Source organism: Microbacterium sp. H83, assembly GCF_001650405.1.
Taxonomy (GTDB): Bacteria; Actinomycetota; Actinomycetes; order Actinomycetales; family Microbacteriaceae; genus Microbacterium.
This window is the reverse complement of the sequence record NZ_LWCU01000014.1, coordinates 1-55,174: the sequence shown is the minus strand read 5'-3', so window position 1 is coordinate 55,174 and position 55,174 is coordinate 1. Positions and strand designations below refer to the sequence as shown.

The following is a 55,174-nucleotide window of genomic DNA, read 5'->3' as shown; positions in this document are numbered from 1 at the left end:
TGCCGAACTTCCTCGAGGCCAGATGGTGGACGCCCCTCACCGGCACCTTCTTCGTGAACGCCCCCTGGGTCTACCTCTTCACCATCTCGGGCTTCTGGGGCATGGCGTATCTCGAGGTCCGCAGGGGAAGCCGCGTCGCGCTCCTCTACTACTGGGTCGGGCAGCTGTTCGCGATGTTCGCCACGGCCCTCGTGCTCGCCCTCGCGTCGCAGCTGCCCTGGGCCTGGGCGTCCACGCAGGCGCAGGCGCTCGACGTCGGCGCATCCGGAGGCACGATGGCCTGCATCGCCGCGGCCGTCGGGCTCTTCCGCCCGCCCTGGCGGGTCCGCGGGTGGCTCGTGCTGCTCGGCTTCGTCTTCATCTCGATGCTGTTCTGGGGCAAGGTCGCCGACCTCGAGCATCTGCTCGCCGTCCTCCTGATCCTGTTCGCCGACCGCAGCCTGCGCGTGCAGCGGACCACCGTGCGCGAGCAGCGGCTCATCGCGGTGATCGCCCTCCTCGTCCTCGGTGCCGTCGAGATCATCACGACCCTCGTCGCCACCGACGGACCGTTCGGGCCGACGGAGCCGGCATCCGGCGGTTTCATCGACCTCGCGATCGACCTGGTGGTCATCCTCGTGCTCGTGAACGGGCTGCGCCGCGGTCGTCGCTGGGCCTGGGTGCTGGTCATCCTGCTCGGACTCTTCAACATCCTCATCGGAGCGCTCGTCCTCACCCTCATCACGGTCTTCTCGCAGGCCGACGTCGATCTGCGGTGGGACGGAGAGACCGAGCTCGCCCTCGCGAACGGCGTGCTCTGGGTGATCACGCTCGCGTACCTGATCGCCGTGCGCCGGGCGTTCCGGGCGAAGCGGAAGTCGCTCCTCGGCGCGCAGCCCGCACCGGACGTCGGCGACGTGAAGGCGGCGCTGCGCGAGCACGGCGGGGGAACGCTGTCGTGGATGACGACATGGGAGGGCAACAGCTACGCGCGCACGGCCGGCGGGATCGTGGCGTACCAGCGGCGGGCGGGCGTGGCACTCGCGCTCGCGGATCCGATCGGACCCGCGGACGCCCGCGGCACGGCCGTCTCGGAGTTCATCCGCACCGCCGAGCAGGCGGGACTCGTGCCCTGCTTCTTCAGCGCCGACGAGGCCACGAGGGACGCGGTGCCCGCGACGTGGCGCAGTCTCGTCGTCGCGGACGACACGATCGTCGACCTGCCGGGACTGCAGTTCACCGGCAAGCAGTGGGCGTCGGTCCGCACGTCGCTCAACCGTGCGGGGCGCGAGGAGATGACGTTCCGGATGACCACGCTCAAGGCCGAGTCCTGGGGCGTGCAGCAGCAGCTCCGGGCCATCTCCGAGGCGTGGGTCGGCGACAAGGACCTGCCCGAGATGCGTTTCACGCTCGGCACGCTCGAGGAGGCGGAGGACCCCGAGGTGCGACTCGCCCTCGCCCTCGCGCCGAACGGCGACGTCGACGGCTTCCTCTCCTGGCTGCCGGTGTACGGCGGAGGCGGCGAGGTGCACGGATGGACCCTCGATCTCATGCGCCGACGCGACGGCGGGTTCGCGCCGGTCATGGAGTTCCTGATCGGGTCGTCCGCGAAACTGTTCTCCGACGAAGGCGCCCGGATCATGTCGCTGTCCGGCGCGCCGCTCGCCCACGACTACCCGCCGGATGCCGGGATGATCGCGGCGCTGAGCGATCGCCTGGCCGACGCTCTGGAGCCGGTCTACGGCTTCGGCTCACTGCACCGCTTCAAGCAGAAGTTCCACCCCCGCTACGAGACCATGTACCTGCTCTTCCGCGACGAGAGCGACCTCGCCGTGATCGGGCCGGCGCTCACGAGGGCGTTCCTGCCCGACGCGACGCTGCGTCAGTTCGCGGGGGCCGGACTCGAGCTCGTGCGCGGCGGGGCCGACGGAAAGGACTGACCGATGTCGCACCGCTCCGCACGGATCCACCCGTTCTCCGAGAACCCCGACTTCGACTTCGAGATCCGCGGCGCGATCGGTGGCAGCGTCGAGGGCGCCGGCGAGCCCGGGGAGATCCTCGCTGCCGTGGCCGGCATCCGCAAGGGCGATCACGACGCGTGGTTCGCCGCGTGGAAGGGGCTCGCGGATCGGATGATGACCACCGCGAGGGCGGCTGCCGCCGGCGGCCACGGCGTGAGCGCGGCATCGGCATTCCTGCGCGCCTCGTCGTACTTCGCGGTCGCCGTCAACGCGGCGAGCGCGCTCGCCGCGTCCGATGATCTGGCTCCGACGTTCGCACAGCAGCAAGCGGCCTGGCGAGGCTTCATCGCCCATGCCTCCGTCGATGTCGAAGAGGTCGCCATCCCCTACGCGGGCGATACCCTGCCGGGATGGTTCTTCCGTCCCGCCGCACGGGCGACGGGGACGCTCATCGCCGTCAACGGGAGCGACGGGTCCCTGGCGTCCCTGTGGGCGTCGTGCGTCGCGAGCGCTCTGCGGCGCGGGTACAATGTGCTCGTCTTCGACGGCCCCGGACAGCAGTCGCAGCTCTTCGAGAAGAGCGTGCCGTTCCGGCCGGACTGGGAGCACGTGCTGACACCGGTCTTCGACCACGTCGCGAAACTGGACGGCGTCGACCCGCTGCGGATCGCGGTGTACGGCATCAGCCAGGGCGGCTACTGGGTCGCACGAGCCCTGGCGTTCGAGCACCGCTTCGCAGCCGGGATCACCGACCCCGGTGTCGTGGACGTCTCGACCTCGTGGACGTCGCACCTGCCGCACGGTCTCGTGAAGCTCCTCGACGAGGGTCAGGTCGAGAAGTTCGACAGAGAGATGGCTCTCGGAATGCGGCTCTCGCCGGAGACGGCCCGGACCTGGGCGTTCCGCGCCCGCCCCTATGGGACCAGCGGATACGGTGAGACGATTCGGGCGGTACGGAGATACACCGCCGAGGACGTCGCCTCCGAGGTCATGACGCCGCTGCTGATCCTGTCGCCCGAGAACGAGCAGTTCTGGCCGGGTCAGGCCGAGCGTCTCGCGGAACTCACGGCATCCGTGTCGACGCTCATCCGCTTCACCGCCGCCGAAGGAGCGGACGGGCACTGTCAGCCGCTCGCACGCACCCTGACCGCGCAGCGCATGTTCGACTGGCTCGACGAGCGGCTCGGCTGACCGCGCTCAGCTGTCGCGGGGAGGCTTGCGCAGCTGCTCGACGTCGGTGCGGCGATGACTAGCGACGCAGACCATTCGCGTCAACCCGTTCGCCGGCGGGTGTCCGGCGACCTAGCGTTCGAGCATCCCGCACGACGACCCCTGCACGACGACACCTGGAGGAGCAGACATGAGCACCGACTTCGACGCCGAGGCACGGCGTGCGATCGTGACCGGAGCGGATTCGGGCATCGGGCGGGCGACCGCCGTGGCCCTCGCCGCCGCGGGGATCGACGTGGGCATCACCTGGCATTCCGATCGGGAAGGCGCGGAGCGCACGGCCGAGGAGGTGCGCAGTCATGGGGCGCGGGCCGTGATCGCGCAGCTCGACGTGTCGGACATCCCCGCGTGCGGCGATGTCGTCGACGGTCTGATCGCCGAGCTCGGCGGCGTGGACGTGTTCGTCAACAACGCGGGCACCGGTGCGCAGACGCCGTTCCTGGAGCTCGGCCTCGAGGACTGGAACCGCGTCATGGACACGGATCTCACCGGCGCGTTCGTCTGCCTCCAACGCGCGGCCAGGGCGATGGTGTCGGCCGGGCGCGGCGGGCGGTTGATCGCCGTCACGAGCGTGCACGAGCACCAGCCGATGGTCGGCGCCAGCGTCTACGACGCGGCGAAGCACGGCCTCGGCGGGCTCATGAAGGCCCTCGCGCTCGAGCTCGGCACCTTCGGCATCAGCGCCGTGAGCGTCGCGCCGGGCGAGATCGCCACGGAGATGACCGGCAACGACGACGTCGATCCCCACACCGTCGATCGCCCCGGCATCCCGCTGGGACGCCCCGGCGACGCCCGCGAGGTCGCCGCGCTGATCGCCTTCCTCGCATCGCCGGAGGCCGCGTACATCACCGGCGCATCGCTCGTCATCGACGGCGGGATGCTGCAGATGGGGCCGCAGGCCGGCGCCGCCATCACGGCTCACGACTGGCGCACGGTGTAGCGGAGCGCTCTTTCTCATCGGATCGATGTCGGAGCCTCCTGGCCGGGCTCGACCGCCTCCCTGAACCACGCACCACCCTTGCCTACCAGTCGCGATGCACTCCTGCACGCGCTGGATGAGGATGTCGAAGATGCCGACCGACGCCGTGAGGAGCCCGATCTGCGTCGGTCCCCACTGCACCGCGTCCAGCGCGAGCACACTGAAGTCGTTCGCGAAGAAGCCGAACGGCAGCGCCAGCAGGCCGAAGCCGATCAGGTGGCCGTGGAGCTCTCGGCGTCCGAACGCGTCGCGGAACACCGCGAACGGCTGCAGGTCGCGCACCGAGATGCGCGATGAGGAACACAGGCAGCTGCAGGCTCACGGCGGCGAGGGAGGCGAACAGCGCCGGCATGTCGCCCGCGGTCAGCCGTTGGATCACGCGGGTCAGGCGACTCCGGCGCCCGACGTCACGCCGGCGGCGTCGTCTTCGGCGTCGTCTTCGTCGTCTTCGGCGTCGTCTTCGGCGTCCAGATAGGCGGTCGCGTACACGTCGGCCCCGAGAGCCGCGACGCGGGCGGCGAGCTCCGCGGTCAGCACGAATCCTCCCTGGAGCGAATCGGAGTACGCGGACCACACGATCCGCGCCTCGCAGTCCGCCGGGAGGGAGGCGAGGCGTCCCTCGGCGGGTGCGCAGCGGTCGAGCAGAGCCCGGAGCGCCCCCGTCCCGGTCTGATCGTCGTCGTCGTTGTGGGTCGGATCCACCGAGACGTCCCAGAAGTGGTGCTCCGTCGCCCGACCGGACCGGAGGACCGTGCCGCGAGGGCGGACAGTGGTGGGCTCGAGTCGGAGGATCTCGGTGATCGCATCGGGGACCGTCTCCCGCGAATGGACGACGAGCGAGGCGAGGCCGGACTGGATCATGGATCGAGCGTAGCTTCTCGGCGCCGCCCGCCGTGGACGGGTGGAGAATCGATCCATGAGCTGCACGAATCCCGGCAGCGAGTTCGAGGCGCTGCTCTACATGGCCGAACGGCTGCGGCGCCGATTCCCTCAGTGGGAGGAGAATGCGCTGTTCGCCCTGATCGCCGAAGAGCTCGAAGCCTTCGACGGCGCTCGGCTGCGCGACTACGTGCCGGTCCTGGTCGAGCACAGGGTGCTCGCCCGACTCCGGTCGGGCGCCACTCGGACGGCCTGACGACGGCGGCGCTCGCCCGGACCGTGCCGGCTAGCCGTTCCGGAGATCCCCGAGCAGCGGACCGGTGTGCTGCTCGGACGCCCGGTCGACCTCTGCCGGATCGGGACGCTGCGGATCACCCGGGCGGGGATCGTCCACAGCCGGCCCGAGGTCGAGGTCGGCGACGGGCACCGGCTCGGCCTCTGCGCGGAGCTTCTCCATGACCTCGTGTTCGACGAGCACGGGGATGAAGTCACGGACACGTGCGTCGTCGTGGCCGTGCGCCGAGTCGCTCACGAGCGACTCGATGCGCGCACGGTCGATGTCCGGGTAGCGGGTGGCGATCCGGTCGATGGCAGCATCCATCGACGTGCCTTCGGCAGCCTGAGCAGTGGTTTCGGAGTCATCCATGCAGACATTGTCGGGCGCACGCCTCCGGGCCCGCTACCCCTGGACACGACGACGCATCGACGGTAGATCGCCGAGGAATTGGACGCGACGGCGGGAGTCGAACCCGCAACGCCGTCAGATATGAGCTGAGGCCCGGGACCGCCCGGATCGCCGCGATGGGGATGACGTTACCGGGCAGTGTTCCGGAACACCAGGATCGTTGCCCCGTCTGACCGAAAGCGTCGGCGGATGACGACTTTCGTCACGTCGCGTCGCGCGTCGGCGTCGCTACGGGCGTGTAGCGTCGCGGTCATGGCTGATGCCGACGACCGGATCCAGACCGGCGCAGCGACGACCGCGCAGAAGACGCACCGGTACCTGCGCCTGTCGCTCGTCCTCGTCGTCTTCGCGCTGGTCCTGAGCGTCGTCCTGCAGAGCGCGGTCGTCTCGTGGGATCCGCTCGTCCTCGGCTGGCGCCCGCTCCCCTCCGTCAGCCACGCTGTCTACACACCCGCACGCGACGTCTTCGTCGGCTCGCTGATCGCGGTCTCCATCGCTCTCCTCGCGCTGTCGGGGCGCAGCCGCGCGACCACGCTGCTCGACGTGTGCGCCGTGTTCGCTCCGCTGATCGCGATCGTGCCCACGGGGATCGCGCCGACGACGATCGGGCCGGCGGGCATCGCGGACGGGATCGGGGCAGGCGGGCTTCCGTGCCCCGGCCCGTCGGACTGCATCCCGTCCGACTATCTCGCCTCGGCGAAGGCGGGCATCGCCGTCTACGGGGTGACGGTCGTGGCGGTCGTGGTCGCGACCGCGGTCATACGCGTGCGGAGGCGGGAGCCGAATCGATCGGCCGTCGTCCTCTCTGTCGTCGCCCTCGCCACGGCCACGGTCGTGGCGGCGCTGGCCTTCGTGCCGGTGGTGAACGAGCGCTTCCCCTTCAACTTCTGGCCGGTGCACAGCATCCACTTCGTCGTCACCCTGGTGTTCTTCGCGCTGTTCACGGCGGTGCCGATCCTGTACGCGAGCGGACCCCTCGACGCACACGAGACTCCGCCGACTCCGCGGCAGCGCTCGATCTACCGGTGGATCTCGGGACTCCTCATCGTCGACCTGCTGTTCCTCATCGCCGCGGTCGCATTCCGCCAGGTGTTCGGCGAGACGCCGGCCGTGCTGATCGGCGAGCTCGCGGCCCTGCTGCTCTTCGCCGGCTTCTGGTGGGTGCAGACGTTCCAGCGCTGGAACGATGCCGACCCTCCGTCGATCGCCGCTCCCCGATCGTCAGGACCCCGCGCCTCGGAACCGTGACGGCGGCGCCGGAGCATCCAGCGCCCTCATGAGGCGGCCGAGCGCCTCCCGCAGCTCGGCACGGTGCGGCTCGGGGAAGTCGGTGACGTACCCGACGCCGGGCGGCACGTAGAACATCCCGTACACGGCCTCCCGCCAGTCCGAGCCGCCGACCGGCCAGCGGGTGCGGTCGTCGTCCTCCGCCGTCGCCCCGTCGGCCCAGATCCCGAAGAACTCACGCATCCGCTCGATCGGCAGATCCATCACGACGTCGGCCTCGATCTTCTGCGGCGACCACGAGGTGGCGAGCAGGATGCGCTCCTGCACCTCCTCCTCGCTCATGTCGCGCGCCGCGAACAGCACGCGCGTGTGCTCCACCGAGTCGATGCGGTCCACGCGCAGCGTGCGCCAGTCGTCGCGCTCGAGGTCCCAGCACAGCAGGTACCAGTTGCGCTCCGAGGGCGAGAGCACGTGGGGTTCGACCCGGCGGACGCTCTCGCGCCCCTCGCGGTCGATGTAGCGGATCCGGACCCGCTCGTGATCGCGCGCGGCGAGAGCGAGCTCGCCGAGGACGACCGGCGAGATCACCGGGGCCTGGCGGGTCGAGGTCGGCTGGACGGACGCGGCGAGCGCGTTCACCCGACGACGGAGGGCGGAGGGCAGCACCTGCTCGAGCTTCGCGAGGGCGGTGAGCGTCACCTCCGACCCGCCGACGAGCTGCTGCGTCGCCGCGACCCTGAGGCCGATCGCCATGGTCACCGCCTCGTCGTCGGTGAGCAGCAGCGGCGGCACCGCGCTGCCCGCCTCGAGCCGGTATCCGCCCGCGGCACCCGGCGTCGACTCGACCCGGTAGCCGAGCTCGCGCAGCCGATCGACGTCACGTCGGACCGTGCGCTCCGTGACGCCGAGTCGGCGGGCGAGCTCCGTGTGCGCGGCGAGCTCGTCGCGTTCCTCGGGCCCAACGGCGCAGGCAAGTCCACGAGCCTGCGGATGCTGACGACCCTCATCCCGCCGACGTCGGGCACCGCACGCGTGGTGGGCCACGACATCCGCTCGGATGCCGCCGGCGTCCGCGCTCGCATCGGCTACGTCGGACAGCTCACCAGCGGCAGCTTCTCGCAGCGTGTGCGCGACGAGCTGCTGAGCCAGGGCGCGTTCTACGGCATGAGCCGCCGCGACAGCATCCGTCGTGCGGATGAGCTCATCGGGTCGCTCGACCTCGGCTCCTTCGCGACGCGGACGGTGCAGCAGCTCAGCGGGGGCCAGAAGCGACGCCTCGACATCGCGCTCGGACTCATGCACGCTCCTCCCCTGATCTTCCTCGACGAACCGTCGACGGGACTCGACCCGCAGAGCCGCGCGAACCTGTGGGAGCACATCCTCGACCTGCGCACGCAGCACGGCACGACGGTCTTCCTCACGACGCACTACCTCGAGGAGGCCGACCGCTACGCCGAGCGCGTGATGGTCATGGACAAGGGCCGGATCATCGCCGACGACGGCGCGGCCGCGCTGAAGGCCACGCTCGCCGGCGATGTTCTGACGTTCGGCTTCGCCACAGAGGCGGATGCCGTGGCGGCGCGTCCCGTCATCGCCCGACTCGGCAGCGCGGAGGTCGCCCTCGACGGAGACTCCCTCTCGCTCGCCGTCCCGGACGGCGACCGCCTGCTGCCGGTGATCGTGCGGGAGCTGGACGCCGCCGGCATCCTCGTCCGCCGCGCGACCGGCGTGCCGCCCACCCTCGACGACGTGTTCCTCGCCCTCACCGGACGGACGCTGCGCGAGGCGGGCGAGGGCGACGCCGCGAGTGCATCCGACGTGACTGCCGACACGAACACCGACACGAACACCGACAAGACAGGAGTGCTCTCATGACCACCGCCCCCGCCGTCACCCACGGCACCGCCGACACACTCGTCCGGGCGAACCTCGCCCGGGACACGCGGAACGTCCTCACCCGCGAGCTGAAGCCGGTGCTCCGCGACCCGTTCACGCTGATCTTCAGCCTCCTGCAGCCGCTGGTCTTCCTCGGACTCTTCGCCCCGCTGCTGGTCGGCGGCTCCGGACAGCCCGTGGGCGAGACGCTGACGTGGTTCGTACCCGGCGTCCTCGTGATGATCGTGCTGTTCGGCACCGGCGCCACAGGATCGAACCTGCAGTACGAGATGATGACCGGCTCGCACGAGCGCACTCTCGTCGCCCCGCTCGCCCGCTCGTCGCTGCTGGTGGGCCGCGCTCTGAAGGAGATCGCGCCGATCGTCGTGCAGGCCCTGGTGATCGTGCTCATCGCGTGGCCGTTCGGGTTCGCGATCCACGTGCCCGGCCTTCTGATCGGTCTGGCGCTGCTGGCGGTCTTCGGCGTCGGCCTCGGCTCGCTCTCGTATTCGCTGGCCCTGGCGACCAAGGACCGGGAGTGGCTGTTCTGGGGCGTGCAGCAGGCGCTGATCTTCCCGTTGCTGATCCTGTCGGGCATGCTGCTGCCGCTCGACGACGGCCCCGACTGGATGCGCGCGGTCGCCGCGGTCAACCCCGTGAACTGGGTGGTGCGGGCCGAGCGCGCGCTGTTCGCCGGGGATCTGGGCGATCCGACCGTGCTGTGGGGATGGGTGTCGGCGCTGGCCGTCGCGGTCGTCGGACTCGTGGTCGGCGTACGGGCGATCCGCCGCAGCAGCTGACGCGGATCGCCCGTCATCGCCGGATCGAATCGTGGAAGGGGTTGGGTTCGAGCGTGAAGTCGGTCGACGGGTCGGCCCAGGTGCCGCCGTCGGCCGACGCCCGACCCCGGCGCAGCGCCGACAGCACCCTCGTCGCGGGCGCGCCGAGCGTCAGCGCCGCGATCCCGGCCGCCGTGCGGTCCTCCCGCCCGAGCACGCTGGCCCGGTGCCACGCCTCGTGGATCGATCCGCCGCGAGGTGCGGGCACGATCCGGGCGGGCAGAGCGCCCGCGCGGCGGAGCGCCACCAGCTGCTGCACGCGATCCCACCAGGTGGACTCCGACGCAGGATGGAAGTAGTTGTCCCGCATCCAGTCGGGGTGCGGATGCCGGAAGCGGCCGGCGACGACCTCGCTGCGCCCGCCCAGCAGTCCGCTGCCGACGAAGACGGTGTTGAGCAGGCTCTTGCTGACGCCGAACGAGTCGAGTGCGATCACGGGGACGCCGAGGGCGAGGGCCTCGACCGCGGCCGTGGAGCTGACCGTGACCAGGCCGGCGGCCGCGGAGAGCGCCGTCGACATCGAGTCGTACGACACGACGAGGTTGTCGGGCCTGCGTGCGGGCAGGAGGTCGAGGTAGGCGTCGCGCTCGAGATGGGTCTCGGACTCGCCGGGGCGCGACCGCAGCTTCACCACGACTCGGCGGTTCGGGTCGGCCTCGGCCGCACGCACCAGGGTCGCGGCGATCTCGGCGCGCTGCTCACGGTCGACCGGGACCAGGGCCTGCGCGGCGAACACGATGTCGGTCGCGGGCTCGCGGCGCGACCGATCGCCGCGGTCCCCCCGCTCGGCGGGGTCTGCGACGAGGGTGCCCGCGCTTCGGGGCTCGTGCTGGTCGGCGAGCACGCCCACGCGCTCCGCCGCCAGCATCCGCGATCGAGGCCGGGCGAAGGGCAGCGTGGCGAGCGCGGTCGGGACGCTGACGCCGATGCGTCGCCCGAGCTCCGCGAACGCACGCTGCTCGCGGTGCGAGTGCACGATCAGCAGATCCGCATGACGGCGATAGTCCAGGGCGCCGCGCTGCGCGGGGATCGCCATGCCGGGGAGCCCGGCGACCACCACGGGTCGCGACGAGAGGCGGTCGACGACCCGCCCCATCAGGCGCGCGAACGGTCCTCGGCCCGCGAGCAGCACGACATCGGGTCGCTGACCCTCGAGCCATGCCTCGACCTCGGGGAACGACACCCGGGTGACGCCGTCCGGCCGCATGCCGGTGCCCGCGAGCGCCGTCCGCTGCTGCTCGATGCTCGCGCTCAGCGGGGTGCGGACGATCAGGAGGTGCGATCGGATGCCGGCGCCGGCGTCGGCCACGCTCCCCAGCAGCGACGCCGACCACTTCACGAACGAGTCCGCATCGGCGATGGCGACGACGCGGAGCGCGTCGAGGCGGGTCGAGCGGACGCGCTCCGTCATGCCGAGGTCGGTCATGTCGGCATCCGTCACGCGGTGACGCGGCGGAGCTTGGCCATCGGCGCGCGCTCGCTGTCGAACACGCGCTTCACGCCGTCGCCGAGGGCCTTCTCGATCACGCGGATGTCGCGCACGAGGTGCTCGAGGCCGGTGGGCTCGAGGGATGCGGCGTGGTCGGAGCCCCACATCGTGCGATCGAGCGTGATGTGGCGCTCGACGGCGACGGCGCCGATCGCGACGGCCGCGAGGGAGATCTGCAGGCCGCGCTCGTGGCCCGAGTAGCCGACCGGGACGCCCGGGTAGCGGTCGCGCAGGGTCGCGATCGCGCGGAGGTTCGCCTCTTCGGGCTCGAGCGGGTACGTCGAGGTGGCGTGCATCAGCACGACCCGATCGGTGCCGAGCGTCTCGAGCGCGCGGTCGATCTGCGCGATGGTCGACATGCCGGTCGAGAGGATGATCGGCTTGCCGGTCTCACGGAGGGCGACCAGCAGCTCGGTGTCGGTCAGGCTGGCCGAGGCGACCTTGTGCGCGACGACGTTGAGGTCTTCGAGGAAGTCGACGCTGGGCACGTCCCACGGGGAGGCGAACCAGTCGAGGCCGAGCATGGTGGCGTGGTCGCCGATCGCGATGTACTCCTCGCGTCCGAACTCGACGCGTCGGCGGTAGTCGAGGTAGCTCATGGTGCCCCACGGCGTCTCCCGGGGGACGTCGCGCATGTGCTCGGGCGTCGAGATCTCGGGCGTGCGCTTCTGGAACTTCACGGCGTCGGCGCCGGCCTTCGCCGCGACGTCGATGAGACGCTTCGCGATGTCGACGTCGCCGTTGTGGTTGAGGCCGATCTCCGCGATGACATAGGCGGGGTGACCGCCGCCGATCACACGGGAGCCGATGCTGACAGTCATGATTCCTCCGGTCGTCGAAATGGCCTTCTCCCCTGGGTACGCGCCGAGAGTGAACGCGGTGCGACAGGAGGGTTACCGGCACCGGTCAGGCGGGCAACACCCGTTCGATGAGCTCCCGCACCGCGCCGTTCCCCCCGGCGCGGGACAGCACGATCCGCGCCTGCTCCCGCACGAGCGGATGCGCGTTCGCGACCGCCACCGGCCAGCCGACGATCGCCATCGCTGGGAGATCGTTCACGTCGTTGCCGAGGTACGCGATCTCGGCGAGCGGGATGCCGTTCTCCTCCGCCCAGCTGCGCAGCGCCGCCGCCTTGTCGTCGATGCCGTGCAGGACCGGCACCCGGAGCTTGTCGGCGCGCGCCCGGACGACGGGGTTCACCTCGGTCGAGAGGATCAGCATCGGGATGCCGGCCTTCCGCAGCAGCGAGACGCCCATGCCGTCCTCGCGGCTGACCCGCACGCGCTCGCCTCCGTCGGCGTCGACGGTGGCGGTGTCGTCGGTGTGCACCCCGTCGAAGTCGGTCACGACGGCACGCACCTCGATGCGCTCCGCGGTGTCGTGCAGGCCCGCGAGCGCGCGCGCGATGCGGAGCTGGTGCTCGTCGTCGATCTCGATCGCCGTCCACTCCGGGACCTCGACGATGCGGATGCGTCCGAAGAAGCGGTGGCGCGCCCGTCGGAAGCGGTCGGCGCGGAACACGTACAACGCCCCCGTCTCGAGGAAGTGCGGCTCGCGGTCCTGACGGCGCGGGCGGTGCGACGCGTCGTGGTTCACGGCGGCGGCCTCGCCGGCATCCGTCCTGCTCCAGAGGAACCCGTACGTCTCGTGCGCCGCGAAGACGCTGTCGGCGACGTCGCCGGCGACGAGCTCGACCGCCGCGGCGAGCGCGTCGGACGGGATGAAGGGCGAGGTCGCCTGCAGGAACGCCACGACGCCGACGCGCCGGCCCGACCTCTCGAGCTCGTCGAGGGCGTGCAGCACGGCGCTCTCCGACGAGGCGCTGTCGCCCGAGATGTCCGCGGGTCGACGGACGATGCGTGCGCCCGCAGCCTCGGCGACCTCGGCGATCTCGTCGTCGTCCGTCGAGACGACGACCTCGTCGATGCCGTCGGCGGCGAGCGCACTGCGCACGGCGCGGGCCACGAGCGGGATGCCGCCGACGCGCTGCACGTTCTTGCGCGGCACGCCCTTCGAGCCTCCGCGCGCCGGGATGATCGCGACGGTGATGCCGCCGGTCGTCGTCTCCGTGGTCTCCGTCGTCATGTCACAGTCCTCTCAGCACCCGCCAGGCGCGGCCGAGACGGCGCTGCGCCCCCATCGCCGTCAGCCGCAGCTCCTCGGCGCGGCCCACTCCCCCCGCCGGTCGCAGCACGCGCTGCACCGCGTTGTCGGCGGGTGCGCCGGGCAGCCGCAGCTCGACGAGCCGGGAGGGCGCGAAGTAGCGATCGCGCTCGTCCCGGTCGAGCTCGCGCAGCAGCTCCTCGGCGCGCGGCCGCAGGTGCCTTGCGACGACCGGCTGCATGGCGTAGCCCACCGCGTCCACCAGCAGCTGCAGCCGCGCGGGGTGCCGATAGGGTGACCGCGGCCGTGTCATGGCGTCGACGATCGCCGCCGGGACGCGGTTGCTGTTCTCGAAGGGCGTCAGCCGGGCGAGCACGGCGTCGGCGCCGACGGCGTCGATCTCCCGACCGAACAGCGTGCTCACGGTCGGCAGCGCCGTCGAGAATCCGGCGATCACCGCTCGCGCGTCGAGGCGCTCGGCGAGGACCTCCGCCGAGAGCGGGCCCCGGTACTCGCGGAACTCGACGTCGTGGAACGCGGCGCGCGCACGCAGGGCGTCGGTGAGGCGCGGCGGTGCCGACGGATGCGGCTTGAAGACGATGCGCTGCGGGGAGCGGGCGGCGGCCCGGTCGATCATCGCGGCCTGCAGGGCCACCTCCTCGGCGTCGCTCACGAGGCCGAGCGCGGCGAGGTACTGACCGAGCACGAGCACGGTGTCCGCGCCGTCCGCGAGGTCCGGAGCCAGTGCGACTCCGTCCGCCGCTTCTCGGAGCACGGCGGCGAAGAGAGGCGGCGGGACCGGAACGGTCTGCGCGGTCGGGGAGGCGACCAGCGGCCGCACGCCGGGCACGACGTCGGCGTGCACGACTCTGCCGATCCTGGCGGTCACGGTGTGCGGCAGCTTGATGCGCAGGGGCGAGTAGGTCATGAGCCCGTCGCCGACGATCGTGATGCGCGCGTGCGGGAACAGCGTCAACAGGGTGCGGGCGGGCGCGACCTGGGGGCTCTGCACGAAGAGCTCGAGATCGTGCGCGTCGAGACCCCACGCCCTCGTGAGCAGACGACGGAGCACGGGCAGCTCGGCGGCCTCCGGCTTCCACGAGCTCGGATGCAGCGGCCCGAGCAGCTCGTCGAGGTCCTCGATCCGATCGAAGCGTCGCCGCAGGCATGCGAGGGCGGGGTCCGCCACGATCCCGACGGACGTCTCGGGGATGCGGGACGAGTGGAAGGGCACGAGGACGCGCTCGCCGCTCGCCTCGATCAGACCGCCGTCGATCGCGGCCGCCGCGGTCGCGAGTCCGTAGGCGCTGTGCAGGGCGAACAGCTGGGTCATGCGACCGCCCCCACCGTGCGCAGCAGCGAGGCCAGCACGCGTCGACGGGGGCCGTCGAGGCGGGCGAGCACCGCGATCACCTGGTCGTCCGGCAGTCGGCGCAGGAGCTCGCGGATGCCGACGCGCATCTCGGCGCGCAGTCCCGGCGTCATCCGGCGGGCGCGCACGAGGTGCCGGGAGCTCAGGGCGAGCACGCTCCACACCGCCTTGGGCAGGAAGCGCTCCGCCTCGGCATCCGCCGCGACGATGTCGAGCACCTCGCCCATCGCGCGCACGAAATCGAGCTGCCGGCGGTCGCGCACCTGGGTGAGCGAGGTCGACACCCCTCGCCGGTAGAGCAGCGCGGGAGCGTCGACCACCGCGAAGGACCGCGCCTGCAGGTGCAGCCGCCAGATCCACGGGCGGTCCTCGGCCGTGAAGAGGCCCGGCGTGAAGGCGGCGAGGCCGTCGTCGATCACCCGGCGGTGCAGCATGCCCGCCCAGGCGAAGGGGTAGTCGACCATGGTCGGCTCGTCCTCGGGGAGGATCGCCTCTCGCGGCGACGCCACCCGATCGCGCCACGGATACGGAGCGGGCTTCAGCACCCGGCGGCCGGCGGTGACGGTGACATGGTCGGTGCGCACGAAGTCGCACTCGAGGTCGTGCAGCCGCCGCGCGAGCACCTCGAGGCGGCGCGGCTGCATCCAGTCGTCGCCGTCGAGAAAGCAGAACGCGTCGCCCTCGACGTGCTCGAGGCCCTGATTGCGCGCCGTCGCGAGTCCGCGGGCGCGCGGGTTGAAGACCACCTCGGAGTGCGGGAACCGCTCCGCATATCGCCGCATGATGACGCCGGTGTCGTCGCGAGACCCGTCGTCGATCGCGACGAGCTTCAGCGCCGACGGGTCGTCGAACTGGCGGGTCAGCGTCTCGAGCGTCGTGCCGATGTAGGCACCGGCGTCTTTCGCGGGAAGGATGACGGTGACGAGCGGTGTGCGCACGGAACTCCCGGTGGTGGACGGTTCCGGCATGGTGACAGGCGTTCGTTGCGCGACGGGGACCGCAGGGTGAACGAGAGGTGTCCTGCCGAGGCGTCGGGTTCGCGCGGGCGACGGCGATGCAGGACGATGGAGGACATGCTCTGGCCGTTCGGAACCACCTGGCGCCCCGTGCGGCAGAAGCGCCGCGACACGGTCGACCTCCGCTGGCTCAGCGCGCGGACGTGGACACGGCGCTGGTACCCGCAGGGCGTCGACCTCGGCGAGTGGCACGGTCGGCGCACGCTCGCCGTCAGCTGGTTCCGGCAGAGGCTCGACGGCACCCATCTCGCCTCCAGGATCGCCTTCGTCGACCTCGAGCGATCACGCCACCTCGACGTCCTGCTCGCGATCGAGGACGACGAGGGCGTGCTGCAGGCCGCCCCGATCCACGCCGGCGGCCTCGCCTGGTTCGACGACCGGCTCTACGTGGCCGCGACGGGGCGGGGCATCTGGGAGTTCGACCTCGCCGGCATCCGTCGCGTGCGCGGCGCCGACGCGCGGCGCGTGGCCGGCGCCTCGGGACGCGGACTGCGGACCACCGCGCTCGTCGCCGTGCGGCGGCGCGTGCACCCGGTCGACCTCCGGTGCTCGTATCTCGGGAGGGTGTTCGACGACGACGGCACTCCGCTGCGCCGTGTGCTGATCGGTGAATACCTGCAGAAGGACGCAGGGCGCATCGCGGAGTTCGCGATCCCCGACGACGACGGGGATCTCGCCGAGATCGACCGGTTCTCCCCTGGGCTCCCACGGATGCAGGGGGCGGTCCGCCGCGGCGGTCGCTATTTCGTGTCGCAGTCCGACCGCATGCACCCGGGCGCCCTCTGGACCGGACCCCGTGACGCCCTCGCGCGCGATGCGGTCGCGCTGCCGGTCGGCTGCGAGGACCTCGCCCTGGATCTCGATGCGAGGCTGCTCTGGTCTCTGGGCGAGCATCCCTGGCACCGGGTCGTGCGCGGCATCCCCTTCTCCGCGCTCGGCATCGAGGACTGAGCTCCGTCGGCGGACCGCGCTCCGGTCGGACGCACAGCCGGCGAACGTAGACTGTCCGGGTGAAGAACCGTGCACCTTTCCTCGTCTACACCGTGCTTCGACTGCTGGCGTTCCTCGTCCCGCTCGCCGTCCTGTGGTTCTTCTTCCCGATCTTCCGCGAGTTCTGGTGGCTCGCCGCGATCTTCGCCGCGCTGATCGGCGTGAGCATCTCGATGCTCTTCCTTCGCGCTCCCCTCACCGACGCGTCCGCGCGGCTGGTCGAGCGTCGTGCCGGTCGCCGCAGCGCGGCGCAGGACGACGCCGACCTCGAGGACGAGGCCGTCGAGACCGCCGCGTCCGACGAGAAGCCCGGCGAGCCCGGGCGGTCCTGACCTCAGCCGGCGAACGCCCAGAACAGCGCGCCTGCGTAGAGCAGCGCCGTGAGCGAGGTCAGCGCCAAGGCGATCACGAGCTCCTTCGCCTGGCGGTACGTCCAGACGATGAGGATCGCCGGGAGCCCTGCCAGAAGCGCCAGCAGTCCGACCCAGGCGATCGGGTACAGCAGCGCGATGAACGCGAGGATGCCGAACGGGACCAGCACGAACAGGGTGAACAGCGCCTGCGTCGGTCGACGCCCGATGAGCACCGTGAGCGTGCGCTTGCCGACGAGACGGTCCTGGTCGATGTCGCGGAGGTTGTTCGCGAGCAGCACGGCGCACGCGAAGAGGCCGGCGGCGATGGCCCCCAGCCACGCCTGCTGAGGGAGCTGGAACACCTGCACCCAGGTGGTGCCGAGGGTCGCGACGAGGCCGAAGAAGACGAACACGAACACCTCGCCCAGGCCGAAGTAGCCGTAGGGGCGCTTGCCGCCGGTGTAGAACCAGGCGGCGACGATGCAGGCGGCGCCGACCGCCAGCAGCCACCACTGCTCCGTTCGGATCACGATCAGGAGGCCGACCACGGCGGCGAGCGCGAAGAACACGAGGCCGATGATCAGGACGGTGCGCGGCTTTACCCTCCCGGATGCCGTGAGGCGAGCGGGTCCTACTCGCACGGCATCGGTGCCGCGGATGCCGTCGCTGTAGTCGTTCGCGAAGTTGACGCCGATCTGCAGCAGCACGGCGACCGCGAGGCAGGCGAGGGCGATCACCCAGTGGAACTCGGGTCCCGTGCTGCGGGCGGCTCCTGTGCCGATCACGACCGGCGCGATCGCGAGCGGCAGCGTGCGCAGCCGGGCGGCGCCGATCCAGTCGCCGATCGTCACAGGACCCGCCTCGATCACGGGTGTGTTCGCCGGATTGCCGCTGACCCGCTTCGCGGGATTGCCGCTCACACGGGTCGGATTCTTCTTGCGCTTCGACGATGCTGCCACGGAGGGAATCCTACTGGGGGCGTCGATGCGCGCCCGCCGAGTCGGTGCGGAGTCGGCGCGGAGCGATCAGGGGCTCGGGTTGCTGTCCTTGCCGTCGAGCCACAGCGTGTCGGACTTGTCGCCGTGCGCCCCGCCGGTGCCGACGTGCTTGTCGCTGATCTTCGGCCCCTTGAGGATGACGTGCACCATCGCCTGCGCGTGGCCGTGCCCCAGCTCGTACTCCTCTTTCAGCCAGTTCAACACGACGGTCGACTTCGTCGTCTCGTCGAAGCCCTTCTCCCGGGCCCGCTCGATGGACTGGCGAGAGGTGAGACCGGTCTGAGCCTCGACCTTGTCGAGGTACGCCTGGAAGGACATCGATTCTCCTTAGGGGTCGCGCGGCGGTGGATGACTCTGATCATGATGTCGGAAGCCACCGACACCGCGCATCCCTCCGCCTCCGCGTGGGCGAGACCGCGTCAGCCCGCGGCGTCCCCCGAGATCGGGATGATCGGCCGGTGCTCGTAATAGGTCTGCAGCACGACGGTCGTGCGCGTGCTGACGTTCGCCGCGAGGCGGATGTCGCGCACCAGCTCCTCCAGTGCCCGCGGGGTCGCGACCCGGACGAAGAGCATGTAGCTCGCATCCCCCGCGATCGAGTGGCACGCCTCGATCGCCGTGAGGTGCTCGAGCAGCTCGGGTGCGTTGTCGGGCTGAGCGGGGTCGAGCGGAGTGATCTCGATGAAGGCGGAGAGCGGGGTGCCGGCCTGCTCGGGATCGAGGATCGCCCGATATCCGGCGATGACCCCGCGGGTCTCGAGGCGTCGAAGTCGGGACTGCACGGCCGAGACCGACAGGCCGACGGTGTCGGACAGGTGCGCCAGCGTGGCGCGCCCGTCGCGGGAGATCTCGGCCAGGATCGCTCGATCGACAGAATCGTCCATGGATGTAAGATTATCGTCAGGATTCCGTAAACACCGGAATTTTTACGCTCTATCTCGCGATCGGAGGTTCCATGTCCACTCCTCTCCTGAACTCTCAGGCCATCGTCGGCGAACCCGAGGTCGTCGAGGACGCGTCGACCGCCGAGCAGAGCGCGGCCTGGGCACAGCTCAAGGACGCCGCGATCGCCCTCCGCGACATGCAGATCAAGGACGGCTCCATCCCGGATGCCGCACACCACGCCGCCGCCCGCGATCTCGTCGCGGCCATCACGGCCGGGATCCGCGCCCTCGCCCCCGCCTTCCCCCACGATGCCGAGTACCTCGCGGCGTCGATCGTCGACTTCGACCGGTGGGTCGCCGAGGACTTCGGCGTGCCGGACTTCCTCGACTCGCTCATGGCCTTCCAGCCGCAGCAGCACCGTGTCGACGGCATCCGCCACCTGGTCGTGTTCCCGATGTACACGCAGAACGGGTCGAGCGACCGCCTCGTCGAGGCGCTGATCGTCGAGACGATCTGGCCGGAGTTCATCGCCGCGCTCGAAGCCGGCGACTACGGCAACAAGCTGTTCGTGTCGCTGCGTCTCGTCGACTTCACGCCCGGGTACGACACCAACTCGGCCGTGCTGTTCCCCGAGACCGTCGCGATGCGCGAGATCCCGTCGTTCACGTGGGGCGCGATCTTCCAGGATCGTGAGGCCGCCCGCTACCGCCGGGTCACCCGCGCCGCCGCGGCCATCACGAACCTCGAGCTGCCGGAGCGCGCCGCCGCGATGCTCGACGACCAGGCCCTCACCGAGCGTGCGTTCGTGATGTGGGACATCATCCACGACCGCACGCACATGCGCGGCGACCTGCCGTTCGACCCGTTCATGATCAAGCAGCGGATGCCGTTCTTCCTCTACTCGCTCGAGGAGATGCGCTGCGACATGACCGCGTTCCGCGAGTCGGTGAAGATCGAGCGGGCTCTGGCCGCGCGCATCGGCGCCGGCGAGGAGCTCACCGAGGCAGAGCAGGAGATGCACGACCACGCGGGTCTCGTACAGTACGCCGTGATCTTCGACCGCATCTTCCGCTTCGCCATCACCGGCACCCGCGTGCGCAACTACGACGCGGTGGGCGGTCAGCTGCTGTTCGCGTGGCTGCACCAGCGCGGCGTGCTGCACTGGACGGACACGGCCCTCGCCTTCGACTGGGACGCGGTGCCCGACGCCGTCGTCGCCCTGGGCGATGCGATCGACGACCTCTACTGGCACTCGATCGACCGCCCGAAGGTCGCCCACTGGCTCGCCGCCTACGACCTGGTCCGCGGCACGCTCACGCCGCACCCGGCGTCGCAGTGGGCGCGGGGCCTGTCCGACGAGATCCTGGCGGGCGCTCCGAAGGGCTACACGGATGCCGTGATGGACGATGAGTTCCCGCTGTCGATGTTCTTCGAGACGCTCGACAAGAAGATGAAGCCTGTCATCGAGTCCACCGTGGGCATCCGCGGCACCGACGACTGAGAGACGTGCGTATTTCCGGGGTGCGGCCTGCACGGCCGATCGCACCTTCTGCGGCCCTTCCAAGGGGCATCGGCCGCGGAAGGTGCGATGTTCCGGAAGGATCTGACGCATGACTGGCCCTGACCGCACGATCGTCGCCGACCGCACGATCGTCGCCGATCGCACGAATGTCGCCGGCCGCACGATCGTCCTCGCCGGGGCCACGAGCGCCACGGGCCTGGCCCTGGCGACCGCCCTCATCGCCGCGGGGGCGACCGTGATCGCGACGGGTCGCTCCGTCGACCGCCTCGCACCGCTGCGTGAGGCCGGCGCACGGGTCGAGGTCGCGGACGCGACCTCTCTCGACGACATGACCGGGCTGGCCGACTGTGTGGGACCGGTCGACGCGGTGATCCCGCTCGTCGGCGGCTGGCGCGGCGGAGGCGGCCTGGCCGGGCAGTCCGATGAGGACCTCGGCGCCCTGCTGCCCGCGCTCGACGCGGTGCGCGCCACGAGTCGCGCCTTCGACCGTGCGCTGCAGGCATCGGATGCCGGACGCTTCGCGATCGTGTCGTCGACGGCCGTCGCCCGGCCGCTCGCCGGCGGAGCGAACTATGCGGCCGTCAAGGCCGCGAGCGAGGCGTGGACGAGAGCGGTCGCACACGGCTTTGCCAAGACGTCACGGGATGCCGGAACGCCGCTGCGCGCGGCATCCGTCGTCTTCCGGGTGAAAGCCGTGGACCCGGCGTCACTCGAACAGGCCGTGCTCGCCCTGTGGGATCAGGACGCCGCCGACCTGAACGACAGCATCCGCACCCTCGAGAGCTGACGGATCACGGAGTCTCGGACGTTCGACGGAGCCACGGATCCCGATCCTCCGTGATCCGTTCGACCGTCCGTGATTCGTCGGTCTCATCTTCGGCGTCCGGGTTCTGATCCGGCGAGTGCGCGTAGAGGTCGGTGAGCTTGCGGTAGGACTTCGTGAAGAACGCCAGCGTGCCCGCCACCACCATGATGAGTCCCGCGAACAGACAGATCAGGGCGATGCCCCGCGCCTCCCCCTCGCCGAGCAGCCAGCCCCACTGCCGCTGTCCGGCCCCGGTGTCCATGTACGGGATGATCAGGAACTCCGCGATCGGGGCGATGAGGAACGCGGTGATCGGGGCCGCGGCCGCCTCCATCGCCGCAGCCACCCCGAACACGCGGCCCTGACGGTCGAAGCGCACGACCCTCTGGATGATCGTCTGCTCGGCCGCCTCGGCCGGCGGCACGAGGGCCATGTACGCCCACATGCCCAGCACGTAGAGCGGCCACCACTCCCGCAGCATGAACACCGAGCCGAGCAGCCCCATGGCGATGACGACGAGCAGCAGTGTGCGCATGGGCTTCGCGCCGAGTCCGAACTTCGCCACGAGCCCGCCGCCGATGAGGAAGCCGGTGGAGGAGAAAGCGAGCGCGAATCCCCACATCTGGGCGTCGAAGAGGGTGAGACCGTACGGGTCCATCAGCGCCATGTAGACGCCGCCGATGAGGTTGTTGAACGTCGAGAAGATGATGAGCGCGAACAGGCCGGGCGCCAGTCGGATGGCGGTGACGCTCCCGCGGAAGTCGAGAGCGCTCTTCGCATCGGGGTCGGGCTCGGGCGTGCGCTCCGGGATGCGGATGAAGAGCAGGTGGACGAAGGTCAGCACCATCGCCCCGATGGCGATCGCGAGGGTCCATCCCATGCCGAGGAACCCGATCGACAGGCCGGAGAACACGCTCGTCACGAGGAAGGCGAGACCCTGCACGGTGCCGACGAGGCCGTTCGCATTGGCCCGGCGGTCTTCGGGGACGAGCAGCGTCACGGTCGTCGACAGGGCGATGTTGCGCAGCTGCTCGATGACCCCGCCGAACAGGATGATCACGGAGAAGAGCCAGAACCACGGCGCGCCGAGGTCGAGCAGGGCGGATTCCGGCTGCCAGACGTAGAGGACGCCCGCGACGAGGAAGGCCACGGCCGAGATGACGCTCGACAGCAGCATCACCGTGTGCTTGCGGTGCCGGTCGACGATGGTGCCGAAGATCATCGCGAAGAAGGCGATGAACAGCATGTAGGCGCCGCCGATCACACCGGTGGCGAGCACGGACTGCGTCTCGATGTAGACCCAGAACGTGAGAGCGAACCACAGGAAGCTCGTCGTCACGTTCGCGATGAGCGTGTTGACGAGCACGTTCGCGAAGGCGGTCTTCGCAGCGGTGCGATCCATGCCTTCGAGGGTAGGGCGGGCCTCCGACATCCGGAAGACCTCCGCCCGATTAGGCTTGACCGGTGAGCATCCAGCATGATCCCGCCGTGCGCGGCTTCGCCAGCGACAACTACTCCGGCGTCCACCCCGAGGTCCTCGCGGCCATCGCCGCCGCGAACGGCGGCCACCAGGTGGCCTACGGCGAGGACGCCTACACCGAGCGGCTGCAGGAGGTCTTCCGCGAGCACTTCGGCGAGGGCGTCCAGGCCTTCCCGGTGTTCAACGGCACCGGCGCGAACGTCACCGCCCTGCAGTCGATGCTCCCGCGGTGGGGTGCCGTGATCGCGGCCTCCAGCGCGCACATCAACGTCGACGAGGGCGGCGCCCCCGAGAAGATCGGCGGATTCAAGATTCTCGCCGTCCCGACCGACGACGGCAAGCTCACGCCCGAGCTCGTGGACCGAGAGGCCTGGGGCTGGGGCGACGAGCACCGTGCGCAGCCGCTGGTGGTCTCGATCACCCAGTCGACCGAGCTCGGCACCCTCTACTCCGTCGAGGAGATCCGTGCGCTCGCCGATCACGCGCACGAGCGCGGCATGACGCTGCACCTCGACGGCGCGCGCATCTCGAACGCCGCGGCCGCGCTCGACCTGCCGCTGCGGGCGTTCACGCGCGATGCCGGCGTCGACGTGCTCAGCTTCGGCGGCACCAAGAACGGCGCGATGCTCGGCGAGGCGATCGTCGTCCTGAACCCCGAGGCGTCGACGGGCCTGTCGTTCTCGCGCAAGTTCAACATGCAGCTGTCCTCGAAGATGCGCTTCGTGTCGGCGCAGCTGATCGCCCTGCTCGAGGGCGATCTGTGGCTGCGCAACGCCCGGCACGCCAACGCCATGGCACAGCGGCTGCGCGGCTCCATCGACGCGGGCCTCGCCGACGGCTCGATCTCCGGAGTGTCCTTCACCCAGCCCACCGAGGCGAACGGCGTCTTCGCCGCCCTCCCCGACGGGGTGGCCGACAGCCTGCGCGAGAAGTTCCGCTTCTACGACTGGGATGCCGCCCGCAACGAGGTGCGCTGGATGTGCGGATTCGACACCGAGGAGTCGGACGTCGACGAGTTCGTCGCCGAGCTCGCGCGGCTCGCCGCCCGCTGAGCCGGCGCGCCACGTCAGCGCAGCGCAGCGCAGGTCAGCGCAGCGCAGGTCAGCGCAGGAGTCCGAGGCTCGCGAGAGCCTGGCGGATGAGCGTGCCGCGGCCGCCCTCCATCTCGGCCGCCACGGCGTCGGACGCCGCGGCCTCCGGTGAGAACCAGGTGACCTCCAGGGCGTCCTGCCGGGGTTCGCACGTACCGGTCACCGGCACGACGAATGCCAGCGACACCGCGTGCTGGCGGTCGTCGTGGTACGCACTGACACCCGGGATCGGGAAGTACTCGGCGACCGTGAACGGCAGCGGCTGCGGCGGCAGCAGCGGGAAGGCCATCGGGCCGAGATCGTTCTCGACGTGGCGGAACAGGGCGTCGCGGATCGTCTCCCCGAAGCGCACCCTTCCCGACACGATGGTGCGGGTCATCTCGCCGAGGGGCGTGGAGCGCAGGAGGATGCCGAGCTCGGTGACCTGTCCGGAGCCGTCGGTGCGCACCGGGATCGCCTCGACGTAGAGCATCGGCAGGTGGCGGCGCGCCTCCTCGAGCTCGAACTCGCTGAGCCACCCCGGGTTCGCGTCGCGGGCGGGCTGCTGCGCGTCGCCGAAACCTCCGATGCCGTCGTCGGGTTCCGGATCGGGATCAGGTGTGCGGACGGCCATGTGTCCTTTCTACCAGCAGCGTCCTCGGACAGACACCGAGTCCACAGGGACGGTGTCGCCGACCCCTGGCAGGATGAAGGCGTGAGCGAGGAACTGAGGATCGACGGCGCACTCACCCGGTGGTCGACCGCCGAGCGCGACGGGCTGCCCCATCTCGTGCTGCTGCACGGATACGGAGCCGACGAGCACGACCTCTTCGGCCTGGTCCCGTATCTGCCCGACGGCCTCGCCGTGGCATCCGTCGCCGCTCCGCTCGCCCCTCCGTGGCCGATGCCCGGACGCTCCTGGTACCCGATCGAGGGTCTCGACGGGCGCAGCGCCGAGGCGGTCACGGCAGCGGCCGAGGCCTTCCTGCGCTGGCTCGACGACGCCGCGCCGGACGCGCCCGCCATCGCTCTCCTCGGCTTCTCGCAGGGCGCGGCCGTCGCGCTGCGGGCGCTGCGTCTCGCCCCCGACCGCATCGACGCGGTCGTGGCGCTGAGCGGATACGTCGCCGCCGGGGATCTCCCCCACGACGGCCTGCTGGCCGAGCGCCGTCCGCCCGTGTTCTGGGGTCGAGGCACGCATGACGACGTCATCCCTCCCGCCCTCGTCGCGCACACGGCGCAGTGGCTGCCCGCTCACTCGGAGCTGTCGGGACGCGTCTACACCGGCCTGACGCACAGCATCTCCGAGGACGAGCTCGGGGACGTCCGCACCTTCCTCGCCAAGTGGCAGGACCGCCTCGCGGCATCGTGATCCGCAGATGCGACATGCCCGGCGGTTGCGCAGGCCGACACGCCCGGGTATCGTCGTGGAGTCCTGTCCGCCGTGTCTGGAAGTCCTTTGATCTGATCCGTCGCCTCCGCGCTCATACTCCCGCGCGCTGACCCGACGATCGCCGACTCCACGGCCGACACCGCCCGCTGTCCTTCCGACAGCGCCCCTTCGCGGGCATCACGGGCGACCGGTGTCAGTGCACCCTCGCACTCGACAGGAGACCCCATGTCCGTACCCCTCCACTCCTCGGTCGTTCTCGACCGCCTCACCTACACCTGGCCCGACGGGTCCACCGCACTCGACGCCGTGTCGGGGTCCTTCGGCTCCGGGCGCACCGGGCTGGTCGGCCGCAACGGCGCCGGCAAGTCCACCCTGCTGCGTCTCATCGCCGGCGAGCTGGCCCCGACCTCGGGAGTCGTCTCGGCGTCGGGCGGGATCGCCTACCTGCCGCAGCAGCTCACGCTCGACGTCGATCGTCGTGTCGCCGACCTGCTCGGGGTCGCCGCCGCGCTCGACGCCGTCCGTGCGATCAGCGCGGGGGACGTCGATCCCGCACACTTCGACGCCGTCGGCGACGACTGGGACATCGAGGCCCGCGCCGAGGCGTCGCTGGCCGAGGCCGACCTCGCTCCGGCGTTCCTCGACCGCAGGGTCGGCGAGCTGTCGGGCGGCGAGGCGGTGCTCGTCGCCATCGCCGGCATCCGTCTGCGCCGCGCCCCGATCACGCTGCTCGACGAGCCCACCAACAATCTCGACAGGGACGCGAGGAGGGCGCTCGGCGACATGGTCCGCTCGTGGAAGGGCACGCTCATCGTCGTCAGCCACGATCTGTCGCTGCTCGAGCTCATGGACGACACCGCCGAGCTCTACGCCCAGACGCTCTCGGTCTTCGGAGGACCGTACTCCGAGTGGCGGGCGTGGCTGGACGCGGAGCAGGATGCCGCGAAGCAGGCCGAGGCGACCGCCAAGCAGGAGCTGCGCAAGGAGAAGCGCCAGCGCATCGAGGCCGAGGTCAAGCTCGCGCACCGGGCGCGCACGGCCAGGAAGGCGGAGATCGAGAAGCGCGTGCCGAAGATCATCGCGCACGGCCGCAGGATGGCCGCCGAGGTGTCCGCGGGCCGGCTGCGCACCGAGGTCGGAGCGAAGGAGGAGGCCGCCCGCGCCGCGCACCTCGACGCCGGTCGACGGATCCGGTCGGACGCGTCGATGAAGATCGAGCTGCCCGACCCGCAGGTCTCGCGCGCGCGGCGCATCGCCGAGCTCGGCGACGGCGAGCGGACATGGGTTGTCCAGGGCCCCGAGCGCGTCGCGCTGGTCGGTCGTAACGGCGCCGGGAAGACGACGCTGATCGAGCGGCTGGTCTCGGGTGGCGTTCACAACTCCGGAGATCCGTCGCCGTTCCGGCCGAGCGGAGCCGAAGCGGGCGATCTCGCATCAGATCTCCGGAGTTCTGCACGGCCCGAGCTGGCGGCGACAGCGCTCACCGACCGGATCGGCTACCTGCCGCAGCGGGTCGACGGGCTCGACGACGCGCGATCCGTGTTCGACAACATCGCGGATGCCGCGCCGCAGGTGCCGGAGAAGGAGCTGCGCAACCGTCTCGCCCGTTTCCTCATCCGCGGAGCGGCCGCCGACCGGCCGGTGTCCGCGCTGTCGGGCGGTGAGCGGTTCCGAGCCGCCCTCGCGAAGCTGCTGCTCGCCGACCCGGCCCCGCATCTCGTGGTGCTCGACGAGCCGACCAACAACCTGGACATCGACACGGTCGATCAGGTGGTCGAGGCGCTGCGGGCGTACCGGGGCGCGGTTCTCGTCGTCAGTCACGACGACGCGTTCCTCGCGCGCCTGGGCCTCGATCTCGTGCTCGAGATCGATCCCGACGACGGCCTCCGCGAGATCGCACGGCCGACCGGCGGGGACGCCGGATCGCGCGACACGTGACCGGATGCTCCCGCGGGGGACGACCTCGCGGGAGCGCATCGGCGGTCAGGCCCGCCGGCTCCGCATCGCCCTCGTGTGGGCGAGGGCGGGGTCGGCGGCGAGCCGCTCGTACTCCTCCGATTCGCGCGCGACCAGGGCGACCCGCCCCGTGGCGTCGTGGACGATGCCCCACCCGTACCGCTTGCCGAGCGGAGACGACCGCAGGCACGGCTGCCCCTTCGAGAAGAACCGCGCCCGCGCGTCGGCATCGTCGACGGGGATGCCGGCGCGCAGCGCGTAGGTCTCGAACACGACGTCGTCGGACGTGCGCGCGTACGGGCGCTCGGCGATCAGACGGTAGTGGAGCGCCGCGATCGTCGGCTTCTCGCCCGTCGGAGGCTCCTGCCCATGGTCGGCCGGGCAGTCCTCCGCGACCTCGATGAACGTGTCGAGATAGTCGGTCGTGTGCGTCGCCATGCCTACAGCATGCACGCGGCATCGGACAACGCGGAACCCGATGTCCGTGGTCCGGGTGATGATGGGGGGATGAGCGATGCTGCGACAGGCTCCGCGCACCGCGTGCTCGACCGCTTCACCCCGGCCACACGCGACTGGTTCACGGGTGCGTTCAGCGAGCCCACTCCCGCGCAGGCGGGGGCCTGGGAGGCGATCTCGGCGGGCCGCCACGCCCTCGTCGTCGCCCCGACCGGATCGGGCAAGACGCTGTCCGCCTTCCTGTGGGCGATCGACAGCGTCTTCCGGGAGCGCACCGAGCTGGCGGCGGTCGAGGAGGCCGCACCGGCTGCGCCGAAGCGGGGCGCGAAGAAGAGTCCGGCTCGCACACCGGATGCCTCGCGCACGCGCATCCTCTACATCTCGCCGCTCAAGGCCCTGGGCGTCGACGTCGAGCGCAACCTCCGCTCGCCCCTCATCGGCATCGGCCAGTCCGCGCGGCGTCTCGGCGTCGCCGCTCCCGCCGTCACCGTCGGCGTGCGTTCGGGCGACACGACCTCGAGCGATCGGCGCAAGCTGGTCTCCGACCCGCCCGACATCCTCATCACGACGCCCGAGTCGCTGTATCTGATGCTCACCAGCCGCGCGGGCGAGACACTGCGCGACGTGCACACCGTCATCATCGACGAGGTGCACGCGGTGGCGGCCACCAAGCGCGGAGCCCATCTCGCCGTCAGCCTCGAGCGCCTGGACGCGCTGCGCAGCAGCCACGGCGCGCAGGCTCCGGCCCAGCGCATCGGACTGTCGGCGACCGTGCGGCCGATCGACGAGGTCGCGCGGTTCCTGGGCGGCGCGGCGCCTGTCGAGATCGTCGCCCCGCCCGCCTCCAAGACCTTCGAGCTCGGCGTCGTGGTGCCGATGGACGACATGACGAACCCGCCGCCTCCCCCCGGCACGGCGGAGTCGTCGGTCGGCCAGCCCGCCGATGCGGAGTACACCGAGGTGACCGGCTCGGTGTGGCCGCATGTGGAGGAGGCGATCGTCGACCGCATCCTGCAGAACAACTCGACGATCGTGTTCTCGAACTCCCGCCGTCTCGCCGAGCGGCTCACGGGCCGCCTCAACGAGATCTACTCGGAGCGCATCGGCGTCGCCCTGCCCGAGTCGTCGGTCCCCGCCGCCATGATGGCCCAGGCCGGGGCGACGGCCGGCGCCGACCCGGTGCTCGCGAAGGCGCATCACGGCTCCGTCTCCAAGGAGCAGCGCGCCCAGGTCGAGGAGGAGCTGAAGTCCGGCGTCCTACGCTGCGTCGTGGCGACGAGCAGCCTCGAGCTCGGCATCGACATGGGCGCCGTCGACCTGGTGATCCAGGTCGAGGCTCCGCCGTCCGCCGCCTCGGGACTGCAGCGGGTCGGACGCGCGGGTCACCAGGTGGGCGAGATCAGCCGCGCGGCGCTGTTCCCCAAGCACCGCGGCGACGTGCTGCACACGGCGATCGTCACCGAGCGGATGCTGTCGGGCAAGATCGAGGCGATCCAGGTGCCGCGCAACCCGCTCGACATCCTCGCCCAGCAGACCGTCGCGGCGAGCGCGCTCGGCGAGATCAGCGTCGAGGAGTGGTTCGAGACGGTGCGCCGCTCGGCGCCGTTCCAGTCGCTCCCCCGCTCCGCGTACGAGGCGACGCTCGATCTGCTGGCCGGCCGCTTCCCGTCCGACGAGTTCGCCGAGCTCCGGCCGCGGCTGATCTGGGACCGCGACGCCGGCACCCTCACCGGGCGCCCCGGAGCCCAGCGCATCGCGGTGACGAGCGGAGGGACGATCCCCGACCGAGGGCTCTTCGGCGTCTTCGTCGCGGGCGAGTCGACCGGCGCGCGCGTCGGTGAGCTCGACGAGGAGATGGTCTACGAGTCGCGCGTCGGCGACGTGTTCACGCTCGGCACGACGAGCTGGCGGATCGCGGAGATCACGCACGACCGCGTGAACGTGATCCCCGCGTACGGACAGCCCGGCAAGGTGCCGTTCTGGCACGGCGACGGCATCGGACGACCGTTCGAGCTCGGCGAGGCGCTCGGGCGCTTCTCCCGCGAGGTGTCGGCGGCGACGCCCGAGAAGGCGGCGCAGCGGCTCATCGAGGCCGGACTCGACGAGCAGGCGCGGATGAACCTCATGGCGCACCTCACCGAGCAGCGCGAGGCGACCGGCACCCTGCCGACCGACCGCACCCTCACCGTCGAGCGCGGTCGCGACGAGGTCGGCGACTGGCGGGTGATCCTCCATTCCCCGTTCGGCATGAAGGTGCACGCGCCCTGGGCGCTGGCGATCAATGCGCGGGTCCGCGAGCGCCTGGGCGTCGAGGGATCCGCGGTCGCGAGCGACGACGGCATCATCGTGCGCATCCCGGATGCCGAGGCGGAGCCGCCGGGCGCCGAGCTGTTCGTGTTCGAGCCCGACGAGCTCGAGCAGCTGGTCACGCAGGAGGTCGGCGGTTCCGCCCTGTTCGCCTCGCGCTTCCGCGAGTGCGCGGCCAGAGCACTGCTGATGCCGCGCACGAATCCCAATCGACGGACGCCCCTGTGGCAGCAGCGGCAGCGGTCGGCGCAGCTGCTCGAGGTGGCGCGACGGCATCCGACATTCCCCGTGATCCTGGAGACCCTGCGGGAGGTCCTGCAGGACGTCTACGACCTCCCCTCGCTGCGGCGGCTCGCGACGTCGATCGCCGACCGTCGCATCCGGCTGGTCGAGACGCAGCCGTCCCAGCCGTCGCCCTACGCCCGCGATCTGCTGTTCGGATACGTCGGCGCGTTCATGTACGAAGGCGACTCGCCACTCGCCGAGCGTCGTGCGGCGGCGCTCAGCGTCGATCCGGCGCTGCTCGGCGAGCTGCTCGGCACCGTCGAGCTCCGCGAGCTCCTCGACCCAGAGGTCATCGCGCAGTTCGAGCGGGAGGCGCAGCGACTCGACCCCGAGCGGCGGGCCCGCGGCCTCGAGGGGGTGGCCGACCTGCTGCGCATGCTCGGGCCGTTGGATGCCGCCGAGGTCGCGCTCCGGCTCGATCCCGAGACGGGCGACGCCTCCGCGCACCTCGAGGCGCTGATCGCGGCCCGACGCGCCATCCCGGTCACCGTGGGCGGCACCACCAGGGTCGCGGCGATCGAAGACGCCGGCCGCCTGCGTGACGCTCTCGGCGCGGCCCTGCCGACCGGCATCCCGGTCGCGTTCCTCGAGCCGCTCGCCGACCCCCTCGGCGACCTGATCGCCCGGTACGCGCGCACCCACGGGCCGTTCACGACGGATGCCGTGGCGACGCGCTTCGGGATCGGCGCCGCGGTCGCGCGCCACACGCTGCAGCGCCTGGAGCATGCGGGTCGACTCACCAGCGGATTCTTCCTGCCGGAGGCGTCGGGGTCGGGGACCGACGCCGAATGGTCGGACACCGAGGTGCTGCGGCGTCTGCGGATGCGGTCGCTCGCGGCGATCCGCGGCAGCGTCGAGCCCGTGTCGCCCGAGGCCTACGCCCGGTTCCTGCCGGACTGGCAGCATCTCGGTCGACCCCTCGAGGGCATCGACGGCGTGCTGACGGTGATCGAGCAGTTCGCGGGGGTGCCCATCCCGGCGAGCGCCTGGGAGTCGCTCGTGCTGCCGTCCCGGGTGCGCGACTACTCGCCTGCCCTGCTCGACGAGCTCACCGCCGCCGGCGAGGTCGTCTGGTCGGGCCACGGCACGCTGCCGGGCCGCGACGGATGGGTCTCGCTGCACCCGGCCGATCTGGCGCCGTTCACTCTTCCCGAACCCGACGACGAGCTCGCCGCCGACTCGCTCGAGGCGAGGGTGCTCGAGGCGCTGCGCGTGGGCGGCGCCTACTTCGCCGGACAGCTGAAGGAGATGGCGGGCGCCGAGAACGAGCAGTCGGTGCTCGAGGCGCTGTGGTCGCTCACGTGGTCGGGTCGTGTGACGAACGACACGTTCGCGCCGATCCGCTCGCTGCTGGCCGGGGGCTCGCAGGCACATCGCGTCACGCGACGTGCACCGCGGGCACGCACCTACCGCGGCATGTCGCTCACGCGCACGGCTCCCCGACCGACGTCGACGGGCGGTCGCTGGTCACTGCTGCCCACGGTCGAGACGGATGCCGCGCGTCGAGCGACCGTCACGGCGGGCCTGCTGCTCGACCGCTACGGCGTCGTGACGCGCGGTGCGGTGCAGTCGGAGGGCGTGCCGGGCGGCTTCGCGCAGGCCTACCGCGTGCTCGCCGGGTTCGAGGAGGCCGGGCACTGCCGACGCGGGTACGTGATCGAGAAGCTCGGCGCCGCCCAGTTCGCGGCCTCCGCCACCGTCGACCGGCTGCGCACCTATGCCGGGCTCGCCGACCCGCCGCCGCGGAAGGCGGTCACGCTGGCCGCCACCGATCCCGCCAATCCGTACGGCGCGGCGCTGGGGTGGCCGCGGCGCGACGATGTGTCGCACCGTCCGGGGCGCAAGGCCGGCGGGCTCGTCGTGCTCGTCGACGGCTCGCTCGTGCTCTACCTCGAACGCGGCGGACGCACCGTGCTGTGCTTCACCGACGACGCCGAGGTGCTGCGCGCCGCCGCCACCGACCTCGCCGAGACCGCGCGCGCACGCCGCCTGGACACCCTCACGGTCGAGAAGGTGAACGGCGACGGCGTCTACGGCACCGAGCTCGCCCAGGCACTGCAGAACGCGGGATTCGTCGCCACCCCGCGCGGCTACACGCTGCGCAAGGTCGTCTAGACAGCGCGACCGATGCTGTCGTCGTCGCGGAGCAGGACCTGGAGCAGGACCTCGAGCAGGGCGCTTCGCTGTGCTCCTAGGCTGGACGCATGATCGGGGAGTTCTTCACGGGTGTCCGGATGCTGCTGCGGGGTTTCGGCACGTGGCGTCGCCGTCCCGGCCTCATGGCCCTTGGCCTCGTGCCCGCCGTCATCGCCGCGCTGCTGCTCGCCGCGGCTCTCGTGCCGCTGGCCCTGTCGCTGCCCGCGATCTCGGACTGGGCCACGCCGTTCGCCGACGGCTGGCTCGACCCCTGGCGCGGCCTCTTCCGCGGCGCGGTGAGCCTCGTCGTCTTCGTGGCGGCGCTGGCACTGGCGAGCGCCGTCTTCAGCGCCCTCGCCCTCGCGATCGGAGACCCGTTCTACCAGCGCATCTGGCGTGCGGTCGAGACCGACCTCGGCGATGCGCCCGCGACCGACGGCGGCGGATTCTGGTCCGCCGTGGGCGAGGGCATCCGCCTCGTGCTGCTCGGTGTCCTCGTCGCCGTCGTGGTGCTGCTCGTCGGCTTCGTGCCCCTCGTCGGCGGCGCCGTCGGGGCTGTGCTCGGCGTGACCCTGACGGGCCGGCTCCTCGCCCGCGAGCTCACCGGACGCGCCTTCGACGCGCGCGACCTCACTCCACTCGACCGCGCCGCGCTCTTCTCGGCGAGCAGGGCGCGCGTGCTCGGATTCGGTGTGGCGACCCAGCTGTGCTTCCTGATCCCGGGCGGTGCAGTGGTGGTCATGCCGGCCGCGGTCGCCGGATCCACGATGCTCGCGCGCTCCATGATGCAGCGAGCGCGCACGACGACGCCGCCGGCTCCCGCGGCGTCGCCGACTCTCTCGCCCCCTCCCCCTCCCCCTCCCGAGAGGCGTCCCTGATGCCCGAGGGCGACACCGTCTTCCGCACCGCTCGCCGACTCGAGGAGGCGCTGGTGGGCGCCGAGGTGACCCGCTTCGACCTGCGCGTGCCGCGGTTCGCGACGGTCGATCTGACCGGGCAGCCGATCGTCGCGTCGGTTCCGCGCGGCAAGCATCTGCTGCTGCGCATCGGCGACAGCACACTGCATTCCCATCTGCGCATGGACGGCGCCTGGCTCACGTACCGGCAGGGCGAGCGCTGGCGGCATCCGGCCTTCAAGGTGCGGGCGATCGTCGGCACCGCCGTACGCGACGCCGTCGGCATCGACCTCGCGGAGATCGAGGTCGTGCCGACGCGGGACGAGGAGCAGCTCGTCGGGTACCTCGGTCCGGATCCCCTCGGCCCCGACTGGGACGCGGAGGAGGCGGCACGCCGGCTGCACGCCGACGACCGCAGCATCCACGTCGCTCTGCTCGATCAGCGCAACGTCGCGGGCTTCGGCAACGAGTACGCCGCCGAGCTCCTGTTCCTCCGCGGGGTCCTCCCGACGACCCCGGCGCCCGAGGTCGACGTCACCGCTCTGCTCGACCTCGGCGTGCGCACGATCCGCGCCAACCGCGATCGCCGTCATCGCACCTTCACCGGCGTCGACAGGCCCGGTCAGGGGACGTGGGTCTACGGTCGCGCCGGCCGCCCCTGCCGGCGCTGCGGGACGCTCATCCGGCGCGGCGAGCAGGGCGCCGACCCGACGCGCGAGCGGATCACCTTCTGGTGTCCGGTCTGCCAGCGCTGACACGCATCCGCTCGCATCCGCCGCCCGTTGCCCGTCGCCCGTCGCCGACCCCACTCCGGCATTCATGCTCGGGAATGAATCCACCCTGCCCGTGGTTGTTGATATATCCGGGGAACTCCGGAACACGGGAGGAATCGTGGGAAAGAACTACGTCGACATCGAGAACGACCAGGGCGCCACGCTGCGGTACCGCAAGCACGCCAACGGTCGCGGTCTCGTCGCGCACGGCGCGAAGGTCCATCCGAAGGCGCACATCGAAGCGGGCGCCTACATCGAACCCGGCGCACGCGTCGGCGCCGGGGCGACCATCGCCCGCGGCGCATGGATCGAACCGGATGCCGTGATCGGCGACAACGCGCACATCGACGCGCACGCGCACATCGGCCAGGGTGCGGCGGTCGGCGACGGCGCGCACATCGGCGTCCGCACGGAGGTCGGAGCGGGAGCCCGCATCGTCCGCGGTGCGCGCATCGGCGACGACGAGACGGTGGCCGCCGGTCTGACGATCGCGACCAACCCGAAGGGTCTCTGGCTGGCAGCCTGAGACCGCGCCCGCCGCAGGTACCCTTGCCCTATGGCGACTCAGGGACGACGACCGGCGCGCGCCGGCAGAGGCGGGCCGGTGCGCCGGAACAAGGCGGCGCCGGCCGAGCGGTTCCCGCCGCCGAAGCCCGCGAAGAAGACGGCCAAAGTCGTGTTCGACGCCCCCGAGGCCGAGCCCGAGCAGCCGCGCACGTTCCGCCTCGGCGCGATCCCCGGTGCCACCCCCGGCAAGTGGATCGACGCGTGGAAGCAGAGGATGCCGCGCGTGCCGCTCGAGCTCGTGCCCCTCGCCGTCGCGGATCAGCGACAGGCGCTCGACGAGGTGGACGCCGCTCTCGTGCGTCTGCCCCTCGACGACGACGCCCTGCACGTGATCCCGCTGTACGAGGAGACGACGGTCGTCGTCGCGGCGATCGACTCGCATCTCCTCGCCGCCAACGAGCTGACGGTCGCGGACCTGGCCGGCGAGATCGTGATCGGGCTGTCCGACGACGCGCTGCGCGGCGCTGACCTCCCGGGCACGACGCCCGCCGCCTTCGACTTGCTCACGACCGAGGAGGCCATCGCGACGGCCGCGTCGGGCGTGGGGATCGTCGTCGTGCCGATGTCGCTCGCGCGGGCGCACCACCGCAAGGACGCCGAGCACCGCGTCCTCGTCGACGGCCCGACCTCCACGGTCGCCCTGGCGTGGCCGCGGGATCGCACCACACCCGACGTCGACACCTTCGTGGGCATCGTGCGCGGGCGCACGGCGAACTCGTCGCGATGACGCGCGCGGCAGGAGACCGCGCGTCCGCTCGTTAGAATCTCGAGGTGGTCTCGCTTCTCTACGTCTGCGTCCGCCCCGAGCTCGGGGCAGCGGATGCCGAGCACGCCTCGTTCCGTCGAGCGCTCGGCGTCGACGTCGTCGACCGCCTGGACCTGCTCAGCGAGCGCCTCGATCCGGCACGCCTCGCCCGCTATCGGGGCGTCGTGGTGGGCGGCTCGCCGTTCAACGTCAGCGACGCGCACAAGTCATCCGAGCAGCTGCGGGTCGAGGCCGACCTGCAGCGCCTGGCGCAGAGCGCCATAGACCGTGACATCGCCGCGTTCTTCACCTGCTTCAGCATCGGCGTCGTGACGCGCATGCTCGGCGGCGAGGTGACATCCGACACCCCGGAGTCGGCGAGCGCCACCGTGATCGAGACGACCGAGGCAGGAGCCGCCGATCCGGTCTTCGGTCCGAGCTCGCCCGCACTCACCGTCTTCACGGCGCACAAGGAGAGCGCGGTCGGCGTGCCGGACGGCGCGGTGCTGCTCGCGACGAACGCCGCGTGTCCCGTGCAGGCCTACCGCGTGGGCACCCATCTGTACGCCGCGCAGTTCCACCCCGAGCCGACGCCGCGCGACTTCGCGGACCGGATGACGTTCTACCGCTCGACCGGGTACTTCGACCCCGAGGAATTCGACGCCGTGCAGGGCCAGGTGCTCTCGGCGTCGGTCACCGAGGGCGCCGCGCTGCTCCGGCGCTTCGCGGAGACGTTCGCGGCCTGAGCACTCGCCGGCGCCTGAGCACTCGCCGGCGCCTGAGCACGTGCTCGCGGCCTGGGCACGTGCCGACGACGTCAGCCGCGGAGAAGCGACACGCGTTCGCGGAGGTATGCCTCCAACGGCATCCAGCCGCCCGCCGTGCTCCAGCGCACCGACGGCACGCCGTCGATCGACGCCAGGGGCCCCGAGGCACCCCCGGCATCGACGGCCTCGACATCGACGACCGTCCACCCGACATGGGCGACCTCTCCCTCGGCGAATCCGCCGCGCAGCGCGAGCGCCCGGCGCTCGGCGCGCTCGCGCGCGGACTCGGCGGTGTAGCCGCGTCGTCCCGGCTCCGCCGCCCGCAGCACCTCCGACGTGGCCAGCACGTGGGTCTCGGTCAGCAGCAGCACGCCGAGATGCCAGGCCTCGCCGACGCGAACGATGCGCGTGCCGCGCCACCGCGAGTCGCGCTGCTCGCCGAGCCCCTCCTTGGGGAGTCCGGCGAGGTCGCGCACGGCTGCCGCGAGCAGATCGGATGCGGTGGTCACAGCTCCCCCGGGGTCGCGGTGCGGACGCTCGGCGCCGCGAGACGATCGCGGTCGCCGCGGACGATCATGCCCGCGACGGGGAAGACGAGCACGGACAGCATCCCCGCCCCGACGAGCGCGGCCGCGATGCCGCTGTCGATCATGTCGTGGTCGACGCCGATCGCGGTGACGGCGACGATGATCGGCAGGCCGGTGGCGGCGAGCAGCGCCAGTGCCGTGCGGTCGCGGAGGCTCGCTCCGGACGGCGCCGACAGCTGCGCCGCCGATCCGCGGATCGCGAGCAGCGCCACCAGGAACAGGGGCAGCATGAGCAGCGCGGTCTGCGACGACAGCAGCGCGCCGAGGTCGAAGGTGACGCCGGTGTACAGGAAGAAGATCGGCACCAGCAGGCCGAACGCGATCGCCTCGACCTTGCTCTCCACCGCGTCGGCATCGCGCCGCGGCGCTCTCGCCATGAGGATGCGCCACACCGCTCCGGCGACGAACGCCCCGAGGAGCATGTCGAGGTCGAGGAGCACGCTGAGTCCCACCAGGGCCGCGACGAGCATCATGACCACGCGGACTCCGAACTGCTCGGACGTGTGCAGCGTGAGCCGCACGAACGCGTGCAGCGGGCCGTGCGGCATCCGACGGGCGACGAGCACCGCCAGCGCCGCGAGCGCGACGAAGGCGAGCAGCACGGCCGCGGCGATGGGCGTGGTGCGGGTGCTGAGGAAGACGGAGATCGCGATCAGCGGGAGGAACTCGCCTGCGGCGCCGATCGCGGTGACCGCGCGCCCGAACGGGGTGTCCAGCTCGCGGGCGTCCCGGAGGACCGGCATCAGTGTGCCGAGCGCGGTCGAGCTCAGCGCTATCCCGATGACGACCATGCCCTCGCCCGGCGCGAGCAGGAGTCCGACGCCGATGCCGAGCACGGCGCCGACCAGCCACCCCAGAGACGCCCGGGCGAGCGGGCGTCCCGACACCGCGCGGAAGTCGATCTCCGACCCCGCGACGAAGAACAGCATGGCCAGGCCGAAGTCGCTGAGCTTGTCGAGGACGTCCGTCGGCTCGATCCAGCCGAGCACCGCGGGGCCGGCCACGATGCCGAGCACGAGCTCGAACACGATGATGGGCACGCGCACCACGGGGCGGATGCCGCGTGCGAGAAGGGGCGCCGCGACCGCGAGCAGCGGGATGAGCACCAGTCCCACGTCGCCCGCGTCCACGCTCTCAGAGTAGCGAGTCGGCGGTCGCGATTCGCCCGGTCGTCGCATCCACGGCAGAATCGATGCACACCCTCGAGGAGTCCCCATGCCCCAGCCCGATACCGCCCGCCTGCTGATCGCCTGCGACGACCAGCCCGGCATCGTCGCCGCCGTCGCCGGCGTGCTCGCCGCTCACGGGGCGAACATCATCTCGCTCGACCAGCACTCGACCGATTCCGAGGGCGGACGGTTCTTCCAGCGCACGGTCATCCATCTTCCGGGACTCTCCGCAGCGCGCCCGGCCCTCGAGGCCGACCTCGCCGGCGTGGCCGACCGCTTCGGCATGGAGTGGTCGCTGCACGACACCGCGCGCCGCAAGCGCGTCGCCATCTTCGTGTCGAAGTACGACCACTGCCTCATGGAGCTGCTGTGGCGCACGCAGCGCGGGCAGCTCGACATCGACATCACGATGGTCGTCTCGAACCACCCGGACCTCGCCGAGGCGGTGCGCTCGTTCGGAGTGCCGTTCGTGCACATCCCGTCCGGCGACAAGGAGGCGATGGAGCAGCGTCAGCTGGAGCTGCTGCGCGGCAACGTCGATCTCGTCGTCCTCGCCCGGTACATGCAGATCCTCACCGACGGGTTCATCGAGGGCCTCGGCGCGCCGGTCATCAACATCCACCACTCCTTCCTCCCGGCCTTCATCGGCGCGAACCCCTACGCGCGCGCCAAGGACCGCGGCGTGAAGCTCATCGGCGCGACCGCGCATTACGCCACGGCCGACCTCGACGAGGGGCCGATCATCGAGCAGGACGTCACCCGGGTCACCCACTCGGAGTCCGCGGCCGAGCTGCAGCGCCGCGGGGCCGACGTCGAGCGCCTCGTGCTCGCCCGCGCCGTGCAGTGGCATGCCGAGGACCGCGTGATCGTGCACGGCCGGTCGACCGTCATCCTCTAGTCGCCCCTGCGGGCGCGCGCCCGCGGCTAGCGGGCTTCCGGCACGCCCGCCCGCAGCTCCGCGAAGACCTCCGCGGCGGTGCGGTGGCGTGCCAGCGACGCCGCCTGCCCCATCCACAGCGACTGCAGCTCGCCGAGCCCCTGCTCGACGGCCGCGGCGCGGAACCTCCCGGTGAGCCAGTTCTGCATGGGGAACGGCGCGATCGTGCCGCTCGCCTCGATGGCCCGCACCGCACGGTTGCGCGCTCCGCGTGCCAGGCGGCCGCTCATCGCGCGCGTGAGCACGGTGCCGTCCGCCGCCGTGGAGCGGATCGCATCGCGATGCCCGTCGGTCGTCGCCGACTCCTCGGTCGCGAGGAACGCGGTGCCGACCTGCACGCCCGACGCTCCGAGCGCGAAAGCGGCGGCGACGCCGCGCCGGTCGGCGATCCCGCCCGCGGCGATCACGGGCACGCCGACGGCATCCACCACCTGGGGAACGAGTGCGACCGAGCCGACCAGGGACTCCTCGGCCGGTCGCAGGAACGACACGCGGTGCCCGCCCGCCTCGAGTCCGGTCGCGACGATCGCATCGACCCCCGCCTCGTCGAGGGCGACGGCCTCCGCCACGGTGGTGGCGGTGCCCACGACCCGGATGCCGCGGCGGCGCGCCTCGTCCATGATCTCGGACCCCGGCACGCCGAACACGACGCTGAGCACGGGCGGCGCGGCCTCCCAGACCGCGTCGAGCTGCTCGTCGAGAGGCGGCAGATAGCGGTCGGGGCGCGGGGGCACCGGCACACCGACCGCCTCGTAGAACGGCTGGAGCGCCTGCGCGAAGACGCTGTGCTGTGGATTGGGCTCCACCTCGTCGCCGCGAGGCAGCCAGAGGTTCACGGCGAACGGTCGCGCCGTCGCCTCACGAAGGGCCGCGATCGTGGTGCGGATGCGGTCGCCGTCATAGCCGTACAGACCGTATCCGCCCAGCCCTCCCGCCTCGCTCACGGCCGCCGTGAGCGCGACCGAGGAGAGGCCGCCGAACGGTCCGAGGACGACAGGATGCTCGATGCCGAACAGGGCACGCAGGTCAGTCATGATCCGAGGCTACGCCCGCCGCGAGGGCCGGGGGCCGGACGACCGCCGAGTCCCGGTCCAGCCCCCGGTGCTACGCTCGCCCCGAGGGAGGCGCACATGAGCGAGTGGTTCGAGCGGATGCTCGGCTTCGTCGCGGCCGCTCTCGGCCTCGTGACCCTGCCCGATGCCACCGCACTCGGCGTCGCGATCGCGCTGGTCGCGCTCACGGTCCTCACGCTCGCCCTCGTGCTGAGCCCGGCGCCGTCGAGCGGGGGCACCTCGCCGCATCCGCTCCGGGCGATCGACGTCTCGGCCCTGCTCGCGCAGAGCGATCCTGACGCCGCCGGCCATCCGCGTCCTCGGGCGCCGGGAGTCGCCGTCTCCGCGTAGTCCCCCCGTTCTCGGGTGCGGATCGCGCGGCTTCGCCGACCCTTCCCGACACCACGAACGGACCCCATGGACATCTTCGCCTTCCCTCCTCTCACTGCCCTCCTCGACGCCGCCTACGGCGCCCTCGCCGGACTCGCCGATCTCGTCGAGCCCATCGCCGGAGCATCCGCCGCCGCTCTCGCGGTCGTGCTCGTGACGCTGGCAGTCCGCGCCGCCCTGATCCCGGTCGGGGTCTCGCAGGCGCGGGCCGAGCAGACCAGAGCGCGTCTCGCCCCACGCCTGCGCGAGCTGCAGCGTCGCCACAGGAAGAACCCCGAGCGCCTGCAGAAGGAGATGCTCGAGCTGTATCGCAGTGAGAACACGTCGCCCTTCGCCGGGATGCTGCCGGTGCTGGCGCAGGCGCCTGTCGTCGGCATCCTGTACACGCTGTTCATCCGCCCCGAGATCGCCGGCCACCCGAACGCCCTGCTCGCGCACGACCTCTTCGGGGCGCCGCTGGGCACCAGCCTCGTCTCGGCCGTGTTCGGCGGCTCGGCGTCTGCGGAGACGCTTCTCGTGTTCGGAGCGCTCATCGCCGTCATGATCGCCGTGGCCGAGATCACGCGGCGCGTGTTCCGACCGGTGGTCGGCGACGACGACTCCCCGCTGAGCTCTCCGACGATGCTGCGGATCACCGGAGCGCTCCACTACCTGACCGCCGTGTTCGCCGCGTTCGTCCCGCTCGCCGCGGCGCTGTACCTCACGGTCACCGTCGTGTGGACGCTCGTGCAGCGCGTGCTGCTGCGGCGCCGGTATCCGCTGCCGGAGCACGCAGTGGTCGCTCGCCGCGGATGACGTCGCCGGGAGGCGGGCTCCGGGGACTCCCGGAGCCCGCCTTCAGCTCACAGGTGCTTGCCGCCGGTGACGGCGAGGACGCTGCCCGAGGTGTACGACGACTCCGCCGACGCCAGATAGACGTAGGCTCCGGCGAGCTCGGCGGGCTGCCCGGCACGCCCGAGCGGGGTGTCCTGCCCGAAGGTCTGCACGCGCTCGGCCTCCCACCCGGTCGCCGGGATCAGCGGCGTCCAGATGGGTCCAGGGGCCACGGCGTTCACGCGGATGCCGCGCTCCCCCGCCTCCTCCGCGAGCGCCGACACGAAGGCGACCTGCGCGGCCTTCGTCATCGCGTAGTCGATGAGGCCGGGCGAGGGCGAGGCCGACTGCACCGAGGAGGTCACGATGATGCTCGCCCCGGGCTCGAGGTCGGCGTACGCCGCACGCGCGGTGTACACGAGTCCGAACAGGTTGGTCTCGAACACCCGCCGCATGCGCTCGGTCTCGAGGTTCTCGAAGCCGTCGATGTCGTGCTGGTACGCGGCGTTCAGCACCAGCACGTCGAGGCCGCCGAACGCGCTGCGCGTCTGCGCCACGATGTCCGTCGCGAAAGCCTCGTCGCGCACGTCGCCGGCGAGACCGAGCGCCTGGCGTCCCTCCGCGCGGATCAGGGCGAGAGTCTCGTCCGCATCCTGCTGCTCCTCGGGCATGTGCACGATGGCGACGTCCGCACCCTCACGCGCGAAGGCGATCGCGACCGCTCGCCCGATCCCGGAATCGCCTCCCGTGATGAGCGCGCGACGGCCCTCGAGCCGTCCGCGTCCGACGTAGCTCTGTTCGCCGTGGTCGGGCTCCGGCCGCATCTCCTCGGTCAGGCCCGGCTGATTCTGCTCCTGCGCGGGGAACTCGTCGTCCGTGTGCTGGGTGCGGGGGTCGGGGGCGTTCTCGGCCATGGGGTCTCCTCGTTCCTGGATCGCGGGTCGGTGATCCGTCGAGACTCGCCGCCGTGCCGACCCCTCGGGAGGGGGTTGACAGGGAACGCCGCGAACGGCCGGGTCAGAGGGGCGGAGCCGACGTCTCCGAGGCTGCGCCGCCTGCGCCGGGGGTCTCCTGCGGCTCCGGCACGAGATAGAGGCCGCTCGGCGAGTTCGCGGTGAACGCGAGCGCCTCGATCCAGGCGCGGTTGATGGAGGGCTGACGGCTCCCGAAGTACTTGAAGACGAGCGAGCTGCCGGGCTGGATCCACACCGTGGTGCGTCCGCCGCCGACGCTGGCGTCCTCGCGCCAGCTGAAGGGGAACGGCTCCGCGCGACGCAGCTTGGCCGTGATCACGAGCTGCAGGTGCGTGAGAGCGCGGTCCTCGATCTCGCTCTTCACGCTGCCCTCGTAGATGAACTTGCCCATGAAGGCCTCTCCTCTGCTGTTCTTCCGTCACGCACGCCGCCCGACAACGGCTGTCGGCGCCGTCATCATCGGCGTAGCGTCGATCCTATGGGAATGATCTATTACGACGGTGCGGACAACCCGATCCCGATCGAAGATCGCGCGCTCGCGCACCTCAAGGTGGTGATCGCCACCAAGCTCCGACGCAACGAGAGCTTCACCCTGAGCTGGCGGCACCCGGAGGGTCAGGATCACGGTCGCACCACCATCTGGCTGCACCCGTCCATCCCGCTGCGCTTCATCTTCGACGAGGCCGAGCCGGTCGAGCTGCGTCCGGAATGGATCGCGGCGATGGCCAACTCGGCCAACAGCACCGGCGGCATCACCCTGGTCCCCGAGGACATGGTCCCGCCGGCGGGCGCCGACGGCCACGTGTCGGACGACGATGCGGATGCGATCAGGGAGGCGGCGCAGTGAAGTCAACCCCCTCGCGACGATCGGGCGCCAGGCCTACGGTGGGAGCAGACTGCGAGGAGGCCTGACCATGAACGCACGCCACATCGACGACCGCCCCGACGAGGGCTACGTCCCCACCACGACCCACGCGGAGTTCGGCGCCGGCAACCCCCGGCTGCGCGTCCGGCGCGACGGCGAGCGCGCCGAGTTCGCTCTCGAGGCGGATGTCGTGCGGATCGGCTCGGCCGCCGACAACGAGCTCCGGCTCGCCGACTCCGACCCGGTGCACGCGACCATCACGCATGACGACCGCGACGAGTACGTCCTCGAGCTCCACGGCGCCGGGGAGATGAACTCGAACCCGGACGCCACGGCGACGCATCCGGGCGACCACAGCCAGACGCTGCGCACCGGCGCGAGCTTCACCGTCGGCCCGTGGGAGCTGGTGTTCGCGCGGGACGAGTACGCCGATCACGGACGCCCGTACGGCGGTCGCCTCGGCGGCGAGTACTCCGACCAGCCCCTGCAGCCGCCGCACCCCGACTACTCCGAGGAGGCCTCGGTGCACACCGACGCGCCGACTCACTCGGACTCCGCCGACGAGACGTGATGCGGCACGCCGACCGGCTTCGACTCGGCTGATCCGCGCTGCCGCAGGTAGATCGAGAAGGCCACCATGGTGCCGACCGCCAGGAACTCGGACTGCCAGTTCTGCAGCGTGCGGTCCCAGAAGTCCGACGACAAGATGTAGTCCAGCCACGTGATGGCGGCGGCGCCGTGCATGGCGTTCTCCTCGTTCATCACGACGGTGCCCGCCAGCGACTGAGCGAGCCAGGACAGCAGGAAGATCACGCCCATGACCGTCAGCAGCGAGTTCCCGTAGATCGTCGCGCGCACGCCCCCCGCCCGAGCCCAGCGCGGGGAGTCGCGCCGCGCGTGACTGCCGACGCGCTGATCCGCGTCGGAGCCGGGCCCCTCGTCACCGGGCTTCTTGGACTCCGGGGAGCCCCGCTGGATCAGCCAGATGGTCGCGGCGATGAACAGGAAGAACTGCAGGAACTCGGACTGCCAGTTCTCCGCGACGTCGACGAGGAAGTCCGACGACGTCACGAACTCGCCGAATCCGATCGGGGGCTGGCCGTGATTCGCCAGCTCGGCGCCGTTGCGGAGGAACCCGGCGATCGACTGCCCCACCAGCGCGAGCACGAAGAGCGCCAGGAAGAAGATGCTGAGGCCGTTGTCGCGAACTGCTCTGCGCATGATCATCGACCTGCCAGCGGGGTGACGATCATCACGACGAGGCCTGAGGCGATCAGACCGGCCCAGATCCAGAACACGGCGCGCATGCCGACGGTGTCGCGGGCGCCCTCCTTCTCGCTCCCCTGCATGGACACGAGGTACCTCCGTTCACTTGCTGTGGCCTCACAGTCCCGCTCGGCGGTGGGGGGATCGAGGGGCTTGACGAGAGCACCGCGGGTTGTCAATCCCCGTGTTCCGTGCCCGCGGCCGCCTCTACGGTCACTGGGGAGCCGGTGAGGACGCCCGGACAGCACGCCGTCCACGACGAGGGAGAGACGATGACGATCGATCGAGAGCTGGAGCGCCTGAGCGAGGTCGCCCGCGAGCGCGGACTGCGCGTGTGCGTGGTCGAGTCCCTCACCTCGGGACGTCTGGCGAACACGATCGGCGCCGGCGAGAGCGCGGGCGAGTGGTTCGCCGGCGGCGTCGTGGCGTACTTCACGGACATCAAGGAGCGGCTGCTCGGCCTCACTCCCGGCACGGACCCCGTCTCGGCCGAATGCGCCGAGCAGCTCGCGGACGGAGCACGGCGGCTGTTCGACGCCGATCTGTGCGTCTCGACGACGGGCGTGGGCGGTCCCGGTGGCGACGGCGGGCACGCGGCCGGCACCGTCTACGTCGGCTGGGCGTCGACCGAGGGCATCGGACACCGGATGCTGGCGCTCGAGGGCGACCCTCAGCAGATCCTCGACGAGACGGTCGACACCGCGACCAGGCTCCTCGCATTCCATGCGGAGGGTCTGCGCCAGCCAGGGCCCCGCCGCGTCGGCACCGCGTCGTCCCCGGACTGAGCGCGGCCCGACGGCCCCCACCGAGCGCGGCCCGACGACCCCGACCGACCCGTCAGCGGCTCGGGACGAGTCCGATCCGCAGCGGCGCGTCGGCGACGGATGCCGCGGCGATCGCGTCGTCGATCGCCGTCAGCTGACGGACCTCTCCGACGGCGTCGGCGAACGGGTATGCCCTGCCGCGCCCGGCGAGGAACGCCACGGCCTCGGCGAGCTCCTGTCCCGTGTAGTTGTGCACTCCGGTCACGGTGACGAGCCGGCGCACGATGTCCTCCGCGTCGAGAGGCACGGGATCGGCCGGGAACACGCTGCCGACGAGCACGACGGTCCCTCCCGTGGCGACCCCCGCGACAGCATCCGCCACCGCGTGCCCCGAGGCCTCGATGACGACGTCCGGCTCGCGGTCGAGAGGTGCCGCGCCGAAGCGCGACGCGAGCGCCGTACGCGTCGGATTGGGGTCGAGCACCTCGACCGCCGCGCCGAGATCCGCGGCGATCGCGGCGGCCGTGAGCCCCACGAGCCCGGCACCGTGCACGCGCACCGCGGCGCCGTCGAGGTCCTGGTCGCGGGCCGCGCGCGCGACCGCCGCCCACGCCGTCGCAGTCGCGCACGACGCCGGCGCGAGCACCGAGGCGGGCAGCGACTCCGGCACCCGCACGACGGCGGTCCCGGCGCGCACCTGCACGTGGCTCCCGAAGGCGCCGGTGAGGTCGCCGTGGACGCCGATGCGGTCGTGGCCGTACTTGCCCAGCGTCCGGCACTTCTGCGTGAGACCCCGGACGCACCGGTCGCAGGAGCCGCACGAGATCGTCACCGACCACACCACCCGGTCGCCGATGCGCAGCGGCGAGCCGTCGACCGCCTCCGCGCCGCAGTCGCCGGTGGCGATCACGCGCCCCACGCACTCATGGCCGAGCACGAGAGGCACGGGCGCGGAGCGCCGCCCGTGCACGGTGTGCACGTCGGAGCCGCAGATGGTCGACATCTCCACCGCCACGAGGATGTCGCGATCGCCCAGGGCCACGCCCGGGACCGCGATCATCTCGTGGGGGTGTCCTTCGCCGATCCACACCATGGCCACAGCCGCAGGCCGCAGCGCGACGTCGCGGCGATGACCGGGGGGACGCACCAGCACAGTGCCCATGTCGCACCGCCTCAGGTGGTGGCGACGAGGGGCAGCAGGTCGCGCTCGGCGAGGGCGCCGCGCAGCGCCGCGACGTCGGCGAGCACCGCATCCGCTCCCGCTGCGGTCAACGCGTCGCGGTCGTGCGCTCCCGTGAGGACGCCGGCCACGAAGCCCGCGCCGGCCCGGCGGCCCGATTCCACGTCGCTGACGGTGTCGCCGACCACCGCAACGGCGGAGACCGCCGAGGTCCCGGTGCGCAGGACGGCGGTGAGCACGAGGTCCGGCGCGGGGCGACCGCGACCGGCGTCGACGGGCGAGAGCGCCAGGTCGACGAGTCCGCGCCAGCCGAGGCCGTCGAGAAGCGCATCGCGCGTCACGGGGGCGAACCCGGTCGTGAGCACCACCGAGAGGCCGGCGTCCTTCAGCTCGCGGATGGCGTCGGCCGCTCCGGGGATCGCGGTGACCCCCTGCTCGTCGACGATCTCGGCGTAGGCGCCCTCGAACGCGGCGGTCGCACGCGCCGCCGCCTCCCGGTCCCCGCCCGCGAGGTGCGTGAAGACGTCGATCTTGGACTGGCCCATGGTGACCCGCACGTAGTCGAGCGCGTCGTCCCACGGCATCCGCTCGGCGACGCCGGTGCGCTCCGCCGCCCGCTGGAAGGCCTGTTCGACGATGCCGTCGTCGACCACGGTGGTGCCGGCCATGTCCAGCACCACCAGCTCGGTCCTGGTGATCTCGAGTGCAGCGGTCATGATGTTCCTTCCATCGCGGGTGTCCACCCGAAGGCGGCGGTGAGATTCTCCTCGGCGAGCCCCAGCCCCGTCGTCATTCCGATGCCGGTGGTCGCGGCGAGCACCAGCACCCCCTCGTCGACCCGATCGATGAGGAAGTCCTGCGGCGCCGTGGCGTAGACGCCCTGCCAGCGCTCGAGCACGCGCGGCGCCGGCATCTCGAACAGCGCCTCAGCCTCGGCGAGGAACGCGGTGAACGCGGCCTCGGGCTGGAACGGCGCGGGCGAGACCGCCGCCGTGTGCGAATCGCCGATGATGAGCGTGCCGTCCGGCAGCTGCGTGTACATCTGATTCAGGTCGAGCGCCGCCAGATCGGGACGCTCCCCGTGCAGCCGCTCGCGCAGCACGGCCGCGGACGACGAGTCCGCGAATCGGCCGTAGCGCACGAGGGACCACCCGGTGAGCAGCGGGGCGGACAGCGGATGCCGGAGCGTCACGGCGGCGCGCATCATGTCGAGCGCGCAGCGCACGACCCCCGCCTCCTCTGCGACGCCCGGCAGGAGCTGGTCGATGTCGTGCCCCGTCGCCACGACGATCGCGCCCGCGCCGATCGGTCCCCGCGTCGTCTGCACCCGGCCCCGCTCCACCGCCGTGACGGCGGTGCGGAAGCGGAACTCGACGCCGGACTCGGCCAGATGGCGGACGATCGCGCCGGCCGCCGAGCGCGGATCGGTCTGCAGGTCGGTCTCGATGTGCGCACCGCCCACGAGCCCCTCCGCGCGCAGCGGGGCGAGGCGGAGCAGCTCGTCCGCATCCAGCATCCGGATGCCGCCGTCGACGGACGCCTGTGCGAGCACCGCCAGCTCGTCGTCGTGGCGGGCCGCGACGAGCGTGCCCGACTCGCGGAGCCAGAACCCGGCGTCGCGCGCCAGCCGGAGCCACAGCTCGCGCGACGCATCGGCGTACCGCCGCGCATCGCCGCCCTGCGCCCCGATGCAGAGGTGCCCGAAGTTGCGGATCGTCGCCCCGACGGGTGCGTCGGTGCGGTCGACGACGATGACGCTCAGTCCGCGGCGCACAGCCGCGTAGGCGGCGCCGAGGCCGACGATGCCAGATCCGACGACGACGAGGTCAGCGGTGTCGCTCACCGGAACACCTTCCTCATCCACATCGCGAGCCCCTCGACCACCAGGACGGTGACGAGGATCATCAGCACGATCGCCGTGACCGTCTCGTACCGCGAGCCCTGGCTGGCGTTCAGCAGGTAGTAGCCGACCCCGCCGCCGCCGACGATGCCGAGGATGGTCGCCGCGCGGATGTTCGTGTCGAACATGTAGAAGCTGTGACCGATCAGGGCCTGCATCCCCTGCGGCACGGTGGCCGAGGCGTAGGTCTGCAGGCGCGTGGCGCCCACCGCCCTGAGGGCGCGCTCCGGCCCGCGATCGACCTCCTCGAACGAGTCGGCGATGAGCTTGCCGAGCAGTCCGATGCCGCCGATCGCCAGCGCGATCACTCCCGCCTGCGCGCCGAGTCCGGTGATCACCACGAGCACGATCGCGAGGATCAGCTCGGGGATGCCGCGGATGCCGACGAGCAGGAAGCGTGCGGCGCCGCGGATGCCGGAGTTCGGCGCGACGTTGCTCGCGGCCAGCGATCCGAGCAGCAGCGAGGGCAGCAGGGTGAGCACGGTCGCCGCGAGGGCGATCGCCACCGTGTCGACCATGGCGGAGACCATCACGGCTGCGTCGTAGCTGCCGAAGGACGGCGGCCAGAACCTCGCCGCGACCTCGGGCAGCTTGGCCCAGAAGGTGAAGAAGTCGCCCCAGTTGATCTGGCTGACGACGACGCTGCCGACCACGACGAGCACGGCGACGACGCCGCCGATGGCGGTGCGCACGCGCTCGGCCGTCCACGGGCGGCGCACGGCGGTCTGCGGTGTGGCCGCCCAGGCGGGGCGGTCGGCGTGCCCGGCGGGCGCCGCGCCGGCATCCTGCAGACGGGGGTGGAGGATGCGGTCGATCCACGAGCGGGTGTGCTTCTGCGTGCCGAGCATGGCGCCGCGCACCATGCTGGAGACGACCTCCATCGCGATGCACAGGATGAAGATGACGAGCGCGATGCCCAGGCCCTTGCCGTAGTTCAGCGCCTTGAACGCGTAGGACATCTCGAGGCCGAGCCCCGCGACGCCGACGTAGCCGAGCACGACACTGCCGCGCAGGTTGATGTCGTTGCGGTGCAGCACGGTGGCGACCCAGCTGGGCAGCACCTGCGGCAGGATGCCGGAGGTGAACTCCTGCAGCTTCGATCCGCCGGCGGCACGGATCGCGAGTCGGGGCCCCTCGTCGATCTGCTCGATCGCGTCGGCGAACATCTTCGAGATCATCCCGATCGAGTGGATGCCGATCGCGAGGATGCCGGGGAGGGTGCCGAGCGAGAACATGAGCACGAAGGCCATGGCGAGCACCACGTCGGGGAGCGCACGGGTCAGCACCCCGACGAACCGGGCGGCGGCGCGCCATCCGGTGCCGGGCGTGGTGTTGGCCGCCGCGAGGTAGGCGATCGGCACCGACAGCACCGCCGCGAGCAGGGTGCCGACGAGAACGAGCCCGACCGTGAGGGCGATCAGCCAGGCCAGGTCGCCGGGCTCGGGGAACGACAGGCCACCCACCCGGGCGATGAAGTTCTCGGCGTTGCCCCAGCTCTGCACCATCGCGGGGATCGAGATGCCCACCTCGTTGACGGCGAGCACACCGAGCACGACGAGGGCGACGAGCGTCAGCGATGCCGCGATGCGCTCGGGCGGGACGGGGCGCTTCGGCGCGCGCGCCCCCACATCGGCGCCCCTGCCCTGCGGGGCGCGGCCCGCGGGTGCCTCGAGGAGCGTCACGGGACCGGCGCCGCGTCGGGGGCGACGTCGGCCGCGCTCACCGCGAGTTCGAGCTCGACGGCCTGGATCTCGGCGGTCGACGTCGCGACCCGGCCGTAGATCTCCATGACCTCCGCCTTGGTGAGGTCGGTCGTCGGCGTGTCGAGCACGACCTCGCCGTGCCGGAGGCCGACGATGCGGTCGGCCCACGAGATCGCGAGGTCGACCTGGTGCAGGCTGCAGACCACGGTCAGGCCCTCGTCGGCCGCGATCTCGCGGATGAGCGCCATGACCTGGTCGCTGGACTCGGGGTCGAGCGAGGCGACCGGCTCGTCGGCGAGCAGGATGTCGGGCTTCTGCATGAGTGCGCGGGCGATGGCGACGCGCTGCTGCTGACCGCCGGAGAGCGTGTCGCTGCGCTGGTAGGCGCGATCGAGGAGCCCGACGCGATCGAGGTGCTCGAGGGCGCGCAGCTTCGACGACCTCGCGTAGCCCCAGAGTCCGAGGCGGGGGCCGGTGACCGACGAGAGCGAGCCGGTGAGGACGTTCTCGAGCACCGTCAGCGAGGGAACGAGCTCGAACTGCTGGAAGATGAAGCCCACGCGGCTGCGCAGCGAGCGCAGAGCCTTGCCCTTGAGGGCCGGGACCTGCTGGCCGAGCACCTCGACCGACCCGGACGTCGGAACCTCCAGGCCGTCGAGGTGCCGCAGGAGGGTCGACTTGCCGGATCCGGAGAGGCCCAGCAGCACGACGATCTCGCCGCGCGCGACCTGCAGCGAGGCGCCCTTCAGTGCGGTGGTCGACCCGAAGGTCTTGGTCACGCCGTCGAGGCGGATCAGGGCATCGGCTGCCGCGTTCATGTCAGGTCTCTCTCCTGGAAGGTCGTGCTCGGGGTGGTGTCGTGCAGAGTCTCTGCGGGTGAGCGCCCTTCACCCGGTGAGAGGCGAAGGGCGCTCGGGGACCGTGGGGTCAGTGGGCCTTCGTCAGGCCTTGCACTGCTCCGCCTCGGTCTCCTTGCAGATGTCGCGGATGAGGTCGTAGTACGCGTCGTCGACCGGCTTGGTCGCGTAGAAGACGCTGCGGAACGAGTCGGTGTCGGCGCTGTCGATGCCGGCCGCGATGATGTCGTCGATCGTGATCTCGGCGAGGCCGTCGATGAGTGCCGACGACACGTCGTCGGGCAGCGTCGACGAGTAGACGAGCGGCGCACCGGGCACCATGGTCTCGTCGATGACCTTCACGGCATCCGACTTCTCGACCTCGGAGTCCTCGGCGAACCCGACCTCGCACTCGACGCCTTCGCCGACCTTCTGCACGCTGACGTCGTGCTTGCCCGCGAAGACCGGGGTGATGTCGGTCTTCGGGTCGACGCCCGCCTCGAGCAGGTTGTAGGAGGGGAAGAGGTAGCCCGACGTGGACGACGGGTCGACGAAGCAGACCTTCTTGCCGGCGAAGTCCTCGATGCTGTCGATGTCGCTGTCGGCGGGGACGATCGCCTGCGAGTAGTAGCCGGGCTCCTGGCCCTCCTCGGTCACGATCGAGGAGATCGGGGTCAGCTTCGCGCCGTTGTTGGTGGCGGTGACGTACGTGAAGCCGGAGAAGGACGCGACGTCGACCTTGCCGGCGACGGCTGCCTCGATGAGCGCGGCGTAGTCGGTGGACTCGTGGTACTCGACGGTCTTGCCGGAGATCTCGGCGATGTAGTCCATGAGCGGCTGGTAGTTGGTCTCGGTGTCCACCGAGTCGGGGACGACGCCGAAGACGAGGGTGTTCTCATCGACGGCGAAGCCGCTGCCGGAGGACGTGTCCTCAGCACCGGCGTTGCCGGTGGCCTCTGCGGAACCGGAGCAGGCGGCGAGGCCGAGCGCGAGGATCGCGGCGCCGGCGAGGACGGGGAGAGCGCGGAGCTTCATGAGGACCTTTCAGGGTGAGGGAGGTGATCCACATGCCACTCTGACACTCGCTCGACGGAGATATGTACCTAACTTGGAAGAGTTCAGGCGCCGTTCACCCGGGATTCGTCGGGATGAACGGTCTCAGAACGCTGGCTCGACGGATGCCGCGCCAAGTAGTATGCCTATGTGGCAGAAGCTGTATACACCCAGATCGCCGACGAGCTGAGGCAGCAGATCCTCGGCGGCGTCCTGCGTCCCGGTGACGACGTGCCGACGGAGTCCGAGCTCGCCGAACGGTGGCGCACCTCGAGAGGGCCGATCCGGAACGCCCTCGCGGCCCTCCGCGGCGAGGGACTCATCGAGACCGGGCGAGGACGGCCGGCGCGGGTCGTCGCCGTCAAGGCGAGCCAGGCCGTCGACGTGTCGGTGCCCTTCACGCGCTGGGCGCGAGAGCTCGGCGTGACTCCCGGTGCGCAGACCCAGGAGCTCAGCCTGCGGCGGGCGGGCGACCGCGCCGAGGCCCTCGGGGTCTCCCCCGACGACACGATCGTGGGGGTCGTGCGCCTCCGCCTTCTGGACGGACGTCCGACGATGCTCGAGCGCCTCTTCTTCACCGAGGCCGCAGGGCGGCGCCTGTTCGAGATCGACCCGGACGAGGTCTCGATCACGGAGTACCTGGCATCGGTGGGACATCCGATCGTCGGACTCCAGCATCAGATCGATGCGGTCGCGGCGGACGAGCAGGACGCGACGCTCCTCCGGGTGCCGCAGGGGACGCCTATCCTGCGACTGAGCCGGACCTCGCGCGACGCGAACGGTCGGATCTTCGAGGCCTCGGAGGACCGGTACCTCAGCGAGGTCGTGCGCTTCACCGTGGCGGCATCCGGCATATCGACGGACGGCCACTACATGCGCGCCGTCGGAGGATGAGCCTCCGGGCGATCGCATCCTCTCGTTTCTGAGAGAAGCCGATCGCGAGCGCGATGGGGATCAGATTCCAAAGACCGCGCTCGCGATCACAGCGCTGGGGATGCGCTATTTCTGGGGTGATACCAATGTAAGCGCCGGGATACACCATGGAACACGGTCTTGAGTCGAGACCTGACCTAGACCTTTGGCTAGTATTTCCGCGTTATCCGCTCGTTTCCGCGCAGATTCGGGTGCGGCGGACGCTGTCCGGGGCGCTGCGAGCGAGCCTCCGTCAACTGCGAGCGATGGGGAGCTGCGCGGAGACGACCCAGCGGCCGTCGATCTCTCCGGCGTCGAACGTTCCGCTCGCACCCAGGACGCGCTCGGCCATGCGTCCGATCCCGGTGCGGCTCGACGAGAGCTCCCGGCGGGGAGTGGCGGAGAGGGGACTGCTCACGGTGAGGGCGGCCGAGTCGTCGCTCACGTCGAGGTCGATCGCGATCTCGCCGCGACCGGCGTACTTCAGGGCGTTCGTCGCGGATTCCCGCATGATGCGCGCGAGGATGATCTCCGCGGCGCGGGGGATGCGCTCGTCGGCGGGGTCGCCGTCGACGCGCACGGTGTGGCCGGCGGACTCGAACTCCTCTGCGGCCTCCTCGATCGAGGCGGCGAGGTCGCCGGCCGGCATGCCGGACGCACGGGGGCCGTCGTCGGCGAGGTCGATCACGAACCGGAGATCGGTCATGGCCTTGCGGGCGGCGATGCGGATGGCTTCCTGGGAAGACGCGCTCGCCGTGTCGTCGTCGAGCATCTGCACGTGCAGCGAGACGACGGTCAGGTGGTGCGCGATGCTGTCGTGCAGTTCACCGGCGATCCATCGCCTCTCGGCGAGGACTGCCTGACGTTCCTGCTCCGCCTTCTCGGCGAGCTCGACCTCGAGTCTGCGGCCTCGGGCGAAGGCCAGACGCAGTGCGTAGCCGACCGCGCCCGAGACGACCGCGAGGATGAGGTAGATGCCGACGTTGACCGGATCCTCCGTCTCGGCGTACGCCACGACGGCGGACGCGAGGAGGAAGACTCCGGCGTAGGAGAGGATCAGCGACGTCCAGCCCAGTCGCATGATCAGGCCGGCCGCGAATGCGGCGACCGTCAGCACCTGGGTCTCCGTTCCGGAGACGAAGGACACCGCGAAGACAGCTGCGGTGACGCAACTTGCGATGAGGGGCGACCAGAGATACAAGGCCAGCAATCCCGTGGATGCGATGCTGACCGCTGCCGCCAGGGGGTCCACCCCTGGGGGGAGAAACAGGCCTATGACGTCGAGAAGGACGATGATGCCGACCACCGCCAGGACGGCGATGCGTTCGATCGCGCTCAGCTTCTCACCTCGCACGAGGCGAAGGATGTCGGAGCGGTCTCGACTCGGGGGGTCGAAAGCCATGCTTCAGTATCTCCTATTCGCCAGGTAGATTAGCGATAGAGACCGAAGAAGTGACCAACCTGCTGCCAGAAAGTCATAGAAATTCACCTCCGTAGTTGAACTTTTGTGAAGTAATGAGTTCATCCTCTCGGTGATCTGCGGCGGGCACATCTGTCTTTCAGCTAGACCTCAATGGCCAAAGGTCTAGCCCTCCACATCCGGGGGTCCACCCGGTTAGGCTCTCTCCATGCCCGATATCCGCGTAGTGATCGTCGACGACGACCCCCTGGTGCGTTCAGCGCTCTCGCACTTCGTGTCTCGCGACCCCGAGATCACCGTCATCGCGGAGGCCGAGACGGGCCTGGAAGGCATCGACACCGTCGAGCGCGAGCGTCCCGATGTCGTGATGATGGACGTGCAGATGCCTGAGATGAACGGCATCGAGGCCACGGCGGTGATCAGCGAGCGCTGGCCCGAGGTGAAGATCCTCGCGGTGACGACCCTCGACGGCAGCGACACGGTGCTCCCGATGCTGAGCGCGGGCGCGTCGGGGTACATGCTCAAGGACTCCAGCGCTGCGAGCATCGTCGCCGCAGTGCGCGAGGTGTACAGCGGGGCGAGCTCGCTGTCGCCGAGGATCGCATCCCTCCTCATCAAGCACGTGCGCGACAACGAGCCGATCGCCACGGACGGCACCCTCGAGGAGTTGACGGACCGTGAGCAGGAGGTCCTGCAGCGTCTGGCGCAGGGCATGTCCAACGCGGAGATCGCCCGGTCTCTCATCGTGTCCGAGGGAACCGTGAAGGCTCATCTCGGCCGCATCATGTCGAAGTGGCACGTTCGCGACCGCGTGCAGATCCTCGTCACGGCCGCTCACGCGGGTCTCGTCGAGTTCCGCTGACGCACGACGGTCATCCGTGAGCGTCAGCTCGCGCGCGCGAACGAACGGGCGGCATGACGGGGGCGGCGTGCCTCGCTGAGGGTGGGTGTGCGCCATCGTCGGGCGGGGTCCCACCAGGCGGGTCCGCGGACTTCGGGGATGCCGTCGTGCATGCGGATCTCCCACCCGGAGGTGTCGAGGGAGCGGTGGTGCCACCAGCACAACGGAACACCGTTGTCGGTATGGGTGGGGCCGCCTCTGGCGTGCTCGGTGACGTGGTGGATCTCGCACCAGGACGCCGGAACGTGACAGCCCGGGATCAGGCACTCCTTGTCKCGGGCGATGATCGCCCGGCGTTGATGCACGGTGAACACCCGGTTCGTGGTGTCGATGCCGACGATGCGCCCCCGATCGAACAGGACACGCTGGATCGTGCCCGTGCAGCCCACGTGCGCGGCGACGCTCACGGGGACCTGCCCCCACCCGCCCTGCAC

At 71.2% G+C, this 55,174-nt stretch carries 58 protein-coding genes and 1 pseudogene (1 of these 59 cut by a window edge); 29 read left to right on the top strand and 30 right to left on the bottom strand.

The window, feature by feature from the left end:
• The 4 genes from A4X16_RS07730 to A4X16_RS17775 form a co-directional block, all read left to right on the top strand.
• Positions 1–1,919, top strand: partial view of a bifunctional lysylphosphatidylglycerol flippase/synthetase MprF gene (locus tag A4X16_RS07730; protein WP_067118870.1) — the 3' portion only. 163 nt of this gene lie to the left of the window's left edge; only the last 1,919 of its 2,082 coding nucleotides appear in the window; its start codon lies off the left edge, out of view; the stop codon is at positions 1,917–1,919.
• Positions 1,920–1,922: 3 nt separating this feature from the next.
• Positions 1,923–3,131, top strand: a complete 1,209-nt coding sequence (locus A4X16_RS07725) for an alpha/beta hydrolase family protein (protein ID WP_067118867.1) — start codon at positions 1,923–1,925, stop codon at positions 3,129–3,131.
• Between the two features lie 169 nt (positions 3,132–3,300).
• A complete protein-coding gene (locus A4X16_RS07720; protein ID WP_067118864.1) occupies positions 3,301–4,110 on the top strand; it encodes an SDR family oxidoreductase in 810 nt (269 codons plus the stop codon).
• Positions 4,111–4,188: 78 nt separating this feature from the next.
• Positions 4,189–4,446: a hypothetical protein gene (locus A4X16_RS17775; protein ID WP_157560032.1), complete on the top strand. Its 258-nt coding sequence runs from the start codon at positions 4,189–4,191 to the stop codon at positions 4,444–4,446.
• Positions 4,447–4,533: 87 nt separating this feature from the next.
• Here the strand turns inward: A4X16_RS17775 and A4X16_RS07715 are convergent, their stop codons facing one another.
• The gene (locus A4X16_RS07715; RefSeq protein ID WP_067118861.1) at positions 4,534–5,010 is read right to left on the bottom strand and encodes a DUF4279 domain-containing protein; all 477 of its coding nucleotides are present in this window, start codon (positions 5,008–5,010) and stop codon (positions 4,534–4,536) included.
• A gap of 55 nt (positions 5,011–5,065) precedes the next feature.
• On the opposite strand from A4X16_RS07715, the gene A4X16_RS07710 reads away from it, so the two are divergent.
• Complete coding sequence (locus tag A4X16_RS07710) at positions 5,066–5,284, top strand: three-helix bundle dimerization domain-containing protein (protein ID WP_067118857.1); 219 nt, start codon at positions 5,066–5,068, stop codon at positions 5,282–5,284.
• A gap of 30 nt (positions 5,285–5,314) precedes the next feature.
• On the opposite strand, the gene A4X16_RS07705 is transcribed toward A4X16_RS07710, so the two are convergent.
• Both A4X16_RS07705 and A4X16_RS17770 read right to left on the bottom strand, forming a co-directional pair.
• The gene (locus A4X16_RS07705) at positions 5,315–5,674 is read right to left on the bottom strand and encodes a three-helix bundle dimerization domain-containing protein (protein WP_157560030.1); all 360 of its coding nucleotides are present in this window, start codon (positions 5,672–5,674) and stop codon (positions 5,315–5,317) included.
• A 79-nt stretch (positions 5,675–5,753) separates the two neighbouring features.
• Positions 5,754–5,829, bottom strand: a pseudogene (locus tag A4X16_RS17770).
• A gap of 136 nt (positions 5,830–5,965) precedes the next feature.
• Here A4X16_RS17770 and A4X16_RS07700 point away from each other — a divergent pair.
• On the top strand, positions 5,966–6,961 hold the full coding sequence (locus A4X16_RS07700; RefSeq protein WP_067118851.1) for a hypothetical protein: 996 nt from the start codon (positions 5,966–5,968) through the stop codon (positions 6,959–6,961).
• Here A4X16_RS07700 and A4X16_RS07695 read toward each other — a convergent pair.
• The gene (locus A4X16_RS07695) at positions 6,935–7,984 is read right to left on the bottom strand and encodes a helix-turn-helix transcriptional regulator (protein ID WP_231880303.1); all 1,050 of its coding nucleotides are present in this window, start codon (positions 7,982–7,984) and stop codon (positions 6,935–6,937) included. The genes A4X16_RS07700 and A4X16_RS07695 overlap by 27 nt on opposite strands.
• Here A4X16_RS07695 and A4X16_RS07690 point away from each other — a divergent pair.
• Both A4X16_RS07690 and A4X16_RS07685 read left to right on the top strand, forming a co-directional pair.
• Positions 7,931–8,815: an ATP-binding cassette domain-containing protein gene (locus A4X16_RS07690; RefSeq protein WP_231880302.1), complete on the top strand. Its 885-nt coding sequence runs from the start codon at positions 7,931–7,933 to the stop codon at positions 8,813–8,815. The two genes, A4X16_RS07695 and A4X16_RS07690, sit on opposite strands and share 54 nt — an antisense overlap.
• Positions 8,812–9,615 carry an ABC transporter permease gene (locus A4X16_RS07685; protein ID WP_067118847.1) on the top strand — a complete coding sequence of 268 codons (804 nt, stop codon included), beginning with the start codon at positions 8,812–8,814 and terminating at the stop codon, positions 9,613–9,615. Before A4X16_RS07690 ends, A4X16_RS07685 begins: the two co-directional genes overlap by 4 nt.
• A gap of 13 nt (positions 9,616–9,628) precedes the next feature.
• On the opposite strand, the gene A4X16_RS07680 is transcribed toward A4X16_RS07685, so the two are convergent.
• The 5 genes from A4X16_RS07680 to A4X16_RS07660 form a co-directional block, all read right to left on the bottom strand.
• On the bottom strand, positions 9,629–11,080 hold the full coding sequence (locus A4X16_RS07680; protein WP_067118844.1) for a DUF6716 putative glycosyltransferase: 1,452 nt from the start codon (positions 11,078–11,080) through the stop codon (positions 9,629–9,631).
• A gap of 11 nt (positions 11,081–11,091) precedes the next feature.
• Positions 11,092–11,964 (bottom strand): N-acetylneuraminate synthase family protein, encoded by an 873-nt coding sequence (locus A4X16_RS07675; RefSeq protein WP_067118841.1) that lies wholly within the window; start codon positions 11,962–11,964, stop codon positions 11,092–11,094.
• Positions 11,965–12,049: 85 nt separating this feature from the next.
• The gene (locus A4X16_RS07670; RefSeq protein WP_067118837.1) at positions 12,050–13,228 is read right to left on the bottom strand and encodes an acylneuraminate cytidylyltransferase; all 1,179 of its coding nucleotides are present in this window, start codon (positions 13,226–13,228) and stop codon (positions 12,050–12,052) included.
• Position 13,229: 1 nt separating this feature from the next.
• The gene (locus tag A4X16_RS07665) at positions 13,230–14,579 is read right to left on the bottom strand and encodes a polysialyltransferase family glycosyltransferase (protein ID WP_067118835.1); all 1,350 of its coding nucleotides are present in this window, start codon (positions 14,577–14,579) and stop codon (positions 13,230–13,232) included.
• Positions 14,576–15,586 (bottom strand): glycosyltransferase family 2 protein, encoded by a 1,011-nt coding sequence (locus tag A4X16_RS07660; protein ID WP_067118831.1) that lies wholly within the window; start codon positions 15,584–15,586, stop codon positions 14,576–14,578. The genes A4X16_RS07665 and A4X16_RS07660 overlap by 4 nt, the downstream gene beginning before the upstream one ends.
• A gap of 105 nt (positions 15,587–15,691) precedes the next feature.
• On the opposite strand from A4X16_RS07660, the gene A4X16_RS07655 reads away from it, so the two are divergent.
• Both A4X16_RS07655 and A4X16_RS07650 read left to right on the top strand, forming a co-directional pair.
• Positions 15,692–16,585 (top strand): hypothetical protein, encoded by an 894-nt coding sequence (locus A4X16_RS07655; protein ID WP_157560028.1) that lies wholly within the window; start codon positions 15,692–15,694, stop codon positions 16,583–16,585.
• Between the two features lie 59 nt (positions 16,586–16,644).
• On the top strand, positions 16,645–16,956 hold the full coding sequence (locus tag A4X16_RS07650; protein WP_067118820.1) for a DUF4229 domain-containing protein: 312 nt from the start codon (positions 16,645–16,647) through the stop codon (positions 16,954–16,956).
• Between the two features lie 2 nt (positions 16,957–16,958).
• Here the strand turns inward: A4X16_RS07650 and A4X16_RS07645 are convergent, their stop codons facing one another.
• From A4X16_RS07645 to A4X16_RS07635, 3 genes are all read right to left on the bottom strand, one after another.
• Entirely contained in the window at positions 16,959–17,936 is a 978-nt protein-coding gene (locus A4X16_RS07645; RefSeq protein ID WP_067118818.1) for a 1,4-dihydroxy-2-naphthoate polyprenyltransferase, read from the bottom strand.
• Positions 17,937–18,002: 66 nt separating this feature from the next.
• Positions 18,003–18,293, bottom strand: a complete 291-nt coding sequence (locus A4X16_RS07640) for a DUF4287 domain-containing protein (protein WP_067118815.1) — start codon at positions 18,291–18,293, stop codon at positions 18,003–18,005.
• Between the two features lie 101 nt (positions 18,294–18,394).
• Positions 18,395–18,859, bottom strand: coding sequence for an Lrp/AsnC family transcriptional regulator (locus A4X16_RS07635; RefSeq protein WP_067118812.1), 465 nt, complete (start codon positions 18,857–18,859; stop codon positions 18,395–18,397).
• A gap of 71 nt (positions 18,860–18,930) precedes the next feature.
• Here A4X16_RS07635 and A4X16_RS07630 point away from each other — a divergent pair, with 71 nt between their 5' ends.
• Positions 18,931–20,361, top strand: a complete 1,431-nt coding sequence (locus A4X16_RS07630; protein ID WP_067118809.1) for a DUF6421 family protein — start codon at positions 18,931–18,933, stop codon at positions 20,359–20,361.
• 109 nt (positions 20,362–20,470) lie between these two features.
• Positions 20,471–21,169: an SDR family NAD(P)-dependent oxidoreductase gene (locus tag A4X16_RS07625; protein ID WP_082914353.1), complete on the top strand. Its 699-nt coding sequence runs from the start codon at positions 20,471–20,473 to the stop codon at positions 21,167–21,169.
• Positions 21,170–21,173: 4 nt separating this feature from the next.
• Here the strand turns inward: A4X16_RS07625 and A4X16_RS07620 are convergent, their stop codons facing one another.
• Positions 21,174–22,589, bottom strand: a complete 1,416-nt coding sequence (locus A4X16_RS07620; RefSeq protein WP_082914352.1) for an MFS transporter — start codon at positions 22,587–22,589, stop codon at positions 21,174–21,176.
• A 62-nt stretch (positions 22,590–22,651) separates the two neighbouring features.
• On the opposite strand from A4X16_RS07620, the gene A4X16_RS07615 reads away from it, so the two are divergent.
• The gene (locus A4X16_RS07615) at positions 22,652–23,719 is read left to right on the top strand and encodes a threonine aldolase family protein (RefSeq protein WP_067118806.1); all 1,068 of its coding nucleotides are present in this window, start codon (positions 22,652–22,654) and stop codon (positions 23,717–23,719) included.
• A 49-nt stretch (positions 23,720–23,768) separates the two neighbouring features.
• Here the strand turns inward: A4X16_RS07615 and A4X16_RS07610 are convergent, their stop codons facing one another.
• A complete protein-coding gene (locus A4X16_RS07610) occupies positions 23,769–24,371 on the bottom strand; it encodes a DUF4916 domain-containing protein (protein ID WP_067118803.1) in 603 nt (200 codons plus the stop codon).
• An 81-nt stretch (positions 24,372–24,452) separates the two neighbouring features.
• Between A4X16_RS07610 and A4X16_RS07605 the strand changes: the two genes are divergently transcribed.
• Entirely contained in the window at positions 24,453–25,109 is a 657-nt protein-coding gene (locus A4X16_RS07605; RefSeq protein ID WP_067118800.1) for an alpha/beta hydrolase, read from the top strand.
• Positions 25,110–25,355: 246 nt separating this feature from the next.
• Positions 25,356–27,068, top strand: coding sequence for an ABC-F family ATP-binding cassette domain-containing protein (locus A4X16_RS07600; RefSeq protein ID WP_067118797.1), 1,713 nt, complete (start codon positions 25,356–25,358; stop codon positions 27,066–27,068).
• 45 nt (positions 27,069–27,113) lie between these two features.
• Here A4X16_RS07600 and A4X16_RS07595 read toward each other — a convergent pair whose 3' ends face one another.
• A complete protein-coding gene (locus A4X16_RS07595) occupies positions 27,114–27,524 on the bottom strand; it encodes a DUF6157 family protein (protein WP_067118793.1) in 411 nt (136 codons plus the stop codon).
• 69 nt (positions 27,525–27,593) lie between these two features.
• Here A4X16_RS07595 and A4X16_RS07590 point away from each other — a divergent pair, with 69 nt between their 5' ends.
• The 6 genes from A4X16_RS07590 to A4X16_RS07565 all read left to right on the top strand — a co-directional run bounded on the left by A4X16_RS07590 (position 27,594) and on the right by A4X16_RS07565 (position 35,997).
• The gene (locus A4X16_RS07590) at positions 27,594–32,249 is read left to right on the top strand and encodes an ATP-dependent helicase (protein ID WP_067118790.1); all 4,656 of its coding nucleotides are present in this window, start codon (positions 27,594–27,596) and stop codon (positions 32,247–32,249) included.
• Between the two features lie 89 nt (positions 32,250–32,338).
• The gene (locus tag A4X16_RS07585) at positions 32,339–33,148 is read left to right on the top strand and encodes an EI24 domain-containing protein (RefSeq protein ID WP_067118787.1); all 810 of its coding nucleotides are present in this window, start codon (positions 32,339–32,341) and stop codon (positions 33,146–33,148) included.
• A complete protein-coding gene (locus tag A4X16_RS07580; RefSeq protein ID WP_067118784.1) occupies positions 33,148–33,921 on the top strand; it encodes a DNA-formamidopyrimidine glycosylase family protein in 774 nt (257 codons plus the stop codon). The genes A4X16_RS07585 and A4X16_RS07580 overlap by 1 nt, the downstream gene beginning before the upstream one ends.
• Positions 33,922–34,057: 136 nt before the next feature.
• A complete protein-coding gene (locus A4X16_RS07575; RefSeq protein ID WP_067118781.1) occupies positions 34,058–34,465 on the top strand; it encodes a DapH/DapD/GlmU-related protein in 408 nt (135 codons plus the stop codon).
• Between the two features lie 30 nt (positions 34,466–34,495).
• Entirely contained in the window at positions 34,496–35,233 is a 738-nt protein-coding gene (locus A4X16_RS07570) for a substrate-binding domain-containing protein (RefSeq protein ID WP_067118778.1), read from the top strand.
• Positions 35,234–35,277: 44 nt separating this feature from the next.
• Positions 35,278–35,997, top strand: coding sequence for a glutamine amidotransferase-related protein (locus tag A4X16_RS07565; protein ID WP_067118775.1), 720 nt, complete (start codon positions 35,278–35,280; stop codon positions 35,995–35,997).
• A 71-nt stretch (positions 35,998–36,068) separates the two neighbouring features.
• Here A4X16_RS07565 and A4X16_RS07560 read toward each other — a convergent pair whose 3' ends face one another.
• A complete protein-coding gene (locus A4X16_RS07560) occupies positions 36,069–36,527 on the bottom strand; it encodes a glutaminase (RefSeq protein ID WP_067118772.1) in 459 nt (152 codons plus the stop codon).
• A complete protein-coding gene (locus tag A4X16_RS07555; RefSeq protein WP_067118769.1) occupies positions 36,524–37,735 on the bottom strand; it encodes a cation:proton antiporter in 1,212 nt (403 codons plus the stop codon). Before A4X16_RS07555 ends, A4X16_RS07560 begins: the two co-directional genes overlap by 4 nt.
• Positions 37,736–37,820: 85 nt before the next feature.
• On the opposite strand from A4X16_RS07555, the gene purU reads away from it, so the two are divergent.
• A complete protein-coding gene (purU, locus tag A4X16_RS07550; RefSeq protein WP_067118767.1) occupies positions 37,821–38,672 on the top strand; it encodes a formyltetrahydrofolate deformylase in 852 nt (283 codons plus the stop codon).
• A 26-nt stretch (positions 38,673–38,698) separates the two neighbouring features.
• On the opposite strand, the gene A4X16_RS07545 is transcribed toward purU, so the two are convergent.
• Positions 38,699–39,745 (bottom strand): NAD(P)H-dependent flavin oxidoreductase, encoded by a 1,047-nt coding sequence (locus A4X16_RS07545; RefSeq protein ID WP_067118764.1) that lies wholly within the window; start codon positions 39,743–39,745, stop codon positions 38,699–38,701.
• Positions 39,746–39,841: 96 nt separating this feature from the next.
• Between A4X16_RS07545 and A4X16_RS07540 the strand changes: the two genes are divergently transcribed.
• Together A4X16_RS07540 and A4X16_RS07535 are read left to right on the top strand one after the other, a co-directional pair.
• Positions 39,842–40,114: a DUF6412 domain-containing protein gene (locus A4X16_RS07540; protein WP_067118761.1), complete on the top strand. Its 273-nt coding sequence runs from the start codon at positions 39,842–39,844 to the stop codon at positions 40,112–40,114.
• Between the two features lie 66 nt (positions 40,115–40,180).
• Positions 40,181–40,948, top strand: a complete 768-nt coding sequence (locus tag A4X16_RS07535) for a YidC/Oxa1 family membrane protein insertase (RefSeq protein ID WP_067118758.1) — start codon at positions 40,181–40,183, stop codon at positions 40,946–40,948.
• A gap of 47 nt (positions 40,949–40,995) precedes the next feature.
• Here the strand turns inward: A4X16_RS07535 and A4X16_RS07530 are convergent, their stop codons facing one another.
• Both A4X16_RS07530 and A4X16_RS07525 read right to left on the bottom strand, forming a co-directional pair.
• A complete protein-coding gene (locus tag A4X16_RS07530; protein WP_067118755.1) occupies positions 40,996–41,880 on the bottom strand; it encodes an SDR family oxidoreductase in 885 nt (294 codons plus the stop codon).
• Positions 41,881–41,983: 103 nt separating this feature from the next.
• Positions 41,984–42,331 (bottom strand): DUF7882 family protein, encoded by a 348-nt coding sequence (locus A4X16_RS07525; RefSeq protein ID WP_067118753.1) that lies wholly within the window; start codon positions 42,329–42,331, stop codon positions 41,984–41,986.
• A gap of 87 nt (positions 42,332–42,418) precedes the next feature.
• Here A4X16_RS07525 and A4X16_RS07520 point away from each other — a divergent pair, with 87 nt between their 5' ends.
• Together A4X16_RS07520 and A4X16_RS07515 are read left to right on the top strand one after the other, a co-directional pair.
• Positions 42,419–42,787, top strand: coding sequence for a DUF7882 family protein (locus A4X16_RS07520; RefSeq protein WP_067118750.1), 369 nt, complete (start codon positions 42,419–42,421; stop codon positions 42,785–42,787).
• A gap of 67 nt (positions 42,788–42,854) precedes the next feature.
• Positions 42,855–43,376, top strand: coding sequence for an FHA domain-containing protein (locus A4X16_RS07515; RefSeq protein WP_067118747.1), 522 nt, complete (start codon positions 42,855–42,857; stop codon positions 43,374–43,376).
• Here A4X16_RS07515 and A4X16_RS07510 read toward each other — a convergent pair.
• Together A4X16_RS07510 and A4X16_RS18405 are read right to left on the bottom strand one after the other, a co-directional pair.
• Positions 43,349–44,026 (bottom strand): DUF6766 family protein, encoded by a 678-nt coding sequence (locus A4X16_RS07510; RefSeq protein WP_067118943.1) that lies wholly within the window; start codon positions 44,024–44,026, stop codon positions 43,349–43,351. The genes A4X16_RS07515 and A4X16_RS07510 overlap by 28 nt on opposite strands.
• Before the next feature lie 2 nt (positions 44,027–44,028).
• Positions 44,029–44,160, bottom strand: coding sequence for a hypothetical protein (locus tag A4X16_RS18405; protein ID WP_269454894.1), 132 nt, complete (start codon positions 44,158–44,160; stop codon positions 44,029–44,031).
• A gap of 183 nt (positions 44,161–44,343) precedes the next feature.
• On the opposite strand from A4X16_RS18405, the gene A4X16_RS07505 reads away from it, so the two are divergent.
• Positions 44,344–44,856: a CinA family protein gene (locus A4X16_RS07505; protein WP_067118940.1), complete on the top strand. Its 513-nt coding sequence runs from the start codon at positions 44,344–44,346 to the stop codon at positions 44,854–44,856.
• 52 nt (positions 44,857–44,908) lie between these two features.
• Here A4X16_RS07505 and A4X16_RS07500 read toward each other — a convergent pair whose 3' ends face one another.
• The 6 genes from A4X16_RS07500 to A4X16_RS07475 form a co-directional block, all read right to left on the bottom strand.
• On the bottom strand, positions 44,909–45,997 hold the full coding sequence (locus A4X16_RS07500) for an alcohol dehydrogenase catalytic domain-containing protein (protein ID WP_067118744.1): 1,089 nt from the start codon (positions 45,995–45,997) through the stop codon (positions 44,909–44,911).
• Between the two features lie 11 nt (positions 45,998–46,008).
• Positions 46,009–46,731, bottom strand: coding sequence for a phosphonatase-like hydrolase (locus tag A4X16_RS07495; RefSeq protein ID WP_067118741.1), 723 nt, complete (start codon positions 46,729–46,731; stop codon positions 46,009–46,011).
• Entirely contained in the window at positions 46,728–47,858 is a 1,131-nt protein-coding gene (locus tag A4X16_RS07490; protein WP_067118738.1) for a TIGR03364 family FAD-dependent oxidoreductase, read from the bottom strand. Before A4X16_RS07490 ends, A4X16_RS07495 begins: the two co-directional genes overlap by 4 nt.
• On the bottom strand, positions 47,855–49,597 hold the full coding sequence (gene phnE / locus A4X16_RS07485) for a phosphonate ABC transporter, permease protein PhnE (protein ID WP_067118736.1): 1,743 nt from the start codon (positions 49,595–49,597) through the stop codon (positions 47,855–47,857). The genes A4X16_RS07490 and phnE overlap by 4 nt, the downstream gene beginning before the upstream one ends.
• Positions 49,594–50,436 carry a phosphonate ABC transporter ATP-binding protein gene (phnC, locus tag A4X16_RS07480; protein WP_067118733.1) on the bottom strand — a complete coding sequence of 281 codons (843 nt, stop codon included), beginning with the start codon at positions 50,434–50,436 and terminating at the stop codon, positions 49,594–49,596. Before phnC ends, phnE begins: the two co-directional genes overlap by 4 nt.
• Positions 50,437–50,559: 123 nt before the next feature.
• Positions 50,560–51,489 carry a phosphate/phosphite/phosphonate ABC transporter substrate-binding protein gene (locus A4X16_RS07475; protein ID WP_067118730.1) on the bottom strand — a complete coding sequence of 310 codons (930 nt, stop codon included), beginning with the start codon at positions 51,487–51,489 and terminating at the stop codon, positions 50,560–50,562.
• 168 nt (positions 51,490–51,657) lie between these two features.
• Between A4X16_RS07475 and A4X16_RS07470 the strand changes: the two genes are divergently transcribed.
• Positions 51,658–52,401, top strand: coding sequence for a GntR family transcriptional regulator (locus A4X16_RS07470; protein WP_067118727.1), 744 nt, complete (start codon positions 51,658–51,660; stop codon positions 52,399–52,401).
• Positions 52,402–52,672: 271 nt separating this feature from the next.
• Here A4X16_RS07470 and A4X16_RS07465 read toward each other — a convergent pair whose 3' ends face one another.
• Positions 52,673–53,821, bottom strand: coding sequence for a sensor histidine kinase (locus A4X16_RS07465; RefSeq protein WP_067118724.1), 1,149 nt, complete (start codon positions 53,819–53,821; stop codon positions 52,673–52,675).
• Positions 53,822–54,047: 226 nt separating this feature from the next.
• Here A4X16_RS07465 and A4X16_RS07460 point away from each other — a divergent pair, with 226 nt between their 5' ends.
• Complete coding sequence (locus tag A4X16_RS07460) at positions 54,048–54,701, top strand: response regulator (RefSeq protein ID WP_231880301.1); 654 nt, start codon at positions 54,048–54,050, stop codon at positions 54,699–54,701.
• A gap of 23 nt (positions 54,702–54,724) precedes the next feature.
• Here the strand turns inward: A4X16_RS07460 and A4X16_RS18055 are convergent.
• The coding region (locus A4X16_RS18055) for an HNH endonuclease signature motif containing protein (RefSeq protein ID WP_197491796.1) at positions 54,725–55,174 on the bottom strand (450 nt) is incomplete at its 5' end.

Bases quoted from the DNA above. Each gene is read 5' to 3' on its own strand.
- A4X16_RS07475 (WP_067118730.1), bottom strand. From the start codon at position 51,489: ATGAAGCTCCGCGCTCTCCCCGTCCTCGCCGGCGCCGCGATCCTCGCG.
- A4X16_RS07535 (WP_067118758.1), top strand. From the start codon at position 40,181: ATGGACATCTTCGCCTTCCCTCCTCTCACTGCCCTCCTCGACGCCGCC.
- A4X16_RS07580 (WP_067118784.1), top strand. From the start codon at position 33,148: ATGCCCGAGGGCGACACCGTCTTCCGCACCGCTCGCCGACTCGAGGAG.
- A4X16_RS07630 (WP_067118809.1), top strand. From the start codon at position 18,931: ATGTCCACTCCTCTCCTGAACTCTCAGGCCATCGTCGGCGAACCCGAG.
- A4X16_RS07540 (WP_067118761.1), top strand. From the start codon at position 39,842: ATGAGCGAGTGGTTCGAGCGGATGCTCGGCTTCGTCGCGGCCGCTCTC.
- A4X16_RS07595 (WP_067118793.1), bottom strand. From the start codon at position 27,524: ATGGCGACGCACACGACCGACTATCTCGACACGTTCATCGAGGTCGCG.
- A4X16_RS07665 (WP_067118835.1), bottom strand. From the start codon at position 14,579: ATGACCCAGCTGTTCGCCCTGCACAGCGCCTACGGACTCGCGACCGCG.
- A4X16_RS07515 (WP_067118747.1), top strand. From the start codon at position 42,855: ATGAACGCACGCCACATCGACGACCGCCCCGACGAGGGCTACGTCCCC.
- A4X16_RS07715 (WP_067118861.1), bottom strand. From the start codon at position 5,010: ATGATCCAGTCCGGCCTCGCCTCGCTCGTCGTCCATTCGCGGGAGACG.
- A4X16_RS07620 (WP_082914352.1), bottom strand. From the start codon at position 22,589: ATGGATCGCACCGCTGCGAAGACCGCCTTCGCGAACGTGCTCGTCAAC.
- A4X16_RS07670 (WP_067118837.1), bottom strand. From the start codon at position 13,228: ATGACGACGGAGACCACGGAGACGACGACCGGCGGCATCACCGTCGCG.
- A4X16_RS07585 (WP_067118787.1), top strand. From the start codon at position 32,339: ATGATCGGGGAGTTCTTCACGGGTGTCCGGATGCTGCTGCGGGGTTTC.
- A4X16_RS07680 (WP_067118844.1), bottom strand. From the start codon at position 11,080: ATGACCGACCTCGGCATGACGGAGCGCGTCCGCTCGACCCGCCTCGAC.
- A4X16_RS07500 (WP_067118744.1), bottom strand. From the start codon at position 45,997: ATGGGCACTGTGCTGGTGCGTCCCCCCGGTCATCGCCGCGACGTCGCG.
- A4X16_RS07545 (WP_067118764.1), bottom strand. From the start codon at position 39,745: ATGACTGACCTGCGTGCCCTGTTCGGCATCGAGCATCCTGTCGTCCTC.
- A4X16_RS07525 (WP_067118753.1), bottom strand. From the start codon at position 42,331: ATGGGCAAGTTCATCTACGAGGGCAGCGTGAAGAGCGAGATCGAGGAC.
- A4X16_RS07640 (WP_067118815.1), bottom strand. From the start codon at position 18,293: ATGTCCTTCCAGGCGTACCTCGACAAGGTCGAGGCTCAGACCGGTCTC.
- A4X16_RS07655 (WP_157560028.1), top strand. From the start codon at position 15,692: ATGCTCTGGCCGTTCGGAACCACCTGGCGCCCCGTGCGGCAGAAGCGC.
- phnC (WP_067118733.1), bottom strand. From the start codon at position 50,436: ATGAACGCGGCAGCCGATGCCCTGATCCGCCTCGACGGCGTGACCAAG.
- A4X16_RS07725 (WP_067118867.1), top strand. From the start codon at position 1,923: ATGTCGCACCGCTCCGCACGGATCCACCCGTTCTCCGAGAACCCCGAC.
- A4X16_RS07460 (WP_231880301.1), top strand. From the start codon at position 54,048: ATGCCCGATATCCGCGTAGTGATCGTCGACGACGACCCCCTGGTGCGT.
- A4X16_RS07505 (WP_067118940.1), top strand. From the start codon at position 44,344: ATGACGATCGATCGAGAGCTGGAGCGCCTGAGCGAGGTCGCCCGCGAG.
- A4X16_RS07530 (WP_067118755.1), bottom strand. From the start codon at position 41,880: ATGGCCGAGAACGCCCCCGACCCCCGCACCCAGCACACGGACGACGAG.
- A4X16_RS07600 (WP_067118797.1), top strand. From the start codon at position 25,356: ATGTCCGTACCCCTCCACTCCTCGGTCGTTCTCGACCGCCTCACCTAC.
- A4X16_RS07495 (WP_067118741.1), bottom strand. From the start codon at position 46,731: ATGACCGCTGCACTCGAGATCACCAGGACCGAGCTGGTGGTGCTGGAC.
- A4X16_RS07570 (WP_067118778.1), top strand. From the start codon at position 34,496: ATGGCGACTCAGGGACGACGACCGGCGCGCGCCGGCAGAGGCGGGCCG.
- A4X16_RS07720 (WP_067118864.1), top strand. From the start codon at position 3,301: ATGAGCACCGACTTCGACGCCGAGGCACGGCGTGCGATCGTGACCGGA.
- A4X16_RS07685 (WP_067118847.1), top strand. From the start codon at position 8,812: ATGACCACCGCCCCCGCCGTCACCCACGGCACCGCCGACACACTCGTC.
- A4X16_RS07660 (WP_067118831.1), bottom strand. From the start codon at position 15,586: ATGCCGGAACCGTCCACCACCGGGAGTTCCGTGCGCACACCGCTCGTC.
- A4X16_RS07710 (WP_067118857.1), top strand. From the start codon at position 5,066: ATGAGCTGCACGAATCCCGGCAGCGAGTTCGAGGCGCTGCTCTACATG.
- A4X16_RS07690 (WP_231880302.1), top strand. From the start codon at position 7,931: ATGCTGACGACCCTCATCCCGCCGACGTCGGGCACCGCACGCGTGGTG.
- A4X16_RS07625 (WP_082914353.1), top strand. From the start codon at position 20,471: ATGACTGGCCCTGACCGCACGATCGTCGCCGACCGCACGATCGTCGCC.
- A4X16_RS07700 (WP_067118851.1), top strand. From the start codon at position 5,966: ATGGCTGATGCCGACGACCGGATCCAGACCGGCGCAGCGACGACCGCG.
- A4X16_RS07465 (WP_067118724.1), bottom strand. From the start codon at position 53,821: ATGGCTTTCGACCCCCCGAGTCGAGACCGCTCCGACATCCTTCGCCTC.
- A4X16_RS07590 (WP_067118790.1), top strand. From the start codon at position 27,594: ATGAGCGATGCTGCGACAGGCTCCGCGCACCGCGTGCTCGACCGCTTC.
- purU (WP_067118767.1), top strand. From the start codon at position 37,821: ATGCCCCAGCCCGATACCGCCCGCCTGCTGATCGCCTGCGACGACCAG.
- A4X16_RS07610 (WP_067118803.1), bottom strand. From the start codon at position 24,371: ATGGCCGTCCGCACACCTGATCCCGATCCGGAACCCGACGACGGCATC.
- A4X16_RS07635 (WP_067118812.1), bottom strand. From the start codon at position 18,859: ATGGACGATTCTGTCGATCGAGCGATCCTGGCCGAGATCTCCCGCGAC.
- A4X16_RS07520 (WP_067118750.1), top strand. From the start codon at position 42,419: ATGGGAATGATCTATTACGACGGTGCGGACAACCCGATCCCGATCGAA.
- A4X16_RS07675 (WP_067118841.1), bottom strand. From the start codon at position 11,964: ATGACTGTCAGCATCGGCTCCCGTGTGATCGGCGGCGGTCACCCCGCC.
- A4X16_RS07705 (WP_157560030.1), bottom strand. From the start codon at position 5,674: ATGGATGACTCCGAAACCACTGCTCAGGCTGCCGAAGGCACGTCGATG.
- A4X16_RS07510 (WP_067118943.1), bottom strand. From the start codon at position 44,026: ATGCGCAGAGCAGTTCGCGACAACGGCCTCAGCATCTTCTTCCTGGCG.